47 protein-coding genes are annotated in these 53,696 nt (G+C 65.8%); 13 read left to right on the top strand and 34 right to left on the bottom strand.

The annotated features are described in order from the left end of the window. Positions 1–259: 259 nt before the first annotated feature. Positions 260–826: a hypothetical protein gene (locus tag E8P82_RS13475; RefSeq protein ID WP_136455568.1), complete on the top strand. Its 567-nt coding sequence runs from the start codon at positions 260–262 to the stop codon at positions 824–826. 339 nt (positions 827–1,165) lie between these two features. Here E8P82_RS13475 and E8P82_RS13470 read toward each other — a convergent pair whose 3' ends face one another. Beyond that, positions 1,166–1,954, bottom strand: a complete 789-nt coding sequence (locus E8P82_RS13470) for a glucose 1-dehydrogenase (protein ID WP_136455567.1) — start codon at positions 1,952–1,954, stop codon at positions 1,166–1,168. 230 nt (positions 1,955–2,184) lie between these two features. Continuing rightward, entirely contained in the window at positions 2,185–2,658 is a 474-nt protein-coding gene (gene coaD, locus E8P82_RS13465; protein WP_136455566.1) for a pantetheine-phosphate adenylyltransferase, read from the bottom strand. 97 nt (positions 2,659–2,755) lie between these two features. Here coaD and E8P82_RS13460 point away from each other — a divergent pair, with 97 nt between their 5' ends. From E8P82_RS13460 to E8P82_RS13440, 5 genes are all read left to right on the top strand, one after another. Next, positions 2,756–3,985, top strand: a complete 1,230-nt coding sequence (locus E8P82_RS13460; protein WP_136455565.1) for an aminotransferase class I/II-fold pyridoxal phosphate-dependent enzyme — start codon at positions 2,756–2,758, stop codon at positions 3,983–3,985. Beyond that, positions 3,982–4,800, top strand: coding sequence for a spermidine synthase (locus E8P82_RS13455; RefSeq protein ID WP_246021369.1), 819 nt, complete (start codon positions 3,982–3,984; stop codon positions 4,798–4,800). The genes E8P82_RS13460 and E8P82_RS13455 overlap by 4 nt, the downstream gene beginning before the upstream one ends. A 45-nt stretch (positions 4,801–4,845) precedes the next feature. Beyond that, positions 4,846–5,529, top strand: coding sequence for a hypothetical protein (locus tag E8P82_RS13450; protein ID WP_136455564.1), 684 nt, complete (start codon positions 4,846–4,848; stop codon positions 5,527–5,529). A gap of 123 nt (positions 5,530–5,652) precedes the next feature. Then, the gene (locus tag E8P82_RS13445; protein WP_136455563.1) at positions 5,653–6,453 is read left to right on the top strand and encodes a YcnI family copper-binding membrane protein; all 801 of its coding nucleotides are present in this window, start codon (positions 5,653–5,655) and stop codon (positions 6,451–6,453) included. A gap of 144 nt (positions 6,454–6,597) precedes the next feature. Continuing rightward, complete coding sequence (locus E8P82_RS13440; RefSeq protein WP_136455562.1) at positions 6,598–7,212, top strand: hypothetical protein; 615 nt, start codon at positions 6,598–6,600, stop codon at positions 7,210–7,212. A gap of 129 nt (positions 7,213–7,341) precedes the next feature. On the opposite strand, the gene E8P82_RS13435 is transcribed toward E8P82_RS13440, so the two are convergent. Beyond that, entirely contained in the window at positions 7,342–7,638 is a 297-nt protein-coding gene (locus E8P82_RS13435) for a hypothetical protein (RefSeq protein ID WP_136455561.1), read from the bottom strand. A 59-nt stretch (positions 7,639–7,697) separates the two neighbouring features. Here E8P82_RS13435 and E8P82_RS13430 point away from each other — a divergent pair, with 59 nt between their 5' ends. Both E8P82_RS13430 and E8P82_RS13425 read left to right on the top strand, forming a co-directional pair. Next, complete coding sequence (locus tag E8P82_RS13430) at positions 7,698–8,210, top strand: RES family NAD+ phosphorylase (RefSeq protein ID WP_246021368.1); 513 nt, start codon at positions 7,698–7,700, stop codon at positions 8,208–8,210. Between the two features lie 361 nt (positions 8,211–8,571). Continuing rightward, the gene (locus E8P82_RS13425; RefSeq protein ID WP_136455560.1) at positions 8,572–9,072 is read left to right on the top strand and encodes a DinB family protein; all 501 of its coding nucleotides are present in this window, start codon (positions 8,572–8,574) and stop codon (positions 9,070–9,072) included. Positions 9,073–9,292: 220 nt separating this feature from the next. Here E8P82_RS13425 and rsmD read toward each other — a convergent pair whose 3' ends face one another. Genes rsmD through thiL form a run of 8 tightly spaced genes read right to left on the bottom strand, consistent with a single transcriptional unit; the run spans position 9,293 to position 17,477 of the window. Continuing rightward, positions 9,293–9,895 carry a 16S rRNA (guanine(966)-N(2))-methyltransferase RsmD gene (rsmD, locus tag E8P82_RS13420; protein WP_136455559.1) on the bottom strand — a complete coding sequence of 201 codons (603 nt, stop codon included), beginning with the start codon at positions 9,893–9,895 and terminating at the stop codon, positions 9,293–9,295. Between the two features lie 9 nt (positions 9,896–9,904). Then, a complete protein-coding gene (locus tag E8P82_RS13415; protein WP_136455558.1) occupies positions 9,905–11,089 on the bottom strand; it encodes a sulfate/molybdate ABC transporter ATP-binding protein in 1,185 nt (394 codons plus the stop codon). Then, entirely contained in the window at positions 11,089–11,931 is an 843-nt protein-coding gene (locus tag E8P82_RS13410) for an ABC transporter permease (protein ID WP_246021367.1), read from the bottom strand. The genes E8P82_RS13415 and E8P82_RS13410 overlap by 1 nt, the downstream gene beginning before the upstream one ends. A gap of 33 nt (positions 11,932–11,964) precedes the next feature. Further along, positions 11,965–12,768, bottom strand: a complete 804-nt coding sequence (gene modA, locus E8P82_RS13405) for a molybdate ABC transporter substrate-binding protein (protein ID WP_136455557.1) — start codon at positions 12,766–12,768, stop codon at positions 11,965–11,967. Between the two features lie 44 nt (positions 12,769–12,812). Further along, positions 12,813–13,217 (bottom strand): TOBE domain-containing protein, encoded by a 405-nt coding sequence (locus tag E8P82_RS13400; RefSeq protein WP_136455556.1) that lies wholly within the window; start codon positions 13,215–13,217, stop codon positions 12,813–12,815. A 40-nt stretch (positions 13,218–13,257) separates the two neighbouring features. Next, a complete protein-coding gene (locus E8P82_RS13395; protein WP_136455555.1) occupies positions 13,258–15,489 on the bottom strand; it encodes an ATP-dependent DNA helicase RecG in 2,232 nt (743 codons plus the stop codon). Continuing rightward, positions 15,479–16,420 (bottom strand): DAK2 domain-containing protein, encoded by a 942-nt coding sequence (locus E8P82_RS13390; RefSeq protein ID WP_136455554.1) that lies wholly within the window; start codon positions 16,418–16,420, stop codon positions 15,479–15,481. Before E8P82_RS13390 ends, E8P82_RS13395 begins: the two co-directional genes overlap by 11 nt. A 22-nt stretch (positions 16,421–16,442) precedes the next feature. Further along, entirely contained in the window at positions 16,443–17,477 is a 1,035-nt protein-coding gene (gene thiL / locus E8P82_RS13385; RefSeq protein WP_246021365.1) for a thiamine-phosphate kinase, read from the bottom strand. 121 nt (positions 17,478–17,598) lie between these two features. Between thiL and wecB the strand changes: the two genes are divergently transcribed. Further along, the gene (wecB, locus tag E8P82_RS13380) at positions 17,599–18,750 is read left to right on the top strand and encodes a non-hydrolyzing UDP-N-acetylglucosamine 2-epimerase (protein ID WP_136455553.1); all 1,152 of its coding nucleotides are present in this window, start codon (positions 17,599–17,601) and stop codon (positions 18,748–18,750) included. A 47-nt stretch (positions 18,751–18,797) separates the two neighbouring features. Here wecB and E8P82_RS13375 read toward each other — a convergent pair whose 3' ends face one another. Then, positions 18,798–19,862 carry an ATP-grasp fold amidoligase family protein gene (locus E8P82_RS13375; RefSeq protein WP_136455552.1) on the bottom strand — a complete coding sequence of 355 codons (1,065 nt, stop codon included), beginning with the start codon at positions 19,860–19,862 and terminating at the stop codon, positions 18,798–18,800. A 340-nt stretch (positions 19,863–20,202) separates the two neighbouring features. Between E8P82_RS13375 and E8P82_RS13370 the strand changes: the two genes are divergently transcribed. Then, positions 20,203–21,054 carry a glycosyl hydrolase gene (locus E8P82_RS13370; protein ID WP_136455551.1) on the top strand — a complete coding sequence of 284 codons (852 nt, stop codon included), beginning with the start codon at positions 20,203–20,205 and terminating at the stop codon, positions 21,052–21,054. Positions 21,055–21,112: 58 nt separating this feature from the next. On the opposite strand, the gene E8P82_RS13365 is transcribed toward E8P82_RS13370, so the two are convergent. The 22 genes from E8P82_RS13365 to E8P82_RS13255 form a co-directional block, all read right to left on the bottom strand. Continuing rightward, positions 21,113–21,961 carry a glycoside hydrolase family protein gene (locus E8P82_RS13365; protein WP_136455550.1) on the bottom strand — a complete coding sequence of 283 codons (849 nt, stop codon included), beginning with the start codon at positions 21,959–21,961 and terminating at the stop codon, positions 21,113–21,115. A gap of 32 nt (positions 21,962–21,993) precedes the next feature. Beyond that, a complete protein-coding gene (locus E8P82_RS13360) occupies positions 21,994–23,328 on the bottom strand; it encodes a glycosyltransferase (protein WP_136455549.1) in 1,335 nt (444 codons plus the stop codon). A gap of 165 nt (positions 23,329–23,493) precedes the next feature. Beyond that, a complete protein-coding gene (locus E8P82_RS13355; RefSeq protein WP_136455571.1) occupies positions 23,494–24,855 on the bottom strand; it encodes a UDP-glucose dehydrogenase family protein in 1,362 nt (453 codons plus the stop codon). Positions 24,856–24,983: 128 nt separating this feature from the next. Continuing rightward, positions 24,984–26,090: a hypothetical protein gene (locus tag E8P82_RS13350; RefSeq protein WP_136455548.1), complete on the bottom strand. Its 1,107-nt coding sequence runs from the start codon at positions 26,088–26,090 to the stop codon at positions 24,984–24,986. Between the two features lie 64 nt (positions 26,091–26,154). Further along, a complete protein-coding gene (locus tag E8P82_RS13345; RefSeq protein ID WP_136455547.1) occupies positions 26,155–29,193 on the bottom strand; it encodes a glycosyltransferase in 3,039 nt (1,012 codons plus the stop codon). A 52-nt stretch (positions 29,194–29,245) separates the two neighbouring features. Beyond that, entirely contained in the window at positions 29,246–30,532 is a 1,287-nt protein-coding gene (locus tag E8P82_RS13340) for a hypothetical protein (RefSeq protein ID WP_136455546.1), read from the bottom strand. Positions 30,533–30,699: 167 nt separating this feature from the next. After that, positions 30,700–31,626: a hypothetical protein gene (locus tag E8P82_RS13335; protein WP_136455545.1), complete on the bottom strand. Its 927-nt coding sequence runs from the start codon at positions 31,624–31,626 to the stop codon at positions 30,700–30,702. After that, on the bottom strand, positions 31,623–33,953 hold the full coding sequence (locus E8P82_RS13330; RefSeq protein ID WP_136455544.1) for a glycosyltransferase family 2 protein: 2,331 nt from the start codon (positions 33,951–33,953) through the stop codon (positions 31,623–31,625). Before E8P82_RS13330 ends, E8P82_RS13335 begins: the two co-directional genes overlap by 4 nt. After that, positions 33,950–35,815 carry a glycosyltransferase gene (locus E8P82_RS13325; RefSeq protein WP_136455543.1) on the bottom strand — a complete coding sequence of 622 codons (1,866 nt, stop codon included), beginning with the start codon at positions 35,813–35,815 and terminating at the stop codon, positions 33,950–33,952. Before E8P82_RS13325 ends, E8P82_RS13330 begins: the two co-directional genes overlap by 4 nt. Next, on the bottom strand, positions 35,812–36,627 hold the full coding sequence (locus tag E8P82_RS13320) for a hypothetical protein (RefSeq protein WP_136455542.1): 816 nt from the start codon (positions 36,625–36,627) through the stop codon (positions 35,812–35,814). Before E8P82_RS13320 ends, E8P82_RS13325 begins: the two co-directional genes overlap by 4 nt. Positions 36,628–36,633: 6 nt before the next feature. After that, on the bottom strand, positions 36,634–37,944 hold the full coding sequence (gene wecC / locus E8P82_RS13315) for a UDP-N-acetyl-D-mannosamine dehydrogenase (protein ID WP_136455541.1): 1,311 nt from the start codon (positions 37,942–37,944) through the stop codon (positions 36,634–36,636). A gap of 7 nt (positions 37,945–37,951) precedes the next feature. After that, complete coding sequence (locus E8P82_RS13310) at positions 37,952–39,865, bottom strand: glycosyltransferase (protein WP_136455570.1); 1,914 nt, start codon at positions 39,863–39,865, stop codon at positions 37,952–37,954. An 11-nt stretch (positions 39,866–39,876) separates the two neighbouring features. Then, complete coding sequence (locus E8P82_RS13305; protein ID WP_136455540.1) at positions 39,877–40,767, bottom strand: ABC transporter ATP-binding protein; 891 nt, start codon at positions 40,765–40,767, stop codon at positions 39,877–39,879. After that, positions 40,754–41,632 carry an ABC transporter permease gene (locus E8P82_RS13300; RefSeq protein WP_136455539.1) on the bottom strand — a complete coding sequence of 293 codons (879 nt, stop codon included), beginning with the start codon at positions 41,630–41,632 and terminating at the stop codon, positions 40,754–40,756. The genes E8P82_RS13305 and E8P82_RS13300 overlap by 14 nt, the downstream gene beginning before the upstream one ends. Further along, the gene (locus E8P82_RS13295; RefSeq protein WP_136455538.1) at positions 41,629–43,344 is read right to left on the bottom strand and encodes a glycosyltransferase family 4 protein; all 1,716 of its coding nucleotides are present in this window, start codon (positions 43,342–43,344) and stop codon (positions 41,629–41,631) included. The genes E8P82_RS13300 and E8P82_RS13295 overlap by 4 nt, the downstream gene beginning before the upstream one ends. Continuing rightward, positions 43,341–44,543, bottom strand: a complete 1,203-nt coding sequence (locus E8P82_RS13290; RefSeq protein ID WP_136455537.1) for a glycosyltransferase family 4 protein — start codon at positions 44,541–44,543, stop codon at positions 43,341–43,343. The genes E8P82_RS13295 and E8P82_RS13290 overlap by 4 nt, the downstream gene beginning before the upstream one ends. 71 nt (positions 44,544–44,614) lie before the next feature. Continuing rightward, positions 44,615–45,433 carry a hypothetical protein gene (locus E8P82_RS15065; RefSeq protein WP_168796575.1) on the bottom strand — a complete coding sequence of 273 codons (819 nt, stop codon included), beginning with the start codon at positions 45,431–45,433 and terminating at the stop codon, positions 44,615–44,617. A 2-nt stretch (positions 45,434–45,435) separates the two neighbouring features. After that, positions 45,436–46,503, bottom strand: coding sequence for an LCP family protein (locus E8P82_RS13275; protein ID WP_136455535.1), 1,068 nt, complete (start codon positions 46,501–46,503; stop codon positions 45,436–45,438). 77 nt (positions 46,504–46,580) lie between these two features. Further along, entirely contained in the window at positions 46,581–47,486 is a 906-nt protein-coding gene (gene rfbA / locus E8P82_RS13270) for a glucose-1-phosphate thymidylyltransferase RfbA (RefSeq protein WP_136455534.1), read from the bottom strand. A gap of 8 nt (positions 47,487–47,494) precedes the next feature. Continuing rightward, positions 47,495–48,931: a sugar nucleotide-binding protein gene (locus tag E8P82_RS13265; protein WP_136455533.1), complete on the bottom strand. Its 1,437-nt coding sequence runs from the start codon at positions 48,929–48,931 to the stop codon at positions 47,495–47,497. Between the two features lie 3 nt (positions 48,932–48,934). Further along, entirely contained in the window at positions 48,935–49,933 is a 999-nt protein-coding gene (rfbB, locus tag E8P82_RS13260; protein ID WP_136455569.1) for a dTDP-glucose 4,6-dehydratase, read from the bottom strand. Positions 49,934–50,053: 120 nt separating this feature from the next. After that, positions 50,054–50,893: a hypothetical protein gene (locus tag E8P82_RS13255; protein ID WP_136455532.1), complete on the bottom strand. Its 840-nt coding sequence runs from the start codon at positions 50,891–50,893 to the stop codon at positions 50,054–50,056. Between the two features lie 357 nt (positions 50,894–51,250). Between E8P82_RS13255 and E8P82_RS13250 the strand changes: the two genes are divergently transcribed. The 3 genes from E8P82_RS13250 to E8P82_RS13240 all read left to right on the top strand — a co-directional run bounded on the left by E8P82_RS13250 (position 51,251) and on the right by E8P82_RS13240 (position 53,026). Further along, on the top strand, positions 51,251–51,736 hold the full coding sequence (locus E8P82_RS13250; RefSeq protein ID WP_136455531.1) for a DUF3515 family protein: 486 nt from the start codon (positions 51,251–51,253) through the stop codon (positions 51,734–51,736). 51 nt (positions 51,737–51,787) lie between these two features. Further along, the gene (locus E8P82_RS13245; protein WP_136455530.1) at positions 51,788–52,645 is read left to right on the top strand and encodes an SMP-30/gluconolactonase/LRE family protein; all 858 of its coding nucleotides are present in this window, start codon (positions 51,788–51,790) and stop codon (positions 52,643–52,645) included. 150 nt (positions 52,646–52,795) lie between these two features. Further along, positions 52,796–53,026, top strand: coding sequence for a DUF3072 domain-containing protein (locus E8P82_RS13240; protein ID WP_136455529.1), 231 nt, complete (start codon positions 52,796–52,798; stop codon positions 53,024–53,026). Positions 53,027–53,696 lie beyond the last annotated feature (670 nt).

The raw sequence follows: 53,696 nt of genomic DNA, 5'->3' as shown, positions 1-53,696 counted from the left end.
CGGACGGATGGGTACAAGTTGGTAGTGTTGCTCACCTGGAAGGTGCTCCCTCGATATGGTCGGAATCTGCTGTGTGGTAACAACATTTTCCCACGTCAGGGGCACCTTTCAGCCCTTAAACACACCCCCGCCAGCAACTACCTCATGAAAGCCCGAGGTTAGGTGACATGGTGATGGAGTCCGGTTCGAGCTGATCGATGAAAAGGGAAGCACCGTGTGGGGAATGGGTGCCAAACGGCGGGGTGCGTGGCCGCAGGAGATGCGCATCGCGACCGACTGCCATGCGCAGAATCTGAAAATGCTGCTCTTCATCCGTCAGGCCTGGGTGATCGCTCAGGACGTGCCCCTACCTGAGCTCAGCCCGGCGCCGGACGTCGGAGCGTCCCACATTCCGACGACACCACCCCGGGAGGTCTGGGAGAACCGTTGGAAGCGGGAGTGGAATCGTATCTGGGCCTGGTACGACTCGAGAAAGGTCCGGGGCGCCGCAATCTCCCAGGAGGAGATGCAGGACATTTCCCGGCCCGGCCAGGAGCTCCACCCGATCGTGCCACCGTTTTGGTCCGTGGAGTACGGCACGGACGGCCTCGACCTGACGGCCTTCACCACCTGGGACGAGATGACGCTACCGGTATTGCCTTTGCGCACGGCAAGGGCAGCCACCCCGGCTCTGGTTGCGGCGTGGCGGGACGGTCTGACGACGATCATCGTGCTGCCGTACAGCGGCTACTTCGCAGAGCGCCTGAGTACCAGTCATCTGGTGGTGTCCGCGGAAACCAGGCAGGACCCGGACCTCTACAGCAGGGCTCTGACTACCCAGCGCTGAAATTTCCTCGACCTCACCACCGCGGTGCACCGAGTCCGGCTCACTGAAGGAGCCGACTAGTCGACGGGGACAGCGAAGTAGGTCGGATGTCGATCCCGTGGAGATCGGGAAGCCCAGTGCCACGAGAAATCCGCCGGGAGAATGCCATCCGGCCGGCCAACATTCTCCACCGCGTCCTCTTCAGCTACAGACCGAAGATTCGCAAACTCGATGATAATTGGCAATCGGTAATCGTGGAACCGATTCTCAAGTACACGAATGGTGGGCCCCCTTTATAGCGGACCCACCATTCACTGCAACAGGCCCAGCCCCGGAGAGATCCGGGTTGGCCCTGCTCTACTACTCCCCGCCGATGCGCGCCTCGAAGTCGGCGTTGGACTCTCCGATCATCACGGGCGAACCCGCGGCCCAGCCGCCGTCGACGGAGAATTCGGAGCCAGTCGAGTAGCTCGCCTCGTCCGACGCCAGGAACAGCACCATGCGGGAGACTTCCTCGGGGCGTCCCATCCGCCGGATCGGCACCTTGCCCATCACCACATTGTCGTTCGTCTCTCCGAGGATCGGCGTGCGGATGTATCCCGGATGCACGGAGTTCACCCGGATGCCGAAATCGGCGACTTCCGTGGCAAGGGCCTTCGTCAGACCCACGACGCCGAACTTGCTCGCCGTGTAGGGCGTGCTGAAGGACGTGCCGCGCTGTCCCGCGTACGAGGAGACGTTGATGATCGACCCGCCTCCGGCCTTCTTCATCGATGGCACCACGGCGCGGCTACCGAGGAAGGTGCCATCGAGGTTGATGGCCAGTGCCTTACGCCAGTCCTCGAAGGTGATGTCCTCGATGGGACCGCCTGCGCCGATGCCGGCGTTGTTCACGAGGACGGACACGGGTCCGAATTCCTTCTCGGCGTGGTCGACGAACGCGCTCCATGCGTCCTCGTCCGTCACGTCCAGGTGCAGGTAGTGGACGGCGTCGCCAAGTTCAGCGGCAAGGGCCTCGCCCTGCTCGTCCACGATGTCACCGATGAGGACCTTGCCTCCCTCGGCCGCGAAGGCCCGGGCGTGCGCCTCACCCATGCCGCCGGCCCCTCCTGTCACGAGAATGGTTTTTCCGTCGAATCGTTGAGCCATGATTTACCTCTTCTCATTTCCCGTAGGCATTTCTGCCCCGGTTGCTTTCATCCGCAGACTTCGGCCGATCCAGCGTCGAAGCAAACGTCCATTCGCACGTATCAGAGCTTATATCGGATCCCTCCGTGCATATTGTCTGCAGCGCATCAGGAATGATCGTTATTCCCCCCGCGTGCTCTTTGCAATCGCCCCGTCGCTCGCCGGCGGGGACGCCGGAGGCCAAGGACCAGTCAGTCCCGCTGCACCAGCCGCTCGTGGACGACGTCGGGCACGAAGGGCCGAATGTCGCCGCCCAGTGCTGCCACTTCCTTGAGCAGACTCGAGGACACGTGTGCGAACTGGCTGTCCGTCGGGAGGAAGACGGTGTCCACATCGGCCAGGTGCCGGTTCATGGTGGCCATGGGTAGCTCGTAGTCGAAATCCAGGCCTGACCTCAGCCCTTTGACGAGGGCGTTCGCTCCGTGCTCTGCGCAGAAGTCGGCGAGGAGGCCGTCCCCGAGGGGAAGCACCTTCACGGTCGGTAGCTGGGCGAGGCTCCGGCTGCACAGGTCCATGCGCTGCTCGAGGTCGAAGCGGTACTTCTTCGCGTAGTTCCTCGACACGGCGACGATCACCTCGTCGAACAGTCGGGCAGCGCGGCTGATGACCTCGATGTGTCCGTTGTGGATGGGGTCGAAGGATCCGGGGCAGACGGCGCGGCTCATGGTCCTACGGTACCGAGCTTCGCGACGTGCTCGAGCCGGCCCACACGCGGCGTCATGACTTTCCCGCACGGAGCGCGGGAGCGGCGATACTTATGTCATGACCATAGAGACGCAGCCGACAGGCTCCGGCAGCACGGCACCCTGGGCCAGGACGGCACTCGGGGCGAACCTGCTCGGCGACGACGGCCGGCTCGGCCTCACTATCTTCGAGGAGGTCACGGCGCTGGCACAGAAGCACTCGGCCATCAACCTCGGACAGGGCTTCCCGGATGAGGACGGACCACGGGAGATCCTCGACGCGGCGCGAGCAGCCATCGCCTCGGGTGCCAATCAGTACGCCCCCGGTCAGGGTCTCGCCGTACTGCGCGACGCCGTCGCAGCTCACCAGAGACGCTTTTACGACCTCGAGGTGGACCCCCGAACCGAAGTGATCGTCACCACGGGAGCCACTGAGGCGATCGCAGCATCCGTGCTCGCCTTCGCGGGGCCCGGCGACGAGGTGCTCACGTTCGAACCGTTCTACGACTCCTACGGGGCGACGATCGGTCTCTCCGGCGCCACGCACACCACCGCACCCCTGCAGGCGCCCGACTTCCAACCCGATGCGGAGACCCTCGAGGCAGCCTTCTCCGAGCGGACCCGGCTCGTCATCGTCAACAACCCGCACAATCCCACGGGCAGCGTAATCTCACGCGAATCGCTGGAGCTGATCGTCCGTCTCGCGGAGCGGTACGGAGCGCTCATCGTGACGGACGAGGTGTACGAACACCTCGTCTTCGAGGCACAGCACATCCCCGTCGCCACGCTTCCCGGCGCGAAGGAACGCACCCTGACCATCTCCTCCGCGGGAAAGACCTTCTCGGTCACCGGATGGAAGGTCGGCTGGCTCAGCGGCCCGGCCGAACTCGTGTCGCAGATCCGCACCGTGAAGACCTTCCTCACCTATACCTCCGGCACACCCTTCCAGGGCGCCGTCGCCCTGGGCCTCGGTCTACCCGATGAATTCTTCACCGTGGCCGCGGCCACCCTGCGCAGGAAGCGCGATCTGCTCGGTGAGGGACTGCGCGCTGCGGGTTTCGAGGTGTTCACCCCGAAGGGCACCTTCTTCACCGTGGCCGACGCCGCTCCCCTGGGCTTCGACGATGCGACGGATCTCGCGCGACGGCTTCCTGGCCTGATCGGTGTGGCGGCGATCCCGGTCGCGGTGTTCTGCCACGACGACGGCGCCGAGCGCACCCGGTCCCTGCTCCGCTTCGCATTCTGCAAGCAGTTCGACGTCATCGAGAAGGGCGCCCACCGCCTGGCGAAGCTCAGGGAGCTCGTGTGAGCGTATCCCCGCCGCCGCGAGCCGACGAGGACTTCGAGGTGCCCACCCGATGGCTTCCGGGAACCGGGGCGTACGCGGAGATCGACGAGGACGCATTCATCGACGGGGCCCTGATCCTGAGCATCGGCGGCGCGCAGCAGTCCCACGTGGACGTGCTGCACCCGGAGCGGGTGTTCTACGAGTACCTTCAGCGCATCGCCCACGTCATCGATCTGGTCGCACCCGCCGGCGCTCCCCTGCGGGTGCTCCATCTGGGCGCCGGCGCGCTGACCCTGGTCCGCTATGTCGAGGCGACACGGCCGGGGTCCCGGCAGAGCGCGGTGGACGTCGACGCCGAGCTGGTCGACTTCGTGCTCGACGCGCTGCCGCTGGCCCCCGGCACGATGTGCGAGCTGATCGTCGGGGACGCGGCCGACGTCGTCCTCGAGCAGCCCGACGCCGCCTTCGACGTCGTCGTGCTCGATATCTTCGCCGGCGCGGACGCCCCGGCCCACCTCACCTCCTCTGACTTCGCCGCGCATCTCCTGCGGATCTGTTCGGGCAACGGCGTCCTGCTGGTGAATGTGGGCGACGACCCGCCGCTGGAGTTCGCACGCGCCCAGAGCAGGCAACTCTCCTCCCTGGCCACCTCGACAGCAGTTCTGACCGAGGCCGGCATGGTGGACGGCGGCCTGGCCGGGAACATCATCATCGCCGCGCGCCATACGTCCTGGCCGGACACCTGGACGACGGCACTGCTCGCCGCCGGTCCCCATCCGGCCGCCGTGCTGGTCGATGAGGAGCTCGCCGCCTTCGAGACTGCGCCCGCTCCCTGATCCCCCAGGGACACGACAGGAAAATGCACCGGAAGGGCTCTAGGCTTGGGAGCAGGGTCCGGCGCGCTCGTCGGTCTGACGGCAACGGTGCGCCCGGGTGGTGCGTCCACAGGAGAGGAGCAGGTGGTGGCGGGAGCTGTGAGCTATCTGCGCTCGGTTCTCCTCGTCAGCCTGATCCTCTCCGTCTCCTCGGCCTCGCATGTATTCGCCGCCGGCCATCTCCCCGCTCCGGGCATCATCCTCCTGCTCGGCGTCCTCCTCCTGATGCCCGCCGTGCTGCTGAGCCGCCGCCCGGTCTCCTTCCGTTCCGCAGTGCTCCTCATGGGAGCGGGGCAGATCCTGCTGCACTCGGTGTTCTCGATGACGGCCGGCCGGTCCGCCTGCCAGAGCTCTGCTGCCGCGCCGGGACACCACGCGGCGTTCGAGCTGGCCTGTTCCCCGTCGGGCGCTGAGCCGCTGACCAGTGGAGCCGTCGGACCGATGATGCTCCTGCTGCACGGCCTGGCCACGGTGCTGCTGGCCCTTGCGCTCTCACGCAGCGATCAGGCGCTGGCACTGCTCGGCGCCTGGCTCCGACCGCTCCTCGTCCTGCCCGCCGGCCTGCCGCTCGCCCCGATCCGGCGTGAGCCCCTGCTCGACGACATGCCGCAGACCGTCCCGCCGCTGTCCGTGCACGCCGCGGTGCCTACCCTGCGCGGCCCGCCCCGCCCCGGAGCACTGTCCGTCTGACCGGCTCCCGACACTCGGAGACCGCTGGGCCGGCTGCGGCATTCGACAGCACATCTCACCCATTTTCCCGGCGCTCACGCCCACTCGTACTGCAGCCGTGAGCGCACATCGAAAGGCATACTCATGACTTCCTTCATTCCCTCGCGCGGCCGCACCACCGGCGCCGTCGTCCTCACCACCGCAGGCCTCATGGCTCTCGGTCTCGGTGCGGCCAACGCCCACGTGACCGTCGCACCGAACTCCACCACGGAGAGCGGGTACGCACAACTCACGTTCAGCGTCCCCAACGAGTCCGAGACCGCGAGCACCAGCAGCCTCGAGGTGCAACTGCCCACCGAGCAGCCCTTCACCTCCGTCCGTGTGAAGCCGATGGAGGGCTGGGACGCCGAGGTGGTCACCGGCGAACTGCCGGAACCGATCACGACGCCCGACGGCGTGACGCTGACGGAGGCTCCCCTGTCAGTCCGCTGGACGGCCGAAGAAGGCTCGGAGATCGCACCCGAGCAGTACCAGACGTTCTCCATCTCGGTGGGGCAGCTGCCCGACGCCGGGACCACCGTGATGCTGCCGGCCACGCAGTCCTACACGGATGGCGAGGTAGTCGCGTGGGATCAGGAGAGCGTCGAGGGCGAGGCTGAGCCCGACACGCCCGCTCCGTCGTTCGTCACCACCGCTGCGGTCGAGGGCGAGGACGCCCATGGGGCTGCAGCACCGGAGACGGACGAGGCAACGGCTGAGGCCACGTCGGACGCCTCCGAAGCCACCGAGACCGCGGAACCGGCCGAGGCCGCCGGTGCGGAGCAGACGGCGTCGACCAGCGACGACGATTCCGCATCAGCGGTGGGTTGGATCGGTCTGGTCGCCGGTCTGCTCGGACTCATCGCCGGCGTCGTCGCCCTGATCCGCACACGCCGCACGGCGTAGTCCGGACCCGCAGCGGACGCGGAAGGAGCGGTGCCGGTCAGCCGGCGCCGCTCCTAACCGGAGACCGCACCGCCTCATTGGAGGTACGTCGTGGATCACCCCATCCCACTACCCGTTGTGATAGCCGGGTAGGAGGCTGACGAGATGATCTTCTCTCCGTGTATCGATCTGACACCAGCGGAGTGGATCGCGACGAACCCTGAGTACTGGTGGAACCTGGTGACGTTGGGCCCGACGGGGTTCCCGGCGTACGGGCGACTGCGATTCATCCCCGATCCGGCCTATGAGGGTCAGTCCGAACACGAGGGTGCGCAACAGAACGGTCCCCTACCAGATGACGCCCTCTCGGAGTCCGAGCAATTACACCTTGCGGTGCAGACGTTGCTGCAGCACAGCGGCTCACCCAGCGAGGGGTACCTACTGATGTGGGACGGATGGGGTGAGGACCAGTTCCCGGACTCTGTCCTGCGCGCACCACGTGTGGTGATCCCGAATCGTGCGTACTACCTCTGCAGCGTGTCCCTGCTGGACTTCCTCTCCGGGGCGGTCGAAGAGTCGTGGGAAGCGGAAACCGGTCGTACCATGCCGCTCCCTGCCTTCGTCTGGCCCTCGGACCGGGCGTGGTGCATCACCTCGGATGTCGATCCGCACTGGGCAGGCATCGGAGCTGGGCAGGCGCTGATCGACTCGCTCCTGACCGAGCCACGTCTCGATGTCGTCCGGGTCGAGATAGACCAAAAACTACCCTTCTACCAGTAGCGGCACTGCGCGAGGGAGATGGAGCGAAGGTGCCCCGCAGCAGCACCGGCATACGCGCCGAGGGGTGAGAAGCTTTGTTTGTAGTAATTTGCCTCGAGAACCGACGGCTGTACAGCGCCAACTTCCAGATCAGGGGAAGACCACTTGAACGAAGGACCTGCTCATCCGACAATCCGCCGTGGCACGATCTGGTGGACGATGCAGGGCATATCTTTTGGCCTGCTCACGGTTGTGCTGGTTTTCCTCGCCGTCTGGAAGCCCTCCACCGGAGCGACGATCGCAGCCGTTGTAGCTCTTGTTCTCGGACCCCTTTTGATATTCGGGGCGATCAAGCAAATCAGGACCCTCCGCCACGAATATCGCTACTCGAACGATGAGGTACAGCAGACTGATTGAAGGAAATGCTTCGTCCTGCTGGGTATCCACTACTGAACGCAGGAAGCTGGCATCTTCAGTCGAGACTCACAGATGAAGGAGTCGTCGTCATGCAAATCGACGAACCAGTCGTCGAACAAACCGATGCGCTCATGTGTAGTGTGACCGGGTCCCTCTTTCGAGCTGTTGATCCCGCCTACCGTGGTGCCGCTCTTATGGGATCACGGACCGCCGGGCGGTACTCGCCGCCGGACGTGCCGACGCTCTACCTCAGCTCGTCGCAGGCTGGTGTCGCCGCTGCAATGATTGCTCACACACACGATCACACTCCCGAACTCGAAGTGCTGGAGTTCGAGGTCGAGGCGGATCGGATCGTGGATCTTCGCGATCATCAGGCACTGAGGTCCGTTGGGGTTGATCCGGCGGACGCTGCAGCGGATTGGCAGGACGTGGTTGCTGCAGGCGGTTCACCTTCGTCATGGAGAGTGCGTGAAACGTTGGAGCGCTCAGGTGCACACGGGCTTATCGATCCGTCTCGAAAACGGCCCCAGCTCTGGCATCTGACGCTCTTCAAGTGGAATACCGACGGCGCTCCTACGGTCAGAGAGGTATGCGATCGGTAGCGGATGGATCACCGGGCGCTTCTACGGTGCGCGATGATCCCTGCGTGGGGCCGTTGACCACTTGTTGTCCTCCTGTGGGTTTCGATGACATCGAAGCCGGCAGAGGTCAGTTCTTCGCTGAGGTCATCGACCGGCCATCGACTGCATCCATCGAACGGAGGAGCTCGGTGTACTTGGGTGCATGACGTGAGTATGCACTACCGACCTCATCAAGCATGTACCCGAGTCCAGGCGCGGGTCGAGTACGCTTCCGTGGGCCGGTCGGCGTATGGGAGTCTTTCTCGAGCCGTTCCGCTGGGCCCGGTGTGTCACGTCCGGCGCGCCTGCGCTGCAACTGCACTTCCCTGACTAGGTTGGTCGGATGGAAAATGACAGCCGGACGGAACCACCTGCAGCGGCCGGCGAGCGGGAGACACTGACCGGCTTCCTGGACTACTTCCGGGCAACGGTAGTGATGAAGGCCAGTGGCCTCAGCGATGCCGACGGCGCCAGACGGCTCGTACCTTCGCTGACAACGGTGTCAGGCTTGGTGCAACACCTGACGGACGTTGAGCAGTTCTGGTTCCAGGACCGGATCGAAGGACAGCAGGACGTGCCCACTCGGTGGTCCGCGGAGGATCCCGACGGCGAGTTCCGGGTGAGCGGGGAGGACAGCCTGGTACGCATCATCGAGGACTACGAGGCCGCTTGCCGGCAGTCCCGCGACGTGCTGGAGCGGTACGGGATGGAGGATCGTTGCCGCGGTGGCGACGGCGGGCAGAGCGTGCGGTGGGTTCTGGTGCACATGATCGAGGAAACGGGCAGACACTGCGGCCACCTGGATATTCTGCGCGAGCTGCTGGACGGATCTACCGGGGATTAGGCAGGGCATCTGAGGGCCCGCTCGCAACACCTCGGATGCGTCGGCAGCGTGGGCGCACGAGGATCCTTCAGCGGGGGGCTACTCGAGGACGGAACTCCGGTCCGGCAACACGGGCAGGGTTCCTGCTTCACCGTCTCCGCCGTGAGCGGCGACGGAGAGCGTGGCGCCCCCTGATCGTGGCTTCAGGACGGCATTGATCTCCGAGGCGACCTTGAGGGCATCAATCGTCCGAGAGCCGCTGCGAAGGGTTTTCGGGAACTGCGGGCTCCAGGAACCAGAGCCGCGTCTCCCCGTACTTCCTGTCGGAGAAGCGTTCCAGCCAGTCCGGCCACTGCGGCTCGGGCGAGCGCGTGGAACGTTCCACCACCACGACGGCGCCCTCGGCCAGTTTCGACTCCAGCGCGCCGAGGACAGCCGTCACCTCGTGGCCGTCCGCGGTGTAGGGCGGATCGATGAGCACCAGATCCCACGTCAGCTCCGGCGCCACCCGTGCCAGGTAGGTCTGGACCTTCGAGCGGTGCACGCGCGCCGCCGTCCAGCCCAGCACCCGGTTCACCATGTCTGCGTTCCGCTGCGCCACGGCGGCCGCGCGGTCGGCGGATTCCACGAGATCCACGGTCGCCGCGCCACGGCTCACGCTCTCGATTCCGAGTGCGCCCGAGCCCGCATAGAGATCGAGCACGTGGGCTCCGTGCAGAATCCCGTAGGTCTCCAGCCGGGAGAACAGTGCCTCCTTGACGCGGTCCGTCGTCGGCCGCGTTCCGGTCCCTTCGACGCCGGCAAGAATGGAGCCCCCCGCGGCTCCGGCGATGATGCGCGTCATTCTCCGACTCTATCGTCCGTCCGGATCGGCGTCCTGGTCGGGCAAAGGCGTCGGATAGACGACAACGTCGCTGTGGCGCATGGTGAGGACCACGGGCAGGCCGGGGACCAGTCCGAGGGCGACGACGTCGGCCGGTGCGACGTCGGCGGCCAGCCCGGCCGCGTGGACGCGCACCACATCTCCGCGGTGCTCGACGTCGTCGATGGTCGCTGCGAGCCGCGCCGAATCCGAGGTCGAGTGCGAAGCCGAGTGCGAAGCCGAGCCCGGGCCGAACTCCGAGTCCGGATCCGCTCCGGAATGTGGGCCCTGGCCCGACTCCGGGGCGGCACGTGCCGAGAGCGACACCCCTACCGCGGCAGGCCGCACCGCGAGCGCCATGGATGCGCCCACGGGAACAGCGCCCACGGGAACAGCGTCCGCCAGTGGCACCTCCAGACCGTTCCGACCGGTGAAGCCCGCGCGAGTACGCCTACCCGGCACCAGATTCAGGCCGGCCAGTCGCGCACCGAACGCCGTGACGGGTCGGGTGAGCACCTCTGCCGTGGCACCGGACTCGACGATCCTGCCGTCCTCCAGGACCAGCACCCGGTCCGCGAGGAGGAACGCGTCGAGCGGATCATGCGTGACGATCACGGCCGTCCGCTCCCGCAGCACGTCCCGCAGCAGGAGCCGCATCGCCGGGGCCACGCCCACGTCGAGTGCGGCAAGCGGCTCGTCGAGCAGGAGCAGCGCCGGGTCGGCCGCGAGCGCGCGCGCCAGCGCCACGCGCTGCGCCTGTCCGCCCGAGAGCTGCGCCGGGCGCCGCCCGGCGAGTTCCGGGACGCCCACGCGATCGAGCCACGCGAGCGCCGTCGCCCGGGCCGACACCCGGTGCACTCCCCTGCTCCTGGGCCCGAAGGCCACGTTCTCGAGCGCCGAGAGGTGCGGGAACAGCAGGGCCTCCTGCGCCAGCAGCGAGATGCCACGCTCCCGCGGCTCGGTCAGGACACTGCCGCGCTCGCCGACGTCGAACAGGACGGCGCCGTCGAGTTCCGCGCGGCCCCACGTGGGAGTGAGCAGGCCGGCGAGCAGTGCCAGCAGCGTGGATTTGCCCGCACCGTTGGGGCCGAGCACGGCGAGGGTCTCCCCCGCGGCCAGCTCGAAGCGCACGTCGAACCTCCGCTGGGCGAGCGTCGCGGCGAACCTCAGGGGCATCAGCGGGCGTCCTTCGTGGACCTGACCGGGCGCGCCACGGTGCCGGGTGGACCCGAGCCGCCGATCGGCCGCACGCGATGGGCGCCGCCCACGACCGCGATGGCGACGACGACGAGGATCAGGGAGAGGGCGACGGCGGCGTCGGGGTCGGTCTCGCGCTGCAGGTAGATCTCGAGCGGGAGGGTCCGCGTGGTCCCCTGCAGGCTGCCGGCGAAGGTCAGCGTCGCGCCGAACTCACCGAGGGCGCGCGCGAAGGACAGGACGGCCCCGGAGATGAGCGCCGGCAGGACGAGGGGCACCGTGATGCGGCGCAGTACCGTCCAGCGGCTCGCGCCGAGCGTTGCCCCGACGGCTTCGTAGCGCGTCCCGACCGTCCGCAGTGCCCCCTCCAGACTGAGCACGAGGAACGGCAGTGCCACGAAGGCCTGCGAGAGCACCACGGCGGTGGTCGAGAAGGCGATCTCGATCCCGAGCGCCTCCAGCGTGCCGCCGAGCAGTCCGCGCCGTCCGAAGGTGTAGAGCAGGGCGATGCCGCCCACCACGGGCGGCAGGACCAGCGGCAGCAGGACCAGGGAACGCAGGACGCGCTGCCCGCGGAAGGCGGTCCGGGCCAGCACCAAGGCCATCGGGACGCCGAAGAGCACGCAGAGCGCCGTCGCCGTGAGGGAGGTGCGCAGGCTGAGCAGCAGCGCCGACCGCGCACTCTCGGAGGTCACGAGGGGAATGAACTGCGGCCAGTCGACCCGCAGCGCCATGGCCACCAGGGGAAGGACGACGAACAGGCCCCCGAGCACGGCGATCGCCACGATCCAGCGAGGCAGTCGCGCCGCCGTCAGCTCCACGGCAGGGAACCGGTCATGACCCCGGGACGGGGCTCAGGGCGCACCGAAACCTGCCGCCTCCAGCACGGTCCGGCCATCAGCGCTCGTCACGAAGTCGACGAAGGCGTGGGCCGTCTCCGCTGCCTCCGAGTCGGTCAGCGCTGCGATGGGGTACGTGTTCACGACGTCGGCCGCTTCGGGGACGGCGATCCCCTCGACGGCGTCGCCGGCCGCGCGCACATCGGTCACGTAGACGAGCCCGGCGTCCGCCTCACCCGAGGAGATCTTGCCGAGTACGTCCGTCACGGAGGACTCCTCGCTGACGGGTGAGAGCTCGACGCCTGCCGCCTCCGCCACGCGCTCCGCGGCGGCCCCGCACGGCACCTGCGCCGCGCACACCACGGTCCTGATGCCGGGACGCGCGGCGTCGGCGAGTGAGGTGATGTCGGCCGGATTGTCCGGCGGCACGGCGAGCTGCAGGGTGTTGGTCGCGAACGTGACCGGTTCGCCGTCGAGCAGGTCGGTTGCAGCGATGCGCTCCATGGTCGCCTCGTCGGCGGAGGCGAAGACGTCTGCGGGCGCACCCTCGCTGATCTGCGTGGCGAGATCGGAGGATCCGGCGACGTTCAGGGTGACCACCGTACCGGGTCGGGTCTCCTCGAACCGGTCGGCCAGCTCGGTGAAGGATTCCTCGAGCGACGCCGCAGCGAAGACCGTGATGCTCCCCCCGTCCGTGTCCGTGCCGCTCGATGCAGGGGCGGACAGGGACGCAGGGCCCGTCTGGTCAGCGGAACCACACGCCGTCAGCACGCCCATCAGTGCGAATGGAACGAGCACGACGGCGCGACGGCGCCACATCGGACGGCGCCACATAGCCGGGCACACGCTTTCACGGATCACGATCAGGCCTTCCCCTCGGGGGTCTCGATGATGACGGTGGTGGCCTTCACCACGGCGATCGCGATGGATCCCGGAACCAGTCCGAGCTCGCGTACCGCCTCGCTGCTCATCAGGGACACCACGCGGTGTGGACCGGACTGGAGTTCCACCTGCGCCATGACGGTGTCGGTCACGACGTCGGTGACGATCCCGACGAACCGGTTGCGGGCGGAGCGGCCGATGTGCGAGGGGTCGCCGGGCAGGACGGCGTTCTTCCGGGCGAGACCCGCGAGATCGAGGGTGTCCACCGTGGCCTTCCCGGAGGCGTCCTTCACGCTGGCGAGGACACCGGCGTCGATCCAGCGCCGCACGGTGTCGTCGCTGACGCTCAGGTACCGCGCCGCGTCTGCAATCCGTATCTGCGTCACGAGAAGAACGATACATCCTCAAAAGCGGAGAAAGTGACCATCACCCGCGTTCGAGGAAGGCTTCCTTCTCGGGGTTGAGGTACTGCTCGATGGCCTGGGACAGCCCGGGATAGTCGTGGAGCTCCGGATCGGGCAGGACGATCTCCTGCGCGTCGGCGCGGGCCTTCTCGATCACCTTCCCGTGCTGGGTGATCTTCAGAAAGCGCAGGGCCGAGCGTCCGCCGGACTGCGACGCCCCCAGGATGTCCCCCTCGCGGCGGAGCTCCAGATCCTTCTGCGAGAGTTCGAAACCGTCGGTCGTCGCGGCGACGGCCGCCAGGCGCTCCCGGCTCGGATGCCCCGGCTCGAGCCTGGTCACCAGGAGACACGTCCCGGCGTGCCCGCCGCGGCCGATCCTGCCGCGCAGCTGATGGAGCTGGGAGATCCCGAACCTGTCGGCGTCCATGATGACCATGAGCGTCGCGTTCGGCACGTCCACGCCCACCTCGATCACTGTGGTGGCCACCAGGAGCTGCACGGAACCCTCGGCGAAGCGCGTCATGACGTCGGCCTTGTCCTGCGGGTCCATCCGTCCGTGCAGCATCGCACTCGTCACGCCGCGTAGCTGCGGCACCCCGCCGAGGGACTCGAAGAGCCCGACGACGCCGGTGAGTTCCTGCCGCGTCTCGGCCTTCGGGTCCGGCGGCGGCTCGCCGTAGAGCACCCCGGGGGCGTCGTCGTCGTTCCTCGCGTCGTCCCCGATCTTCGGGCACACCACGTAGACCTGGCGTCCGGCGTCGATCTCCTCACGCGCCCGGGACCAGACGCGGTCGATCCAGGCGGGATGCTCGGTCAGGCCCACCTCATGGGTGGTGATCGGGGACCGGCCGGCGGGCAGCTCGGACAGCGTGGAGGTCTCCAGGTCGCCGAAGACCGTCATGGCCACGGTGCGCGGAATGGGGGTGGCCGTCATGACCAGCACGTGCGGGGAGGTACGGGCCTTGGTGCGCAGCGAGTCGCGCTGTTCGACGCCGAAGCGGTGCTGCTCGTCCACCACGATCAGCCCCAGGTCGAAGAACTGCACGTTGTCGGAGAGCAGGGCGTGGGTGCCGATCACGATCCCGGCCTCGCCCGACGCCGCGTCCAGGAGCGACTTCTTGCGCTGCGCGGTGGTCATGGACCCGGTGAGCAGGACCACGCGCGTGCCATCCGTCGCACCACCGAGCATCCCCGCCTCGGCGAGGGGACCGAGGGTGGTGGTGATGGACCTGAGGTGCTGGGCCGCGAGCACCTCGGTGGGCGCCAGCAGCGCCGCCTGGCCGCCGGCGTCGATCACCTGCAGCATCGCCCGCAGTGCCACCAGGGTCTTGCCGGAGCCCACCTCGCCCTGCAGCAGCCGGTTCATGGGGTGGTCCTGTGCCAGCTCCTCGCTGAGTCGCTGTCCCACCTCGCGCTGCCCCTGCGTGAGGGTGAACGGCAGGCGGGCGTCGAACTGATCCAGCAGACCCCCGGCGAGCGGTGCGCGGGCCGTGGCGTCCTCGCGGGCGGTGAGAGCCCGGCGTCGGGCCAGGGCCGACTGCAGCACGAACGCCTCCTGGTACCGGAAGCGGTGCTGGGCGCGGTAGGCGTCCTCGACCTCGCGGGGACGGTGGATCAGTTCGTAGGCGGTGGCCAGACTCATGAGCTTGTCGCGGCGGGCGATCGACGCCGGAACGGGGTCGTCGAGGTCCGAGAGCCGCAGTGTGTCCAGGACGGTGCCGACGGCCACGGCGATGCGCTCGGTGCCGAGCTTGTCCACCGCGGGGTAGATGGGGATGGGGCGGTTCACGCTCTCGGGGTCGGCGTCGCCCTCGTCCAGCAGACCGTAGCGGGGGTTCGTGAGCGAGAGCTTCCCGCGGTACACGCTGACCTTCCCCGAGAACATGGCCCGCACTCCCGGCCGCAGCTCGCGCTCGGCAGTGTAGCCGTTGAAGAACGTGAGATTCAGGCCGCCGAGTCCACCGTCGTCGTCGTCGGTGATGACCACTTCCAGGAGCATGCCCTTTCGCGTGTGCATCCTGCGGGAGTTCGAGGACTGCACGCGGGCAATCAGCGTTACCTCCTCGTCCACCGGCACGTCGGAGATCGGGGTGAGCTCGCCGCGCTCGAGGTAGGTGCGGGGGAAGTGGCCCAGCAGTTCACCGACGGTGTGGATGTCGAAGTGCCTGGCGAGGAGCTTCGCCACCGGGCCCAGATGTTTCTGGAGCGGTGAGTCCAGCTCCGATACTGCGGACCATGCGGCGTCAGGGCTCACCGGCCCCGGCTCCTGCTGCGCTGGCGAGTTGGGTCACGGTGATGTTCACCGGGGTCCCGGCCCGGTGGATGAGGGCGAGCGCGGGCTCTGCGTCGGGAACATGCACGTGGACGCGCCAGCGATAGCCCTCCGCAACTTCGGAGACCGCACTCATGATCACCGAATCACCGAGTTCGTCGAGATGGAGACGCAGTGTCGCGGCATCCAGGGGACTGAGATTGATGGTGCACATCACCTCCACACCCTCGGCGTCGTTGCCCACGTGGATGTGCGGGGACTGGATCTCGTACCCGTGGAGGCCGTCGATCAGTTCGTTCTGCAGTTCCTCGCCCAGCGCCGCGGCTCGTAGTGCGTCGAGGATCAGCAGGAATCCCACTCCCCCGGCGTCCACCACCTGCGCCTCCGCGAGCATGCCCAGCTGACTCTCCGTCTGCACCACGGCGCGCAGTGCGTGCTGCACGGCGCCGGTCAGGGTCTCCGCGAGCGCATTGTTGCTGTCGTCCCCGTCGCGGTCCGACGCCGTCGCACCGGCGCCGGCGGCACTCGCCTCGAGGACCGAGAGCATGGTCCCTGGCACGGGATCACTCAGCGCCGACCAGCTCCGGAGCTGCGCGCGGTGCAACGAGGAGGCGAGGAGGGAGCAGGTCAGGCGCGTGGAACCCACCAGCGGTTCGGCGAAGGCCATGAGGAAGACGGCGAAGAGCGTGCCGGAATTGCCGCGGGCTTCCTCCATGGCAGCCCTGCCCGCAGTGGTGAGGAGCTCTCCGAGGTCGGAGGCGTCGGAGTCGTTCGCCGCTGTGGCGGCCGCGCGAACCGTCAGATAGAGGTTGGTGCCCGTGTCGCCGTCGGCCACGGGGAAGATGTTGATGGCGTTCAGGCGGTCGCTGTGGTTGCCGAGGGACTCCTCGGCCCTGGTCAACCAACGCCTCATCGCCACAGCATTGGCCGTGACCTTAGTCTGCAAAGTGATCCCATCCGCGGAGAACTGTCGCCCGTGATGCCAGTGTCACCACCGGCCGCCCGGGCACCACCGAGCCTACCGCAGTGAACCCCGGCGGTAGCGGACATTCTGCGGGGAAGGCGGCGAGGAGCCCGTGGTCCTCCCCGCCGCCGAGGATCCAGTCCATGACGTCGATGCCGAGCCGATCGGCGGTTTCCTGCAGCGGATCTGCGTACTGCTGGAGCGCGTCGGGGTCGAGATCCAGCCCGACGCCGCTGGCCGTCGCGATCCGTCCGGCGTCGCGGAGCAGGCCATCGGAGATGTCGAGCATCGCGCTCGCTCCGGCCCGTGCGGCGGTCGGGCCGGCGGCCAGGGGTGGGTGCGGACGCAGTTGCGCATCGATGAGCTCCTCACCCGACGGGCCGAAGTCCGTCACGGGACGACCGTCCTCGAGAATCGCGAGGCCCGCGGCTGCCCTGCCGAGTGTTCCCGCCACGGCGACGGTGTAGCCCGCTCCTGCGCCGGAGCGCAGCACGGGCGCTCGGCCCTCCAGGGTTCCGGTGACGGCTGCGGTGACGACGAGCTGGGTCCCGGCGCCGAGATCGCCGCCGACCACCGAGCAGCCATTCGCGCCCAGCTGAGCGATGGCTGCCGCGAGCCCCCGGGCGCAGTCCTCCACCCACGTGACGGGTGTCTGCGGCGGGAGCGTCAGACTGACGACCAGCGACGTCGCAGAGCCTCCCATCGCATTGATATCACTGAGATTCTGCGCGGCCGACTTCCAGCCGACGTCGTACCCGCTGGTGCGGTGGCCGTTGGGGCGGATCAGGCGGAAATCGTGGTCCTCCACAAGAGTGTCCATGCTGATGACCGTCCGGCCGTCCGGGGCCGCAACGATGGCGGCGTCGTCGCCGGGGCCGAGCAGGGTAGACGTCGGGCGCCCTGCGTTGACGGACAGGAGGGGAACGATCCGCGCGAGCAGCTCGGTCTCGGAGAGCCCGGACACGAGAAGGCGTCTCCCGGGGTCGATCGATGGCTCCTGCTGCACGGCCCTACGCTACCGTGTGTCGGCGTCGCTGACGGGCCGCTCATCACGCCGACTAGTGTTGAGGGTCATGCCCGTCGGCACAGCATCACCGTGCCTGCCACTTCTCCTGACTAGGGGTTCCATGCCTGTCGTCATGCCGATCTTCGGAACGCGGCCGGAGGCCATCAAGGTGGCTCCCATCATTCGGGCGCTGCAGGAGTCACGCGAGCTGGACTGTGTTGTCACGGTCACCGGGCAGCACCGCGAGATGCTCGACCAGGTTCTGGGCCTGTTCGGCATCGTGCAGGATCACGATCTGAACATCCTGCAGCACGGCCAGACCCTGTCCGGGATCATGACGAGGACGATCGACGGGCTGGATTCCCTTCTCGCCGTCTCGCGGCCCGATGCCGTGGTGGTCCAGGGGGACACGACGACGTCCACAGCGGCAGCGATCGCCGCGTTCTACCGTCGCATTCCTGTGGTGCACGTCGAGGCAGGGTTGCGGAGCGGCAGCCTGCACTCACCCTTCCCCGAGGAAGCGAACCGTCGGATCACCAGTCAGATCGCGGGCCTGCACCTCGCCCCCACCCGGATGAGCAGACAGAACCTGCTCGGTGAGGGAATTCCGGCTCAGGACATCGTGGTCACAGGCAATTCGGTCATCGATGCGCTGCTCGAGACCGTGGGCAAGCACGTACCGTTCTCGGATGAGCGGCTGGAGGATGCCGTTGCCGGAGATCGGCGCATCCTGCTCGTGACGACGCACCGTAGGGAGAATCAGGGCGATGCCATGCGCGGCGTGGGACGGGCCATCGGGAGGCTGGCCGAGTCCGAACCCGACCTGATCATCGTGCTTCCGGTCCACAAGAACCCGGTGGTCCGGGACGCCGTTCTTCCGGCGATCGGCACCCGGCCGAACGTGATCGTCACCGAGCCACTCGACTACGGCGAGTTCACCAGGCTGCTGTCGCTGACATACCTCGTTCTCACCGACTCCGGAGGCATTCAGGAGGAGGCGCCCAGCCTGGGCAAACCCGTTCTGGTCATGCGGGAGAACACGGAACGACCCGAAGCCGTGAGTGCAGGGGCGGTACGGCTGATCGGCACCGATGAGGAGCGGATAGTCCAGGAAGCCCTACGGCTGCTGCGTCGGCCTGCGGACTACGCGGCCATGGCCAGTGCCGTCAATCCCTACGGAGACGGAAAGGCTTCCGAGCGCACCGTGGCCGCCGTGGCGGAACTGCTGGGCGTCGGCCAACGCATCAGTGATTTCGAGTACTCCGGCGAGTAGCTCAAAAGTGACCGGATCGCGCCCTCCGTCGTCTCGCGACCGAACAGCTAGATAGTCTTTCCGCTGCCCAGCCGGTCACGAAGTCCTGCCCAGCGAGCAGATAGGCTGCGATACCACTCGTACTCCTGAGTGCTGTCGTCGCTGCCGCTCGCCAGATCCTTGTAGAAGCCGTGCAATCGTTCGGCGCCCCTACGACCGCCGTTGTAGGCATAGCCCGCCCAGGCTCTGTATGCCAGCAGTCCGGGATTGTCGAGGGCTCTGAGCGACTCCGGCGAACCCGCCGGGGCGACGTCACCATAGGCATTGCTCTCGCCCATCAGGCCGTCAAGTTTGTCCAGCATTTTGGTCGAGAACCGGATCATTTTCCGGTGCGTACCGCCCGGAGAGTATGTGAATTCACCGAACATCGGGCCCTCGGGGCTATCGAGCATATCGATGCTCACGAACGGCGAGTCAGCTTCCAGGGAGAGCCGCTGAGCCCACCACAGCATTTCCGGGGCATGCAGGGGAATGACCGGGATCCCTGGCCGGGCAGAGTCCGAGAGGACAAAATCGGTATTACGACGAAGGGGCTTGAAACTCCCGTCGAAAAGTGTCATCTTCGCCGGGCCGGTGTTCCGATCGATCTGAAGCACGAGGCCGACTCGTCCGCGGAAACAGTAGAACTTGTAGTCGAAGGGGATCTCACCCGTACCGAGTGTGCTTCGGACCATTTCCTCCGCTATCCACATCGGCTCCCTCGAATTGAAGGACGCCGATTGTTCACCCTGTATTCGCTGTATTTCCGCTGAAGTCACAGGCTGCAGCGCCATGTGATCGAAGAACTCGTCGTTCCCGGTGCGCTGGAGAATCATGACGCCCCGGGCGGACCAGCCATTGGCGAACTTGAGCACGAAGAACTCGGGTAGGTCTTCGCCGGACAATTCGTCGATATTTTCGAACACGGCCAGGCGCTTCGGTACTCGCATCCCGAGTTCCTCGACAAAAGGATGGGAGATGATCTTCTGTGCCAGCTCCTTACGACGCGGAGTACCACGCCGGCGGAACTCGTCCGCGACGAAACTGAGGAATACCGACTGCGACTTGGGTCTCTCGAAGTCCTTCGACTCCATGTGGAATGCCTCCAGTTACGCTTGCTCCATCGGTGCGCACGCGACCGCAGGAGGCGGTGAGCACTGGACGCATGCAAGCATAAGGCACAAGGCGATGGTTGCGGAACCATCGCGATGGTCACTGCTAGTTATGTCCAGGGGAGAATCACACCCGAGCATATCAACTTTCATGCGGGTAAAACACTGCGGCTCCACAGGCATGAGGGGGCAAACATGCGGGAATGCTGCGTCAAAGCATGCCTATCGTTTCGCAAAGTGATTGCTACAGTCCCCCTACAGGACGAAAGCTTCTCGTCGATTCTGATAGTGGAACCACTATCAGAATGTTGAAAGGAAAAAATTGGAACGTCGGCACTTTCTGAGACTACCGCTCGTTGCCGCTACTACCGGGGCCGCGCTGTCCTCCGGAGCAGCGATCGCGCAAGCAACAGCCATTCCTGGCACGGTAAACGCAAGCTCACACATACCGGCGTTGAAGGGCTTCGGGCACGCGGGCAAGGATGCGCTGGCGCTTCAGCAGATCAAGAACCTCAAACTGAAATGGCACTACTCCTGGAGCGCTCAGGCGAACACGATGACGCCGGCGTTCACCCCGATGATCAGGAACGCCTCGGTGATCGACAGGGATGCTTTCGGCGTGATCAGTCGTCAGCTAGCCCAGACGAAGGCCAAGCATCTGCTCGGGTTCAACGAGCCCGACGTCACCTCGGCCACCAACATGAGTGTCGATCAGGCCATCAGTCTCTGGCCGCAGCTACAAGCCACCGGTCTTCGCCTCGGGTCGCCGGCAACGGTGAGCCCCAGCAGTCCGTGGCTCGCAGATTTCATGAAGAAGGCGAAGAACAAGGGTCTTCGCGTGGACTTCATCACGATGCACATCTACGGATGGCCGAACTCGAGAGACTTCCTGAACAAGCTTGCCAAGCTTTATGACACGTACAAGAAACCGATCTGGGTGACCGAGTACGCGGTGGCCGATTGGGGTGCGACGGCCGCAAGGCCCTGCAAGTACTCCAGGGCTGAGACCGAGGTGTTCATGCGAGAGACCGTCGCGGGCATGCGTGCAATGCCGTATATCGAACGCTTTGCCTGGAAGACCCGGAAAGCAGGAGACGTGAAAATGCCATGCTCCACCATCTTCAATGCGAACGGGACCCTCACCAGCACCGGCAAGCTCTACGCCTCGTTGTGATGACGAGGCCTGCTCGGGAGGTTCACAAGATCTACGGAGTCTCCCGAGCAGGCTTCGATCAGAGCGAGCGGTACAGCTCCCCCGTCTCGGTCAGATCACCGTCGTCGTGAAACAGCGCCGACTCTCCCATGACCGGATCACCGGTGGGCCGGGTCTTCCACGCGAAACGTTCCACATAGTCCATGGTACGAAGCGCCGTCACGGTCTCCTCCATGAACGAGCGGATCTCCTTGCCCGAATACCTGGTCGGTCGCCTCGGTGTGGCTTCCCAGTCCGCTACAGCATATTCGGTGACCCACACCGGTTTTCCGTAGTACTCATGCACCTCCTCGATGTGGCGGAGAAATCCGTCTGCCCTCGGAGGTAGATAGGCGTGCACGCAGACGAAGTCGACGCGTAGGTCTCTTGCTGATACTCCTTCCATGAACGCTTTCATCCAGTCCCCCATGGCGTTGACGGGCGCCGGCGAACCCAACCTGAGCCCGGTTCTCTGCAGCTCGGGCCATGACCTGAGTGCTTCTGCAGGAGACATATCTGCCTGTCCCTCGAGATCGGGTTCGTTGAAACCAAGGAGATTCTCGGTCTGGCCCCGATCTTTCTGATCCTCAACCGCATCGAGAACCTCACGCCGTACCCGACTCGCTGCCCACACCATCGGTACGAACCCAGGCGTCGGTGATGCTCGCGGACGGGAGTATCCCCACGTGTAGAACCAGTCAAGGTTGAGCGCACGCAATTGCGCTACCCGCTTCCGTGAAGTCAAGGTGAGTCCCGTGCCCTTGAGACCGGTACCCGCGGAGTTGGAGAGAACTCGACCATCGGACGGCGACGAGGTACAGCCTGCGAGGGCAGGAACACCGACTGCCGCTGTGATGGCGCCTGTCAGGAAGTGGCGTCTATTGACCATGGATCTGCCGCTTCTTACGTTGTCCCCCGCAGTCAGACCGACTCCGGTGACTGCAGGTCAGGCTCGGGTGCAGTCGCATGAATGGCAACGACACGCGGCTCTCGCAAGCGGATGAAGACGTCCGCCGGCCGCCGCCCTTTTCCGGTCAGTGTGACGGAGGACGCTGAAGCGCCTTCCGGAAGGATGAAGCTGTGACGGATCACGCCGCGCGCATTCTTGGACCATGCCTGCCGACTGAAGCCGTACTTCGTGCTGTTACGCAGCCCCAGGACCTCGGGGTCGATACCGTCGACCCCTTCAAGATGGAAGGTGATGATCCCGAAACCTCCGAGCAGCCTGGCGGACGACTCGAACTCGAACTCGAACTCGACCAGACCACCCCGGATGCTTGCATCCAGGTCGAAGGTCATTTCCGTCGTCGGACTGAAAAGTACAGGTTCTTCGCCGTCCATCGAGGAGCGGTGAGGACTCGGCTCGCCGCGCACAATTTCCTGCATCAGGGTCGGCCATTTCGCCGGATCAAGATCGGATGCGCGCACCGAGGGCAACTTTTCCATGCCGGCAAGTGTGGCCGTTGCACGTTGATAGGAACTGTGATTGAGCGCTGAGTCCTGATCACTGTGCCGGATCTGGAAGAACATCCGCTCGCGGGAATCGAGTATTGTCGGCATTACTTTGTCGACCCTCGTGTGCGGTCCAGGTCTCACCACCGACAAGCTACTGCTGTCAGCGTCGAACACCGTCACGAAGGCCATACCCTGCGCGGATTTCGGGTGATAGTACTCGCGCAGGTTGACCAATTCGTGCTCGCCCTTGTATGCGGTGACTCCGAGCCCGAATGAAATCGCAAAACCATCGTGGTTGAGTGCCCTGTACTTCTCCAGTTGATCCAGATAGTCCGCAGGAAGGACGTCGTCGTCATCAAGGCGGAACCAGATGACCGGATGACGACCGCCCTGAGAACCAAGCTGCTTCACCAGGTCCTCGACGATGAGCGGCTTCACCTCCTCGACACCCGTTCCCTGAACCGTTTCATTCCACTCGACCGGGACCAGGAAGGGGTACTTCTCTGCCGCAGCGAGCAGCATTGCCCTATGCCGCTCAGGAAGTAATTCAGAATACAGTACGAAGTGCTTATATGGATGCCTGTTAGCCATCTGATCAAGGACGGGCAAAGCCTTTCCGATAAAGATCTCCGCCCGGATATCGAGTCGCTGGTCCGAAAACAGGTAGCTCATGTATTTTTCTGAATTCTCGAAGACTCCACCGCTTGAAGTCTTCCACGAATTCGAACCAGGCGAGAAGAGACTGTACCGCGTTACGCCATAGAACAAGTTGACCCCGCTATTCGTATTGACGGAAGACATTCGATCATGCTCGGACCCTGTACCTTACCGCGAGGAGACGATGGACTTTCTATGCGTTACCGATCGACGAGGCCTGGCTCGGGTCGACGCCGACGCTCCGCAGCCACGATACGCTCTTGGAACCATTCTCTCCGATGCCCCGGAGTGGCTCCGTCGACAACGCCCCTATAGCGAGACCGGATCGAGAAGCTCGCTCTTGTGTCCGAGTGAGACGATATCCCACCCGGCGTCCTTCCAGGTCCGATGATCGAGAACATTCCGTCCATCGAACATCACCTTGTGCGCTACGAGTTCCGCTAGTTCCGCTGGATCGATCCTGACGAACTCCGACCACTCGGTGAGCATCATCACCAGATCCGCTTCATTTACCGCGTCGGTCAACGCGTCAACGTAGTTCAGGCGAGGATACCGTTTTGCCGCATTCGAGTTCGCTGCAGGATCGTACACACTGACGTCTGCGCCACTGTTGAAAAGCCGAGCTGCAACGTCAAGAGCCGGTGAGTCTCGTACATCGTCGCTGTTCGGTTTGAACGCCACTCCGAGGACGGCTACCCGCTTGCCCTCGAGATTGCCCAAGAGGGTCTCCGCCACATAGACCGTCCTGTCTCGACGTCGCAGATTGACTTCATCGACCTCGTTGAGGAAGCGCATGGTGGAATCCAGACCCAATTCGGACACGCGCGCCTGCAGTGCCCTGATGTCCTTCGGCAGGCACCCTCCCCCGAAGCCGATCCCCGCGTTCAGGAAGCGGCGCCCGATGCGTGAATCGAGTCCGATGGCGTCAGCGAGCGTACGAATGTCACCGCCGACGGTTTCGGTGACTTCCGAGAAAGCGTTGATGAAGGAGATCTTGGTGGCCAGGAACGCGTTCGCCGCAACCTTCACCAGCTCGGCGGTTTCGAAATCCGTGGAGATGAAGGGCGTATTCATGCTGATCGCCTGAGCGTAGACCTCGCGCAGCACCGGCTCTGCAGTCGCCGAATCCGAGCCGATCACCAGCCGGTCCGGGCGAAGCGTGTCTTCGACTGCGTAGCCCTCCCGCAGGAACTCAGGGTTCCAGGCGAAGTCGATGGTCACGCCCTCACGCGCTTCCTGGGCAGCCAGTGCTTTCAGCCGTCGGGCGGACCCCACGGGTACGGTGGACTTGCCCACGATGAGGGAATCCTTGGTGGCTGCGCGAGCAATCGCAGTGACCGACGCATCGACATAGGTCATGTCCGCCGCATGCTCACCGGCCCGCTGGGGGGTGCCGACTGCGATGAAGTGCACATCTCCGAATGCACCGGCTTCTTCGAAGGACGTTGTGAAACGAAGTCGCCCGGACTCCGTGTGCTTGCGCAGCAGCTCCGGTAGCCCTGGTTCGTGGATCGGCAGTTCTCCGCGGCCAAGCGCGTCGATCTTCTCCTTGTCGACGTCCACCCCCAGCACGTCGAAGCCCAGCTCAGCCATGGAGGCGGCATGTGTGGCTCCGAGGTAACCCGTTCCAATGACAGTGAGCTTAAGTGACACCAATCCCCCAGGGAGCATGATTCGTTGCGAATTTTTCGAGACCCCGATCCACTCGATCGGTCGCAATCATCATACCGATCAGGTGCTGATACACCATGTATGTCAAAATGTGCCGAGCTGTTCCCGGTCCGATCTGATGACGTCGGTCAGCTTTCAGTGGCCTCGCGCTGCAGTCGGAGCCAGTTCCGTGCATAGTGTCCCACCACCTTCTGCTGGAGCGCGTGAGCTTCGATCTGCTCTCCCAATGGGCGCGAGCTTCCTCCTCCTCGATGCACGGCCAGAACCACCTTCTCCAGCGCGCGCGAGAGCGTGAACCTGGAAACGTCTGATCGCCGGAGGTCCGCGGCGTAAGCCGCCGCAGAGGCGAAGCCATTGAACAACTCGAGGGCGATCTGGGTGGAGGTCTTCTGGGCGAAACCTCGACCGGAGAAATTACGTCGCTCGCAGGAAGTGAAATTCTCACTGCTCAACCAGCCCGGGCCACCGAATTTGTCGTAGCAATAGACCGGCAGGCCGGCCAGGATCGCGTACTGAACCGTCTTACCGATGGTGATGACCCCGTCCAACCGTTCAAGCTTTTGTGGCGTGATGCGCACTGCGTTCGAGCCAGTGCGCGGGCTGTTTCCTATGATCTCCAGTTCCAGCTCTGGGGGCTGTCCGTCGCATAGCTCTGCGAGCTCGTCGGGCGGATGATTCGACACGATGCCGAGTCGGAGCGGGCGTCCCGGGATCCTGACTTTCACGTCGCCGAAGTCATCCGGTGCGGGATTTGGGAAAACCTGCATATTCTCATTCCTGAAACCACCAGCCAGAGCGCGTGACCGGTGCCCTTCGAGGGTTTCAGGAGAGTTGTACAGATGGAGGCTCGCAAGAGTTGCCTCGATACCAGCCGACCATGACAGTTCCAGCGGATGGACAGCGGACATGTGGTTGAAGACGAAGGTGGTCTTTGCCGGGTACTGCAACAAGTACTTGGGCACCAATTGATGGTGTATCCACGCCAGTTGCGGCGGATCAGCTGCCAATCGTTCGGAAAGCTCCTCTCCCTCGAGATCGAAGTACGAGATGTTTTCGTGTTTCCGAAGATGCGGCATCATCGGTGGACCGACGGTCCACGTACCGATAGTCACCCTGCTGCCTGCTGCCGCAAAGTATTCTGCGAGCTCCAGAGTCACCATCTCCGAGCCGCCGTAGCTCACGAGGTGCGCCTGGGAAATGAAGACATGGGGTAATCGCAGTGCTGTACTGATCACGGCTTCAACCGCATCGTAGAATCCACTTCGTTGGTGGTCGGCGAGCTAGTGACAGGTGCGATCTTTACACTCGACAATCCCGGACAGCACGCAGAAGCGTCGACGCGCGCGCGTCGAAGTTGTGTTCGTCTCGAATCTGTCGGCTGATCTCGGCCATCCGAGTGTCGTCCGGGAACCCGTTCCGATCCTTGAGGAGATGCTCGAGTTCTTCCAGGGAGGTGTAGGTGCGCACCGCGCCCTGGAAGATGTCCTCGATCCCGTCTACGTGGTCGCTGATAACCCGTGCACCGGACGCGACGGCGTCGTAGAGGCGATTGTTGGCGAAGCCCCAGCGGGCCATGTCCTCGAAATGATCGTTGAGTACTATCCTGGACGATCTATAGAGAGCTGACAGGCTGTCATTCGATATATAGTCGTCCACCACGGCATCTGCGGGGACGAACTGCTCCCAGCGCGGACCCCAGACGCTCACGGTAGCGCCGAGCCGCACACTGTCGGCGACAACCTTTCGTCCGATCGGCTTTCGTGGACCGCCGACGAAGGTCAGTTCGTAGCGCGGATCGCCGGTGGACGAATGACCCGGGTGGAAGCGACGGGGGTTCGTTGCCTGCGGAAGGTAGGAGGCCTCGATTCCCCATTTGGTGGTCACGAAGTCGCACCAGACACGCGACGCTCCGAAAATAGCGTCGAACCCCAGGAGTTCGTCGCGTGTGATCAGGTCCGGCCGGCTGATGGCCCACAAGACGTTGACCTTCCCAGGCTGCGGTTCACAGCGCACCAGGCCGCGGATCACCAGGACGACGTCGTCCAGCATGTTGGAAGGGCGAGAGAAGGCTCCAGCTCGGTCCACGACGACCTCCTGTCCGAGCGCCGTCAGCGACTCCGCCAGATCAGCGGCGTACGGAACATCTCCCCAACGATTGCCGCCGACACTGAAATCCGCGCCGATCTTGATGGCCCATCTCAGTCCCGACGTAGCACCTGAATCATCGGTGGACCTGGTGATGGTCGGCACTGCCGGCTGGAGGCGTGGCAATCTTGGCGCCGTGAGGGTATCGAGCTTGAATCCCACCAGGCTGTAGTGTTCGGCTAGTGCCCGGGTGGGCTTGTTGCTACTAGTCAGCCACTCGGCGTCCGCCTCGACCAGCGCGGGCTCCTCGGAGAAGGCATCCGCGGAATGATCCACTGCAAGAGCATTGCTTGCCCTCGCGAACTCCCGGCCGGAGGCTTCACGTAGGCGACGTAGAAAATCAACGATCGCTGCATCTCCGGCAAAGATGTTGCGGAGTCCGCCCAGGTCCCTGTAATCCTGCGTGCGGACGCAGAAGGCCGCAAGAACGAGTTCGTCCAGCGCCCTGCCATCATGACGCTCGACATCATGCAGATTGAACCCCCGGAACAATGGTGTGGCGAGGCTGCGTTCATGTCCGGCTCCACCGGCAGAAACCACGACGCCGGTGGTGTCAGTCACTAGCGGCTGCACACCGGACACTGACTCGTCGGCAATAGCCACAATCAGTTGGTCGATGGCGCCGGAGCGCAGTTCGACGCTCTCCCGGAGGAACAGGAGAGCCGATCCAACGGCGTGCTGTGCTGCGATGTTGTAGGCAATGGCGGGCGTGTATCGCCGAGGTAGCTTCAGATATTTGAGCCCGGAGAGACCGGCGAGTGCAGCCCGCAAACGAAGCGATGAGCGAAAGCCGGCGACTTCGTCGACAACGATCAGTTCCACCTGCTCGGGTACATCCGGGCCAAGGCTCTCCCTGATATTACGTACGGCGAGATCGATGCTGTCGGTGATCCGCACGATGATCGACATGATCGGAGTGGTGTTCCGATCAGGTGCAGCATCGGGCACGAAGCGGTTCAGGAGATTTTTCCCCAGGACTGCATACTCCCAGTTGGCCGACTCCCTACGGGTGATGCGGTCCTCATTGTGATCATCAACGTAGTCGCAGCCGAGGAAAGGAAAGTACTCGATTTCCGTCTTCTCCGTGATGCGAAGTACTAGATCGTAGTCGACCCAGCGGTGGAGGAAGGGGTCGAAGCCGCCGAGTTCCCTGACCAAAGACGTCTCCGCAACGAGCACATTGAGGTCGACATAGTTACGAACGAGCAACTTTTCTGCAGTGATGACCTGCCCTGTGTACTCTTCACGCTCATTGAGCATTCTGGCCGCAGAGTACGCAGCGCGACCTCCGGAGTGGAGCAGTCCCGCGTACATGTTGTGCAGGAATGTCGGTCTCCACACATTGTCGGTGTCCAGGAAAGCGAGGAGTTCTCCGCGTGCCTCGTCGATACCACGATTCCGGGCGGCACAAACGCCCTGGTGATCGGCCTCCACCAGATGGATCCTGGGCTCCTCCTCGGCCAGAGCCCGAACGACGTCCTGCGTGCCGTCCGTGCTTCCGTCATCGACGACGATCAGTTCCCATGCCTCGAGGGTCTGACGCCGTACGGAATTGATCGCTTCTTCGATGACCGGTGCCCGGTTCCATGCCGGCATCACGATGCTGATGACCGGTGTCTCCCGATCCGACGGAATCGGAATTCCCTCGATGCCTGCCAGCCAGGCTCCTTCTTCGAGATCGGACCATGTAGTGCGCCTGAGCGGCTTCTTCTCTACATCGATCTGCTTGACGACTCTGGCATGAGCGACCATGAGTGCGCGAGTATCGAGCCAGTTGAGCGGTTGACCCAACCGTTTCGTCGGCACGGGTAGTTCTCGTGGCGTGCCAGCACGGTACCGCGAGAGCAGGAGTGAACCCTCGGAGGACGGGCCCGTCAGAACGGACGGATCGAACAGATATGACCATTTGTGCTGGCGGGACCGTGGGCTGCGCAGATAGGTGAGCACCGATTCCACATCTCCTATTTTGTAGGCATCCCTGATGTAAACGGGAAACATACCGAGATCGAAGAGCGGGTGGAAACTGAGACCGGCTTTCATGCCGTACTGAACGAGGTGAACCGCGGCAGACCGTTTTGAGCGGAAGTCGCGGCCGCTCTCGGCAGCGTAGTACTCCGCGTCAAAGATCTCGGTGTCGATGAGCCGCTGGCCCCGCACACCAATCGGGGCCAGAGGTTCCTTGCGAGCGCTCACGTGGTGTAAATCCTTTCCTGGGCAGCGGTTGTTGCGGCTGTTCCTTCAGCCACTAGGAAATTGCGTCCGCTAGCTTTGGCGCCAATGCTGACGTGGCTCGCTGGAAAGCCACCCTCGAAGCGCGATCGGCTCCGCTGAGCCGCATGAAGGTCATGTAGAGGTTGCGGGAGTTGTAACCGACCATCGATGTCATGGCGAGGTCCGCCTCGGTCAGCGACACACTCCCCCAGGTGCCCATCCGATGCTCCCAGTAGAAGATGTCGTTCGGGTCGTAGCCCTGCAGGTGGGCATCAGTGAACTGGGTCCGCTCCATCATGTCCGCGAAGAACCTACGCGTGATTTTGGATCCGGCGTTGACATCATAAGCATTCGAGAGTTGACCCACGCTTACGTGGACGATGCGTTTCGACAGAAGCTGATAGAACCCGCGCATGATCTCACCACCGAAACCTCGGATGAAGATCCCAGTGGGAATGTCGCTGCGGAGCTCGGCAAGACGACTCAACCAGGCGGAGCCGGCTCCGCGGTAATAGGCCGTGGCGAGTCTGTACGCGTGGGAGAAGGAATCATCCACGGCGTTCAGCCCCAGACGGTTCTGAATCGGCCAGACGTTGGTCTGCAGACCGTGGAGCTCGCCCGCCTCTCGAGCAGCGCGTGCATCCTTCGAATTGACCGCCGTGCCATTTTCACTCCGCACGTAGGTGAAGACGTACGGGTCGAGGTCCTTGAGTGCGGCGAACATGCCCCGACTATCACTGCCTGCCGTGAGGCCCATGACCGGACGACGCTTCTGATAGGTCACAAAGGCCGCCATTCCCTCGAGATGATGGATGAGCGAATCAACGGCGGCGCCGTTCTCCAGAGCGCCACCGATGGGTTCCCTCGGCCAGAATCGTTCGGTTCGCTGCTCCGGCATCACAAGCTTCGTGTTGGGCGTCAATTGCAGAACGTTCTCATAAGGAGTCGCCACGCCCGGCAAATACTTCACGTCCCGCTGCAAGTAGTTCCGCGACGTGATGAAAGGGATGAAGAAGTCGGCGAAGTGTGTACCTATGGCTTCGCGGACCAGTTCCGCATGCGATGCTGCGACTGCGGGACCGGCGGTGGAATAGAACACGGAGCGGGACCCCATGGCGTCCTGGTAGATCTCCGTCCTCGCGGGAGTATGGACCACGACGGCGAAGCGCCCTGCCAGGCGATCGAGCGTCTCGAGGAACACCTCTTCGTTCCGACTGTCGCCCAGGAGTTGTTCCAGGATGACGTCGTGGTCGTAGAGCCCCCGCTCCGGATCGAAAGCAATGCCTATGACAGCGACGTGTCTGTCATCGCTGGCTGCCACGGCGACCTGCGTCTCAGGGTGGCTGATCATCCTCAGGCCACCCAGGGACATGTCTCCCCACCCCGGTCTCATCTCGATCTCGCGTCCCGCTTCCGCAATGACGAAGCCATTGCGGAAGTAGACATCGTCGAGTATTTCAGCGGCCGATTCATCCTCGGTCGTCGTAGTCATCTGTTCCCCAGTGCCTTTCCTTGATCTGTTTCCCGCGGTTGAACTACGAGCTCTGTCCCGTAATACTGCCTGTAGGCAACGCCGATGTGCTTCAGGAAGCGAGAACGGGACGGTGGTGAGTGTCCTTCGTCCTGGCGCTCGGGATGGAAGCTGATCCTGCGCCCCACGTCGGAGCCGCCCGCTTCTGGGTCCACACCGAACGAGAGCGCGAATGGGACGTAGTGAGCCTCATAGTGGAAGCGGTCCCGCGTGTTCTGGACATAGTGGACGTAGTTACGGTCGAGTGAGTTCTTGTACAGCAATCGCATGTTCACGCGGTCGCCGAATGCGGACTCTATCGCGTCGTCCGTGGCGTACTCCGCGAAGGATGCCTCCGCGAGGGCGCGCCGGTGGCCTGGGTGGTAAGCCGCGATGGACGTCTGCGGTGAGAAGACGACGGCCACGGAGTTCGGCACCTGCCGCGAGAGCGCCAGGGCTCCGAAGCCGCCCGCACTGCTGCCGACACAGACGATCCGCGTGTACCCCTTCGCCGCTGCGACGGCCCTCACCAGGGCTGCGTACTCCGACAGGAGATCCTGCCGGGCGCTTCCCATGTACCAGCCGATCTCCAGCGAGCCGTTGAGTTCCAGGGTGCTGTCGGAGAGGAACAACCGGGCGCAGTCCACCCGGTTCAGGGTCCGCCGCCACTCGAAGCGCGGCGGGGTGAACCGCGAACGGTTCAACGCTCCGTGCATGGACACGATCAGGGTTTCGGTGGGCGCCGGCTCGTAGAGCGAGTGCAGGTACAACCGATCGGGCTCGCCGGGGGCGGTCTCGAGATGAACCGGATGGTCAGGAAGTGATTCCGGAGGATCAGTGGGCTGCCAGGGCAGGAGTGGCACGTTGTAGGTCTGGTCCCACGCCCCGACATCGTGATCGCTCATGCTCGTGTCCCACTGGTCATCGTCTCGGTGGTCCCGGCGTCCTCCTCGGGGGCGGACGGGGAAGAATCCTCCGTCCCGCTCGCCGACGACACCAGCTCGAGATCGGACGCCCTCACCAGATTGCGTCCGATCGACTCGAAGACCCGTGGGTCAGTGGCAGACCAGCGCACGGGAGCACCGAAGATGCTCTCGAGATTGTGCGTCACCGAGCCCACCGAGTAGCGCTGGCCCCGCCCCGACCGGTCGTAGGGCGCCTCGGAGGCATGGACGATCACCGACCCCGTGACCTGGCCACTGCGCAGTGCAGGCTCGAACTCGAATGCGGTCGGGTCGAAGACATGTACTTCCCGTGACGTCACGGCGTCGGTGATCTCGATCCTCCGCAGGGTGCCGTTCTCGAACTCGTCCATCATGGCCGGCGGGAACGAGTCGTCGATGGACCGCGTGTTGACGATGCTCGGCATGTGCATCACTCCGACGCTCAGGCCCTGACCCCGGGCATCATCCACCGCTCGTCGCACCTGGTGGATCGAGTACCCGGCATCAGCGAAGTCCCCGACCACGACGACGTCGACCTCCCGCCGTTCCGGACGTGCCGGCAGGAACCTGTCCGGTGCGGGGAAAAGCCGTGCGGCGGCGTCGAAGGGGAGATACCCGTTGTGCTCACCCGCCGCGATCCTGCGGTGCCAGTGCTCGTAGGACGCCCTGTAGGAGACCCTGTCCGGCGAGCGGTAACCGAGCCGGAAGTCCTCGACGGACAGATTGGAGGACGTCACGAGCGAGAGGGTCAGCGGCGCCTGGGTGACCTCCAGCGGCTCCTCGCTGTTGACCACCATCCGATACCGCAGGATGAACTCCGTGTCGGCGGCCTTCCGGACGGAGTCCCAGAATCCCAGCTTCTCCCTGATCACGGCGATGGGGAACATGGTGGAGACATGGGCAGGGGTGATGTAGGCCCCACGCCATCCTCTGTAGTGGAACATGAGGTCGGCGTCCGCGCGGGACCACGGGGAGGAGACCAGTCGGTCATCCTGCTGTTGGAGGGACGCTTCGACCAGCTTCTCGATCTTCTGCGGGTGCTGCCAGTCGTCGCCGTCGAAGATCGTGAGGAACTGCCCGCTCGCCCGCATGTACCCGAGATTCCGCGAGGTGTAGGCGCCGGAATTGGGCGTGTTCCTGATCACCGTGACGCGCGGATCGATCCCTTCCCAGGTATCGAGGCGAGCCGCATAGTCCTCGCCCGATCCGTCGTCCACGATGATGATCTCCAGGTTCGCGTAACTCTGGGCGAGGGCGGAGCGGACGGCCAGGTCGGTGTACTCGTCGGGACGGAACACGGGCATCACGATCGAGACCAGCGGTCCCTCCTCGACGGCGGGAACGGGATCGGTGGTGAGCCGACGGAAGGCTGCCTCGGAGCCGGGGCGGAGCCTGATGGGAACGAGGCCCTCGGATTCGTAGATGGTGTTGATCTCGGCCAGCCAGTCCTCTCCGGTGTGGCTCTGGTGACGGAAGGGATTCCTGGCGTTCGCCCTGAAGAGGTGCAGGTCATGGGGGTTGAGCTTCTCGGTGTCATAGAGCCCCTGGAACTTGAGCGTCTGATCTCCTCGTCCGGTCTGTGACAGGGCGTCGAGGTAGAACTCACCGCGCTTCTTGCCCTTGAAAGGGCCGGCACCCAGCTTCTGGTACACGTAGCGGTACAGGGTGGCGGCGTCGAGGATGTCATCCGACCGCAGATTCTGTCGGTAGCACAGATCGGCCACCTGCAGCAGGCGCACCTTGACGGTGGAGTCGAGAACCGGCGTCACGGACTTCCGGGCCGGGCCTCCGAGCCGGTACAGCTCGAGGGCCGCCTCGAGCTCCTTCCAGTCCCACTGACCCTCGGTCACCTTGCGCACCAGGATGTCCCGGCCCTCGAGGGAACGGAGTTTCGTCAGCCGCTGGACCAGCTTGGCCGGCGTGAGGTCTTCCTCTGCTGACCAGGAGTAGGCGGTGCCGAAAGCGGGACCCTGCACAGCGGGCGCGGCAGCGGGCGCCGTCTCGAGGAGCTGCATGCTGGCCTTCGCCGAGCTGCGAGCCCTTTTCAGCAGAGCATCGAGTTGCATCACGACCATCACACCGCCGACAACCAGCAGCACCAGCGCGGGCACGAGGACCATCAGCACCCTGTAGTACGCCGCAACCAGAGCGACCACGAACAGGACGGTCCCTGCCATCAGCACCAGCTTCTTGCGCCGGGATGTCCTCGCGGTCCTCCGGAGGAGATACCTGACCGAGAGGGCGGACGGACTCGAGCCGCCCGCTTGGGGTGACGTGGTGGTGGTCATTGCTGCCTTCCGATTGTGAAGTAGCTCGAGAGGTCATCGCTGCGGCCGGTGAACGCCGGGGGCCGGGCAGTGATCTGGGGAGGCGGTGCGAATCCGTCCCACTGCTCGGCGACACTCTGCAGGAAGATGCTGTCCTCGGGATTCCAGGTGTGCCCGCCATGGGAGTCCGTTGCAGCGTGCCGGTGCATGAGGTAGTTCTGTCCGTGGGAGCGGTAGACGCGGCCCGCGGCGGCCTGGACCGCCTGGAGCAGGCATCGGTCCACCGCCCGATGGACCGGTCGCCAGCCCCCGAGCTGCCGCAGGTCGTCGAGGCGCAGCACCATGGTGCCACCGGCCACGTGGTCGGTGTACCGCTCCCCCGCAGATGGGCGCCGGGTGGTGATGTCCAGGCTCTCCAGATAGACGAACTCCACCTGCGAGCCGACCAGCTGCGCGCCACTGTGCTGCGCGGCCCTCACGAGATCCCGGATGTGGTGGGCCCCGTACCAGTCGTCGTCGTCCATCTTGGCGAGATAGACGCCCTCGGCGGCCCTCGTACCCGCGTTCAGGGCCTCGCCGAACACAGTACCCGCAGGAACCGTGACAACCGTCAGGTGCCCGCGGTACGTCTCCACCGCGCGCCTGACGGACGGGTGGTCAGCAGGCGTGAAGCCATGCAGTACCAGCACCACCTGCAGCGGCTCCCAGGATTGCTGCGCTACCTGGGCGAGCGCTGCGCCGACCCTCTCGGGCCTGCGGGTGGCGAGGAGGACGCTCACCGTCGGTTCCGGTGGAACGCACTGATCCAGTTCGCCGAGGATCAGGCTCCACCGCTGTCGCGGGGCGAAGCGTTCGAGGGCCGCACGCCGCAGGTCGATGGATTTCGACTCGCGCTGCACCGGCGCCTCCGCCGGGTCGAACCTCCCGATCAGGTCGACGATGTCGCGTCCGATCATCTCCCCGACGTCGGCCGGAAGATCCCGCGCCAGCATCGGGACACCGGCAACAGCGAGTTGCGACAGCCGAGCGCCCAGCTCGTACCGCAGGGACTGGAACCTCGCGCCGTCGACGACGAGATACGGCGCGTTGCGCAGGGACGCCAGCTCGCGCTCCGTCAGGCCTCCTCCCCCGACCACAGCTGCCGGCACCAATTCTGCGATCCCACCGTCGGCGTCGGGGAGGAAGCCGCGCGGGCTGATCACCGCCGTGTCGACGGGCGGTAGATCGGCAGGCCCGGGAGTCCAGACCGTCGGGGTGATGCGTCCTTCGACGCGCGGCAGGGAGCTCGATGGCTGCCCCACGATCACGTCGACGGCATAGATGTCGTCGTCCTCGGGATTCAGCAGTTCAGGTGTCATGAGGCTTCCCACCGGATCACCGGCGAGCCAGGAGCGGTAGCCCGGATCCGTGATCCCCACCCGCAGGCCGCCGAGTCCCTCCGTGGGCCCGGATTCGAGCGCCTCGCGGAGGGCCGCGGTCGCTGCGGCGTGGACAGTGACCCACGTGCCGCCGTCGATCACGGTGGCGAACCCGAAACCGCTGACTGTCTTCCCCGCCACGGCCGCCTTCGAGACCAGGTGCCGCGGGGTCCACGCGTCGGCCTCCTCGTGGGGTGCATGCCCTTCGATGAGGAGGATGAATCGATGGGCCTTCCCTTCGCTCCGGAGCAGGGGCAGCAGGCTCCGGGCTTCCGCCAGCGACCCGGCGCGAACCGCGTACGTACCCCACCAGCGCGTATCGCGGGGCGTTTCGTGGTGCCATGCGGCACCGTCCTCGGTGGAGCGACGCTGCCACGGCGTGGCTGCGTAGTCCAGCCCGAGCTCGGTGATGAGGGGTGCGATGGGTCCGCTACCGAAGCCGACGGCGACGCTGGTCAGGGTCACGAGCTGCGCGTCCTTCGCAGCATCGTGACCGCGCGGCCCGTCACGTGCGCCGGGCCGCGCCGGAGTGCGGCGTACACGCGCGCTGCGCCCCGCTTGGGGAGCACTCCCGCTTCCATCCGGCGTCGCGCCTTCTCCGATCGCGCGAGACGGGATTCCAGGTCGCGGATGCGCTCCTCGTAGTCGCGGCGGACGCCCGCGTCGCCCGCATCCCGCACCACCACGGTGAGGTCGTGCCTGCCCGCAGGTCCCTTCCGGACGTGCAGCCGGGGCGCCGGACGCAGGTAGTCGTGCAGCCCGAGGGAACCGCCCGCGACCCACCGCTCCGTGCCCGACGTCCGGACAGCCGCCTCGGGGTCACCGGTTGCCTGCAGCCTCGCGAGGATCGCGGTGTCCCAGAGTTCGGCGGAGGCGGACTGTCCGTCCACCAGCGCTCGCACGCAGGAGGCGCCCGTGAGGCGGATCGCGTCGACATAGGCCTCCAGTGTGTACATGCCGACCCGCGTCCCTGCGGGCAGGACGAGCGTGTAGGTGGTCGCGGCAGGAGGGGCCGCCGTCGGAAGCCAGTGGAACCGCGCGTCGGCCCCGACCCAGCTCCGCACTCTCGGGGTGCTCGCTGCCGACGCACCCACCACGTGCACCGTGAAGTCCTGGGCCGCCGAGGTCAGCAGGGACGCGATGGTTGCCGCCACGGCGAGTTCCGGCGCGGCTTCTGCGCGGACGACGACGCCGATGAGCGGGCTGGCCGTGCGCGGACCGTGGACTGGCTTGAGCTCGATGCCCAGCGCAGCGAGATCGTCGGTGATGGAGACCACGCCGCGCTATCCCACCGATCCCGGCGCTGCGAGGATCGGGTGCACCAGCGCGCCCTCGGACCGCTTCGTGCCCCAGACGCCCTTCGTGTCGATGACCAGTCTGCCCTCCAGCTGCGCTGCACCGACGTCGAGGAACGCATCGTGATCCACCAGCAGCAGCACGGCGTCCGCCGCTGCGAGGGCTTCGTCGAGGGAACTCATCGCGTCGATTCCCGCGGATGCAAGCTTCGCGGGAAGCGTCCTGACATGGGGATCGACCGGCAGGATCCTCGCCTGCGGCAGTCGGCGCGCAAGCTCCTGGACGATCGTGACGGACGGCGATTCCCGCACGTCGTCGATGTTCGCCTTGAACGTCAGTCCCAGGACGGCAACCGTTGCATCGGTCCGATCCCCGAGCAGGGAGATGACCCTGCTCACCACGTGGTGCGGCTTGGCGTCGTTGACTTCCCGCGCCGCGCGGATGAGCCCGGATTCCTCCGGTGCGGAATCCACGATGAACCACGGATCGACGGCGATGCAGTGCCCGCCCACTCCGGGGCCGGGCCGCAGGACGTTGACGCGGGGGTGGTGATTGGCCAGCTCGATGAGTCGCCATACATCGATACCCAGGCGATCGCAGATCACCGACAGCTCATTGGCGAAGGCGATATTGACATCGCGGAAGGTGTTCTCCACGAGCTTGGTCATCTCTGCCGTGGTGGAGTCGGTGAGCAGGATCTCGCCCTGGCAGATCACCTCGTACAGCTTCTTCGCCCGGTGCCCTCCCTCCTCGGTCAGGGCACCGATCACGCGATCGTTCGTGGCCATCTCGATCATGATCCTGCCCGGTAGCACGCGCTCGGGCGAGTGGACCACGTGGACGTGCGCGCCCCCCTGCGCTGCTGCGGCCCACAGATCCGGACGCGCCCGGGCCAGCTCGGCCTCCAGCCGTTCGGTGGTACCGGGCGGGGAGGTCGATTCCAGGATGACCAGCTCACCACCACGGAGTTTGGGGGCGAGGGCCTCGACGGCGCTGGAGAGGTAGGAGAGGTCGGCGCCGTTGCTCTCCGCCAGGGGTGTGGGGACCGCGATGATGTAGGCGTCGGCGAACGGCACCTCCGTCATCGCGACGAGATTGCCGAGAGTCACGGCCCCCGAGACCACCACACCCATATCGGGCTCCACGAAGGGCAGTTCCCCGCGGTTCACGGCGTCCACGGTGGACTGCTTCACGTCCACCCCGGCGACCCGCATGCCCTTGGCGGCGAAGATGGCCGCGGTCGGCAGCCCGATGTAGCCGAGGCCTATCACGGCCAGATTGAAAGCCTGAGTCTGCATTGTTCCCCTAAACGGTGACATGGTCTGCGGGTGGGCCGAAGAACTGGATCTTCGATGACGCCATCAACTGGTCGCTGGTGATGGACCAGGTGTGCGAGGCAACGTCACGGCGGCGCAGCTGACAGTAGTTGAAGCGGTCGGCGGAGTAGATACGGGCACCGGCATCGATGGCATCGGCGAGGAACCGGGTGTCCTCGCCCGTACGCAACGGGTGGAAGGGCAGGTCCCTGAAGGTCTGCGTCGCCGCGAAGATCGTGGGACCCGCGACGGCTGAGACGAAGCGGTGCTCCAGCTGGGCGTTGCGCAGGATCGTCGCATCCGGGCCGGCGAGGTGCATGTAGTGGGCTCTCTTGCCCACGATCTCCGCCCCGGAGTACATTCTGGCGTGGGTGAGATCTCCGAGGTACTGCGGCGCGTAGACGTCGTCGTCGTCCCACTTGGTGGCCAGATCGCCATCGGCAGCGTGGACCAGGGCATTGAGACACTCGCCGAGGGACGTGCCTTCCGGTTCAAGCAGGAGGACGGCGTCCGCCAGGCCCGCCTCACGGCACTGATCCCGGAAGGACCGGGCGTCGATGTCGAACCCGTGCGCCAGGTACACCAGCTGCACATCCACGCCCTGCTGGCCCGCCACGCCGTCGATGACATGCTGCAGCTGGTGCGGACGGTAACTGGCCGCGAGCACCGAGATGACCGGCCGCGGCGGCGGGGCGGCACTTCCCGGAAGTACCGCCGCCGCGATACTTGCTGCCCGGTGAGTGTAGGTGTGCGCGGACCAGATCAGCCGCTGGGCCCGGTGGACCGATCGCTCGGAGTACTCGGGGTTCGCCGAGAGAGCCCGCAGCAGATCCACTGCCTCCTGGCGGGTCGAGGCCGTCAGGATCTCGCCGCCCGGGAAGAATTCGCTGATGGCCACACTGGGTGTGGAGACCACACTCGTCCCCGCAGCGGTGATCTCGAAGATCCGGCGGGCGCACATCGATGGGGAGTCCGTGACCGAGTTGACGTTCAGGAAGATCCGGTAGGCCTTGTAGGCTGTGAGCATCTGCGGGTACGAGAGGCTTCCCACCACGTACTTCCTCAGTGCGGCGGGGAACTGGTACTGCTGCTCCTTCCCCAGCTGCCGCGAGAAGATCTCGAAGCCGTCCTTCGTCCCTGCCGCTGCATCCGCGGCGGCGCCCAGCAGGTACTCCATCTGGCGTCGGCGATCCGGGTACTTGTGCGCGAAGTACATTCCGGCGAAGGCCATGCCGCGCGCATGCCAGCCGTGCCGTGGCCGCACCGGATTGTGGATGGCCGGCTGGGCGGCGAAGGGAAGCACGGACACCCTCTCGTGCCCGAGGTCCGCGTGGTAGGCGGCTACCCGGTTCACATCGGTGGTGAACACGTGGTCGAACAGGCGGGCTGCGGGCAGGAAGTCCTCGTAGTGCGGGGGATCCTCCTTGTTCCAGAAGACGCAGGGGATGCCTGCAGCCCGGCAGCCGGCGGTGAACTGCACCAGCTCCTGGCCCGGCCCGGCAGGGCCGGTGATCTTGCCGCGCCACAGCCCGCCGTTCCCTGACCACGCGGATTCCACGACCACGAGGTCGAGCTCCTCCTGGTCGAGCTGGGCCTGCCAGGACCGCGGGTCGATGGCGATCACGGTCCATTCCGAGGCGAACGCGGCGGCGGAGAAGTCGTCCATGATGATGCCGACGCGAAGTTCCGGGCGGCGCGGAGCGGAGCCTGCCACGGCGCTCGCGCGGAACACCAGCCGACGACGTCGTCCGAGTCCACGCCAGACGCCCTCCGCCCCGCGTACCCCGGCCAGCTCCGCCTCGTCGCGCTCCGGGGAACTGCGGTGCAGATAGCTCCTGACCTGCTGGAGTCCGCCGCGGCGCGCATGCCAGAATGCGCGTCGCCAGTAGGCCACCCTCCCCATGACGGCCACGACTAGCTGAGCCCCTTCGAGCGCCCGGAGCTCAGCCTGGTGCGCAGGGGGGGCACGGTGGACATCAGTTCGGCGCGGATCTGGCGACCGTAGTCGGCGTTACCCTCGTTGATGCGCCAGATGAAGTTCTTGTACTCCTTGGCCACCTCGTCCGGAGGGCCATCCATGATGAAATCGCCCTTGTCGATCCAGAAGGCCCGGTTGCAGGTGGACTTGATGGTCTCGAGGCTGTGGCTCACGATGAACACCGTCCCGGCCTGGTTCGTGACCTGGTTCATGCGCTCCTTCGACCTGTCCTTGAACTGGGCATCCCCGGTGTTCAGTGCCTCGTCGACGAGGAGGATCTCCGGATCGACGGCGGCGGCGATGGCGAAGCGCAGGCGTGCACCCATTCCGGAGGAGTAGGAGTTCATGGAGTGGTAGATCTCGTCCTCCAGGCCGGACATCTCCACGATGTCGTTGAACTTGGCGTCGATCTGGGCGTGCGTCATGCCCATGGCCAGACACCCCAGCCGGATGTTCTCGGCGCCGGAGATCGAGTTGATCAGGGCGGCGTTCACGCCGAGCAGGATGGGGTTGCTGGCCGCATACACCGTCCCCGTGTCCGGGATGATGAGCCCGGCCAGGACCTTCATGAGCGTGCTCTTGCCGGAGCCGTTGCGGCCCAGCACACCGATGGAGTCCCCCTGGTTCGCGACGAAGGACACGCCGCGCAGCGCCGTGGTCCGGACCTGCCCGCTGATCAGACCACCCTTCCGCAGGCCTCCGAGCAGTGGCCTGGGAGTGGTGGTCCTGCCGCTCGGCTGCTTCTTGGTCCGGTACACCACGGAGACGTCGTCCGCTACGACCGTGGGTTCATGGGCCGCGCCGTCCCCCGTGCTAGACGCGGCCATAGGATTCCTCCCCCCGCCAGAACACCAGGAGCCCGGCCACGAGGGCGCCGACCGCGAAGAGAGCCAGCACCGTCCAGTCGCGCAGCGACGGAGTGGTGGCGTAGAGGAGGGAGTCGCGCATGCTCTTGATGACGAGATAGAGCGGATTGAAATCCATGATCGTCTTCACCACGGGGTACTGGTTGAAGCGCTGGTCGGAGAAGAAGACCGCTGAGGCATACATCCAGATGCGCATCACGAAGGACAGCAGCATCCCCACGTCCGGGATCTTCAGCACCAGGGGTGCCAGCAGCATTCCGACCCCCAGGTTGAAGACGAACTGGAGGAAGATGGCCGGCAGGATGAGGAACCACCGCCAGGTGATCGCCTCGTCCGGTGGGGCCAGGAGGACGAACAACAGCATCACGATGGTCACGGGGATACTCGAGAGCAGCTCCCGCACGTTGATGGCGATGGGCAGGGACGCCCTGGGGAACTGGAAGGCCCGGATCATCGAGGTGTTCCCCGTCAGCGACTTCGCTCCTCCGGTGATGGACCGCGTACTCATCTGGAAGGTGAAGACGCCGATGATCAGGTAGCCGATGAAGTTCTCGATACCGCGGCTGGTGTTCAGCAGCAGACCGAAGATGAGATAGAACGTCAGGCCCGTGAGCATGGGTGTCAGGATCAGCCAGGCGCTGCCGAGGATGTTCTTGTCGTTGCCGCTCTGGACCCTCGCCTTGGCGTCGAAGAAGATGAAGCTGCGTCTGTTCCAGAGCTGGCCCAGATACTCCACGAAGCCCGGACGCTGCCCCACCCTCCGCAGCCGGCCGAGGTCGATGGCGACGTCGACCGGCGGCGCTTCGGTTCGATCTTCGATGCTCATGCGACGGAAACTCCCAGTTCATCCAGCTCATCGTTCAGTGCGACCGCATTAGCGGCCCACGTCCGCTCCTCGAGCATCCGCGCCCGACCGGCACGCCCCATGTCTGCAGCCCGTCTCGGATCAGCCAGGAGCGTGGCCAGCGCGTCGGCCAGCGCCGCGGCATTCCCGGCTTCCGTCAGAATACCCGTGACGCCGTCCTCCACGATCTCCCTGAGGGCGCTCAGATCCGATGCGACCACAGGCCGGGCACAGGCCAGTGCCTCCACCGGCTTCAGCGGCGTCACGGACCGGGTGACCTCGAGGTCCTCCCTGGGGACGGCGAAGACGTCCAGGGCCCGGTGATAGCTGACCGCGAGGTCGCGAGGCACCCGCCCCGTGAAGATGATGCGGTCCGCGTAGCCGCTTCTCTCCGCCTGTTCGCGGAGCGAGGGACCGGCGACACCATCACCGACAATGAGCAGCCTGAGCTCAGGATGGTCCGCTGCGAGGAGCACGAAGGCCTTGATCAGGTGACGAAGACCCTCGTAGGGCACGAGGCTGGACACGGTGCCGATGTACTGCCCGCGAGTTTCCAGCCCCACCGCGTGCCGGGCTTCGGTCTGGCCCGGGGGCTCCGTCAGGAAGTCACCACCGACGGCGTTGGGCAGCAGGAGGATCTTGTCCCCGCGCACCCCCACCGCCTCGAGGTTGTCCTTCATGGCATGTCCCAGGGTGACCACGAGGCCGGCGTCCTTCATCACCTCGGCCTCCCGATCCTGGAACAATCGGTACTTCTCACTGCCCCGGGCTGCGGGACCCCGCACCGAGGCCCAGGTATCGACCAGCTGCCCCCGCACCTCGTACACCCAGGGGATGCCGAGCGCACGCGCCACCTCGCGGGTGATGAGTCCATTCAAGAAGTCGGTCGTGGTGTGCAGCACGGCGGGCCGCAGGTCCAGGGCCAGGCGCAGCACCAGTTCGGTCTGTCGCTGGATGCGGGCATCGAACCCGGTGGGCACGATCGCCGGCAGGAGGCGGTGGTAGGTGACTCCCCCGAGCCTGTCCTCGCGCCCGGCTGTGAGCTTGCCGACCTGCACCGGATACCCCAGCCTCGTCACGGCGTGGACAGCCCAGCCACTCTCGGCCTGGGCTTGCAGGAGCGAGTGGGAGCGCTGGGCATAGCCGCTGCCGGTATGTGGCAGGGAGTTGGTCAGCACGTGCAGTACGGTGCGGCTCACGGGCGTGTACGACGACGGACCGGTCACGCTCGGGCTCCACCCCTGGTAGACGCGGAGTTCACTCTGCAACCGGCGTCTCATCGCAGCGTGGCCCGGCACCTGCAGTTCCTCGACGGCTCCCGTCATGTCGCCGTCGTACCAACGCCTGCGGGCGCGCGTGGCAGGCGCAGGTCCCGCGAGTTCGAGCAGCGCGTCCGCCCGTACCGGGTGGTGGGCTGTGAGTGCCACATCGGCGAGTACTGCCGCGGTCCGGCGTCGCACTCCTGCTGTGACGGCAGTGTCCAGTGCACGCTCGAGCGCCGGCCCGTCGCCTGTCAGGTAGGCGCCGAGAGCCCGCGTGGACCGTGTGGGGATGCTGCGGATCAGGCGCGGAGCCTGCGCGGAGAGACGACGAGGAAGCCTGCGGACGAGCTGGGAGGCGAGGAGCACCGGATCATCGCCGACGTGCTTGGCCGCCGTGGACGCGGCGAGCAGGATGTTTCGGGGAGCTATCACGGACGAGCAGCTCCCCGTGAAACCTCGCGAAGGAGGTCGACGTAAGCCTGGCCCAGCGCGGTGACGTCGGCGTTGCGCTGCACCCACAGACGACCGTTCCCGTTGACATGGAGCTGATGTCGTTCGTCCGCCAGCAATGTCCACAGGTCGGCGAGCGCCCTCGGATTCGCGGGAACCACATGGCCCGCCTCGGCGTCCTGCAGGATCTGCTGCGCCTCCCCTCGCACCATTCCGGTGACGTGCCGACCGAGTGAGAGCACCTCGTAGGTCTTGGAGGGAATGGTGGTCTCGAAGGACTTCCAGTCGTCGCGCAGAGCGATGAGGCAACTGTCGGCGTTGCGGTAGTACTCCATCACGCGTGGCCCGTACACGGGATCGTCGAAGCGGACCGGCGCGTCGATGGACGCCGCAAGGGCCATGAGTTCCCTGCGTTTGACACCGTGCCCCACCATGGTCAGACGCATCCGGTCCCCTACGAGTGCCGCTGCCCTGATCGGGACGTCCAGATGCTGGCTCTCCCCGTGATTGCCGAGGTAGAGCACATCGAGGCGTGGCTTCTGCAGCGGCACGGGCTCCAGGGGCACCAGCAGTTCGACATCCACGCCGTTGGTCACCGTCGCGACGTTCTTCAGTCCTCGCTCGCGCAGCGTCCGGGCGAAACCGTGGGTGACCGTGACCACGAGGTCTGCGCGGTCCTGGATCGCGATGATCAGCGCCTCGATGATTCCTTTTGCCCGGCCCTGCACGAGTCGCGCGTCGCGGGCCAGGTCCGGCCAGGCGTCACGCATGTCGACGACCAGGGGGCGCCGCAGCATCCGCGCGACCACGAAACCTGCACCGAGGATCGGCAGGCTCGGGACGGTGACGATGACGACGTCGGGTCGCTTGCCGAGCGCCGCCGCGGGGACCGACAGCACGGCCGAGAAGAGGTGGTTGGCGAGGCGTCCCAACCGCGTCGTACGGTGTCGGAGGTAGGGCACCCGCCGCACCCTCTCACCGAAGGCGCCCTCGTCGATCCGGAAGGGCCGACCTGCCCTGCTCCTCGGGAGGGTGCGTTTGCCATGGGGCGCGTGCGCCACGGGCGTCACCACATCGACGTCCCAGCCCTCCGCCCGGAGGGAGCGGACCAGCTGCGTCCAGCGGCGCTGAGGCGGGCTGTGCTCGGGCGCATAGGAGTGGATGAGCAGCAGAATGCGCATGCGTTACACCCCCCTGGCACGAACGAGACCGAATGAACGGAACAACCCTACCGCTCATCGGCCGCTCCCCCCTATCCGGGGCGTCCGCTCGAGGACCTCAGCCTCGCGTAATAGAGCACTCCGAGACCCACGAGCAACAGGATCACGAGAGTGCGTGTCAGCGGGTGTGAACCGATTCCCTGCGCCGAGGAAGCCTGCTCCGAGTCGGCCGCCGCTGACGAACTCTGAGTAGGCGTCGGCTCGGGCGACGCCGTTTCACGTTCGGTGGCTCGCGGGGTCGCCGTCGATGTACCCGGTGATGCTTTCGCGGTTGCCGTTGCGCTCGGCGACGACTCGTCCGGCTGGATCTCCTCCACGGTGTCGGTGGTCGGGTCCCAGCTGAGACCGCTGTACGCGAGGCTGCCCGGGAGCACCAGGAAGTTGGTGTCGGGATCGATCAGGTATCCGGTGGGTGGATGGATCAACCAGCCGGTGACCGGGTCGATCGCGAAGCCGGTCAGCGGATCGATCCCGCTGCCCTGGTCCTCGGCGGGAGGAGGCTCGATGGACGGGGCAGGAGCTGGCTCCGGTGGCAGAGCGGGGGCGGGCTCAGGAGCTGGCTCCGGTGGCGGTGCCGGGGCGGGCTCAGGAGCTGGCTCCGGTGGCGGTGCCGGGGCGGGCTCAGGCGCCGGCGGGGGTGGCGGTGCCGGGGCAGGCGACGCAGAAGGCTCGGGAGCAGGCGGAGTCGTCGGTGTCAGAGCAGCCGACGGTGGCGACGTGGGTTCCACGACAGCGGGGACCGCGTCCCCCGGTTCCGTCTCCACCGCCCAGCCCGGGGCCGCCGCCGCCCCGAGAGCGAGGCCGGCGGTCAGCAGGCCTATCGAGGCGATACGCCGACGATTCCTCCTCACGATCAGTTCGTCGTCCCGGAAGCGGCGAGATACTCGCCCAGATCATCCGTCTGCAGCGCGTCGGCGATGGCGGCGATGGCGGCGTCGTCCTTGACGACGATCGACTGCCCGTCCGCTGACGTGCCGGTTCCGAGGTTCGGCAGGGTGAAGAACTCGATGTCCCCGCCGCGCACCTGGCGCAGCGAAAGGGCGAGTGAACCCGCGGCCGCTGCGTCCAGGCTGGAGTCGACGGCCACGTACGGCGCCATCCGGTCGACGACGCCGTAGATCTTCCGCGGGTCGGTGAGGGTGTTCGCGTTCAGCACCTCGCTGATCACGGCCTTGACGAACAACTGCTGGTTCCTCACCCGCTGATAGTCCCCGTCGCTGAAGGCGTAGCGCTCACGCACGAACTTCAGGGCGGCCTCCCCCTGCAGCGTGATCGGGCCGGCAGCGAAGAACTCGCCGTCGACGCCACTGGACTGGAAGGCCGCCGGATTGTTCACCTCGACGCCTCCCAGCGCATCGGTCAGGCCCTTGAAACCCTCGAAGTCGATGCTCGCCACGTGGTCCACGCGAACCCCGAACAGACCCTCGACGGTCTGGACCACGAGCGGTACCCCGCCGAGCGCCATGGCCGCATTGATCTTCGCTTCTCCGTGGCCCGGGATCTCCGTCCAGGTATCGCGCATGATCGACATGACCTGGATGTCCTCCCGGTCCGCGGGGATGTGCATCAGCATCATCGTGTCCGAGCGGCTGTCCGAGGGCCCGGCCGATTCGACGTCGTCCAGCTCCTCCGTGGCGGCACGCGAATCACTGCCCAGCAGCAGGATGTTCACGGCGTCCTGACCTTCGGCTTCTGCCTTGGCTTCGGCTTCCGGCGCCACCGTGGGGCGCGACTCCTCGGCGGGGAAGGCCGATTCGATGGTCTCCGACTGCGAGTCGAACGAGCGCGCCAGGGAGAAGATGTACCCGCCTGCCACCAGAGCCGCCACGACGACCAGCGAGCCGAGGATCAGGAGGGTGGCGCGCACGGGATGACGCTGGCGCCCCCGCGTCGCAGGTGCGTCGGTGTCGTACTCAGTCATGGGGCTCCCCAGCTCGATTCACGGTCGATCCATTGTAGGTTCTGCCGGTGGTGGCACGTCTCGTTGCCGTGGCCTGCCTAGCGGGCGGGAGTTCGTGCGAGGCGGTCCGGCGCCTGATCCGAGCTCTCGAGCAGCGACAGCAGGTAGGCCCCGTATCCGCTCTTGACCAGCGGGCCGGCCAGCGCTTCGAGTTGCGAGTCGCTCAGGAAACCCTGCCTCCAGGCCACTTCCTCGGGCACGCCGATCTTGAGACCCTGCCTGGACTCGACGGTCCTGACGAAGTTCGAGGCGTCGTTGAGCGAATCGAAGGTGCCGGTGTCGAGCCACGCCGTGCCCCTTGGCAGAATCTCGACCTGGAGTGTCCCCCTGGTCAGGTACTCGCGGTTCACATCCGTGATCTCCAGCTCTCCGCGCTCCGACGGTGACAGATTCTGCGCGATGGCGACGACGTCGTTGTCATAGAAGTAGAGCCCGGGAACGGCGAACCTGCTCCTGGGGACGGGCGGTTTCTCCTCGAGTGAGATCACGGTGCCGTCCTGGTCGAATTCGACGACGCCATACGCTGAGGGATCGGACACCTGGTAGCCGAAGATGGCGCCTCCCTCGATGTTCTCGAAGCGCCGGAGCTGGCTGCCCATGCCGTGCCCGTAGAAGATGTTGTCCCCGAGGATCAGCGCGACGGGATCCGACCCTATGTGGCCCGAGCCGAGGACGAACGCCTGGGCGAGGCCCTCCGGTGCCGGTTGCGTGACGTAGGAGAGATCGACGCCGAATCTGCTGCCATCGCCCAGCAGACGATGGAACTGCTCGGCGTCGTGCGGGGTGGTGATGATCAGGATGTCCCGGATCCCCGCGAGGATGAGCGTGGACAGCGGATAGTAGATCATCGGCTTGTCGTAGACCGGGACGAGCTGCTTGCTGATGCCATGGGTGATGGGATGCAGCCGTGAACCGGTACCACCGGCGAGAATGATTCCGCGCATACCTGAGATTATCGTGCCCGGGTCGGGCCGTCGGTGAGCGCGTGCACGTACGCGCTCAGGCGCTGCTCGGCGTGCGGTGGTGCATAACCGCTCGCCTCGAGTTTGCGCAGATCGAGGGTGCTCCGGCGAGGGCGTGGCGCAGCGTGACTGCCCGCGAAGTACTCCTCCGTGCTGACACCGGTGACATCGGCGCGGTCCCGGCCGCACAGGGCGTACACGTCGGCGGCGATCCCGGCCCAGCTCCGGGCCTCGCCGTCGTTGGACATGTTGTACGTCCCGAAGGGAGCTCCGCTGTCGACGAGGTGGACGATGGCATCCGCCAGGTCCGGGGTGAACGTGAGCCGGCCGATCTGGTCGTCCACCACGTTCGGGGAGATCCCCCGTGCCGCAAGCTTCGCCATCGTCCGCACGAAATTGTCGCCGTCGCCGATCACCCAGCTGGTGCGGAGGATGTAGTGGCGTGGCACTGTCGCGGCGACGGCGTCACCGGCTGCCTTGGTCTGCCCGTACACGCCCAGGGGCGTGAAGGGCTCGCTCTCGTCATGGGTGTCGCGTGAACCGTCGAACACGTAGTCGCTGGAGATGTGGACCAGCGTCAGGCGATGCGCTGTCGCCACCCGGGCCAGGGCTACGACGGCCACGACATTGACGTTCCACGCCGCGGCCCGTCCCTCCGGAGTCTCGGCCGTATCCACCGCGGTATAGGCAGCGGCGTTGATGATGGTGGAGTAGTCGGACCACGGACGGGCGTGCTCGAGGTGCGGGTCGAGCAGATCGAGGTCGGAGCGGGCAGCGAACTCGACGGACGGATGGTCTGCGAGGGTGCGGCGGAGGGCGGTGCCGAGTTGCCCGTCAGCGCCGACCACGAGCGTCTTCCGGGCCCTGAGCGGCGTGACGTCCGCCAGACGCGGGTGGTCGCGGTCCTTGTTTGAGAGTTCGGCGTCCGCGAGCGGAATGGGCCACTCGATCCCGGCGGTCTCGTCGGCGAGATTGAGGAACACGTACTGGTCCTGCGCGTCGGCGGACCAGTGGTCGTTCACGAGATAGGTGTACGCCGTCCCGTCCTCGAGCGTCTGGAACGCGTTGCCGACGCCCCTCGGCACGAAGATCGCCGTCGACGGATCGAGTTCGGCGGTGAAGACCGCCCCGAAGGACGGCCCGTCCCGCAGATCCACCCACGCGCCGAACACGCGGCCGGTGGCCACGGAGATGAATTTGTCCCACGGCTCGGCGTGGATGCCGCGCGTGGTGCCTCTGGTCCCGTTGAAGGAGATGTTGTTCTGTACGGGGCCGAAATCGGGCAGACCCGCGGCGGTCATTTTCTCCCGCTGCCAGTTCTCCTTGAACCAGCCCCGGTTGTCACCGTGGACGGGCAGGTCGAAGAGGACGACGCCGGGGATCGGGGTCTTCCGGGCCGCGAGGGATTTCGAGAAGTCGGGTCCCATGCGCTACTGCCCCAGCTCCGCGTACCTGGACTCGGTTGCCCTCTTCTGCGGCCGCCACCACGCCTCGTTGTCTCGGTACCAGGCGATGGTCTTGCGCAGCCCCTGCTCGAAGTGCTCGAACTCGGGCGTCCAGCCGAGTTCGGTGCGCAGCCGGCTCGAATCGATCGCGTAGCGCAGGTCGTGGCCTGCGCGGTCGACCACGTGGTCGTAGGCGTCGGCGGCCTGGCCCATCTCGGTGAGGATCAGCTCGACGACGTCCCTGTTGTTCCGCTCGCCGTCGGCGCCGATCAGGTAGGTCTGCCCAGGCTCACCCCGGGTGAGGATGGCCCAGACGGCCGAGGAGTGGTCGTCGGCATGGATCCAGTCGCGGACGTTGAGTCCCTCGCCGTAGAGCCTGGGGCGCACGCCGTCGAGCACGTTGGTGATCTGGCGCGGGATGAACTTCTCCACGTGCTGGTACGGACCGTAGTTGTTGGAGCAGTTGCTGATGGTGGCCCGCACCCCGAAGGAGCGCACCCAGGCGCGCACGAGGAGATCGGACGCGGCCTTGGTCGACGAATAGGGGCTCGACGGATTGTAGGGCGTGCCCTCGGTGAAGCGCTGCGGGTCATCGAGTTCGAGATCGCCGTACACCTCGTCGGTGCTGATGTGGTGGAAGCGCGTGCCGTACCGGCGCGCGGCTTCGAGCAACGTGTAGGTGCCGATGACGTTCGTGTCGAGGAACGGCCGCGGATCGTGGAGGGAGTTGTCGTTGTGCGACTCGGCGGCGTAGTGGACGATCGCGTCAGCGCGCTCCACCAGCGGCGCCACGGTCGCGGCGTCGGCGATGTCACCGACGACCAGCTCGACGCGCTCCGGGGGCAGGCCCTCGAGGGACGCCCGATTGCCGGCGTAGGTCAGCTTGTCGAGCACCGTGACGACCACATCCGTGTGCTTCATCAGGTAGTGGACGAAATTGGAGCCGATGAAGCCGGCCCCGCCGGTCACCAGGAGATTCTTCACGTCCTGCACTGTCTTCACGTCCTGCACTGTACCGTCAGGACCGGTCACCACGAGCCTTCAGCGGCGCCGTCGTCGGATGTGCGAGCCGCACCCGGTGCCGGTCCTGGAGAGTCTTCTGCGTCAGGACTGATGCCTGCCTCGTCCGAGCACACCGACTCCTACGACGGCGGCGACCATCACCACCACGAGACCCCCACCGATCCATGCCGCCGGGGCGAGCGCGGACGCGCGCTCGCTGTCTGCGAGAACAGCAACGGCGCTCGTGCTCGTCCGGGAGGAGCTCGGCGTAGCGGCGGGAGTGGCGTCCGACGTCGCCCCCTGGTTTGCGGCGACGGGCGGCGTGATGGTCACGCGCGCTTCCACGGTTCCCGTCGCCACTTCCTTCCCGGACCGCTCCGGAGCGGCTTGCGACTCCGTGTTGGGAGGCTGTGTGTCCTGTGTCGCCCCTCCCGGTGTCTGCGTTGCAGGTGTGTCCGTTCCCGGTGTCTCCGTTCCTGGTGTGTCCGTTCCCGGCGTCGCGCCCGGCGCCGAAGGAGCTGCTGTGGACCGTGCACCGTCCGGTCGCGGCGTCGGGACCGCGATCTCCCCGGGGATCTCGCTGACCTCGCCCGTAGCGGCGTCGTACTTCAGATTGGTGTAGATCAGGGTGTCCGCGAAGACCAGGTAGCCGGTCTCCGGCTCGATCAGGTAGCCGGTGGAGGGGTGCACGAGGAACCCGGTGCGCGCATTGATGGCGAAACCTGTGACGGGGTCGGTACCCGCCGTCGCGGTGGGGTCGCCCACAGGTGGAGCCGGTTCGCTGAAGGTGGCAACGGGCTGCGGTTGCTGTGTCTCGCTCAGCCGCGGTGTCGGTGGGTGGGCGGCGAGCGCCGGGGCAGCGGCCATGCAGCCTGCGAGGAATGCCGCCGCGAGCGCGCTGTGCATGATGACGCGCGCCGGGCGGGAAGGGTAGTGGGACATTGTTCCTCGTTCGGGCTCGCATTTTCGACGACGCCGCCGGCGGTTCTCGGCCGGCGTGTCGGGACCGGGTAGTGCCGGAGGGAACCGGATCACTGGTCAGGACAATCGGTCGCCATCGCGGATCCGTTAGCCGTCCGGTAGCTGCGGATCCGTCAGCTGTCCGGTAGCGGCGGATCCGTCGGCTGTCCGGTAGCCGGGGTTCGGACGCCTGCTGCTCGGCGGCTCCGCTTCTACCGCTCCTACCGCTCTAACCGCTCCTCTCTGCGCCCTACCGACCCGCCGCTCCAGCTCCCTGCGCCCTACCGACCCGCTCTGCGGTCCGGAGGACGAACGCGTCCGCTCCTCTAGGGTTGAAGCATGTCCGTCCCGTTCCGTGTGCCACGTCGCTGCCTTTGGCTGGTGGTTCTCGTCCTGGCCCTTGCCGGGTGCAGCTCCACCGTGAGCATCGATGCTGCCGAGGACGCCGCCGATCCGCGCTGCGCCGACGTCATGCTCGCCCTCCCTCCCGTCGTCGCCGAACACGAGCAGCGGCAGACGGACAGCCAGGCGACCTCGGCGTGGGGCGATCCCTCGCAGGTGGTACTGCGCTGCGGGGTGGGCGTACCGGGCCCCACCACCGATCCCTGCGTCACCGTGAACGACGTCGATTGGGTACTGCGGGAAGGGGATCCTGCCTGGACGGCAACCAGTTACGGCCGTGATCCCGCCGTCGAGGTGCTCTTCGACCCCGAGGAAGTGGCCTCGAGCACGGTACTCGTGGAACTGGGCAATGCCGTCTCGCGCGTGGAGCAGACCCGTGCCTGCGTGGGACTCTCCGAGGCCATCCCGCCGCCCACGGGCTGATCCCATCCCTCACTATCCAGCGCCCGCCCGAACCGACAACCAGGAGGCACCATGAAAGCCCAGCAGATATCCGACGTCGTCACCTTCCACGGGGAGGGGCCGTACTGGGACGGGCGCCGCGGCGAACTGCTGCTGGTGGACATGATGGAGGGCGACGTCCTGGTCCGGCACGAGGACGGGACGTTCGACCGCCACTCCGTGCACCCGAGCCTCGCGGGCGTCATCCGGGGGCGCGCATCGGGTGGCTACGTGATCGGCGTCGAACGCGGTTTCGTCTTCGCGGACGACACGCTGACCGCCCTCGAGCAGGGCCCGGAAGCCTTCAGCGACAGCACCGTGCGCATGAACGACGGCACCTGCGACACCGCCGGGCGCTTCCTCTGCGGCTCGATGGGCTGGGAGGGCGACTTCGGGGTCGGCGCACTCTACAGTCTCGACACCGACCACACCGTGTCCACGGTCCTCACCGGCGTCACGGTGTCCAACGGCCTGCACTTCTCACCCTCGGGCGAGACCGCCTTCTACAGCGACACTCCTACCGGGCGCATCGATGCGTTGACGTACGACGTCGGCACGGGCCGCTTCAGCGACCGGCGCACGTTCGCCCTCGTCGAGCAGGCCCTCGGGATGCCCGACGGCATGGCCATCGACGCGGAGGGTGGCATCTGGACGGCGCTCTACGGAGGAGGCGCCATTGCTCGGTACGACGCCGCGGGCCGGCTCTCGGAGCACATCACGCTTCCGACCACGAACGTCACGGCCTGCGCGTTCGGCGGAGCGGACCTCTCGACGCTGTTCATCACGACCACGCAGGAGAACATTCCGGAAGGGTCCGAGCCGAGCGCCGGGGCGCTGTTCGCCGTCGAGCCCGGGGTCGGCGGCGCACCCCTGCCCCTGTTCGCGGGATAGCGCTCCTCGGTGGCCCTCGCGTGGTCGGCTTGCGGTGCGCTCGCGGTCCGCTTGTGGTCCGCTTGTGGTCCGCTTGTGGTCCGCGCCGATTGTTGGGGGAGGAAGTTACTACACTGAGGGCTCACGCTGGCTACGACAGAAGGAATCGACATGGCAGACACACTGGGAAGCCCGAACTCCGAGCCCGAGGGCGGTTTCGAGCGGGATCCGTCGGACTGGGTCACCGGTGACGAGCCGATGACCGACGCGCAGCGAAGCTACCTCGACACGCTGGCACGCGAAGCCGGCGAGGAGATCCCGGCTGACATCACCAAGGCCGAGGCCTCCGAGCACATCGAGCGGTTGCAGGGCAAGAGCAAGCGGGTCTCCGGGGATTCCTGATCCCCTCGTCCTGACGGCGCGTCTCAGTGCGGCCCAGGTGCGTCGATCCCACTACTCGTCTGGGTGCAGTGAGAACGAAAAACCTGGGGTGCATCGATCCCGCAGCTCGCTCAGGTGCAGTGGGAACGATTGCTCCTTCCCACTGACGCTGGGCGAGGAGTGGGATCGACGCCGTCGACCCTCCTGAGATCCGGGCGTTGGTCGGCCCTTCCCACTGACAGTGCACCAGGCTTGGGCTTGAGGCGTCCGAAGCCGCCTGAGGTCCAACGCCGCACCCCCGATCCCACCGTTCAGGCCGACCCAGTGGGAACGAACGACCAATCCCACGCACGCCGCACGAGGACTGGGATCCACGCGCCCGGCACCGCGCGAGGTCTGACGCCGCTCGATCGATCCCGCTGCTCGGGCCGGCCCAGTGGGAACGAACGACCAATCCCACTTCCGGCGCTTGAGGACTGGGATTGACGCGCGAACGGCGTCACTCCCACCGATACCGCATGAGGAGTGGGATCGACCTGCCCGAAACCGCCTGAGATCCGACGCCGCACGATCCATCCCACTACCCCGACCGGCCCAGTGGGAACGAACGACCAATCCCACTTCCGGCGCTTGAGGACTGGGATTGACGCGCGAACGGCGTCACTCCCACCGATACCGCATGAGGAGTGGG

The organism is Arthrobacter echini, from assembly GCF_004803505.1.
Taxonomy (GTDB): Bacteria; Actinomycetota; Actinomycetes; order Actinomycetales; family Micrococcaceae; genus Arthrobacter_D; species Arthrobacter_D echini.
Note: the sequence above shows the minus strand (reverse complement) of the source record. Positions and strands in the feature narration are given on the sequence as shown.

What these genes read in the sequence shown, in the direction of transcription:
- E8P82_RS13475 (WP_136455568.1), top strand. Translation starts at nt 260, where the DNA reads ATGCGCATCGCGACCGACTGCCATGCGCAGAATCTGAAAATGCTGCTC.
- E8P82_RS13470 (WP_136455567.1), bottom strand. Translation starts at nt 1,954, where the DNA reads ATGGCTCAACGATTCGACGGAAAAACCATTCTCGTGACAGGAGGGGCC.
- coaD (WP_136455566.1), bottom strand. Translation starts at nt 2,658, where the DNA reads ATGAGCCGCGCCGTCTGCCCCGGATCCTTCGACCCCATCCACAACGGA.
- E8P82_RS13460 (WP_136455565.1), top strand. Translation starts at nt 2,756, where the DNA reads ATGACCATAGAGACGCAGCCGACAGGCTCCGGCAGCACGGCACCCTGG.
- E8P82_RS13445 (WP_136455563.1), top strand. Translation starts at nt 5,653, where the DNA reads ATGACTTCCTTCATTCCCTCGCGCGGCCGCACCACCGGCGCCGTCGTC.
- E8P82_RS13440 (WP_136455562.1), top strand. Translation starts at nt 6,598, where the DNA reads ATGATCTTCTCTCCGTGTATCGATCTGACACCAGCGGAGTGGATCGCG.
- E8P82_RS13430 (WP_246021368.1), top strand. Translation starts at nt 7,698, where the DNA reads ATGCAAATCGACGAACCAGTCGTCGAACAAACCGATGCGCTCATGTGT.
- E8P82_RS13425 (WP_136455560.1), top strand. Translation starts at nt 8,572, where the DNA reads ATGGAAAATGACAGCCGGACGGAACCACCTGCAGCGGCCGGCGAGCGG.
- rsmD (WP_136455559.1), bottom strand. Translation starts at nt 9,895, where the DNA reads ATGACGCGCATCATCGCCGGAGCCGCGGGGGGCTCCATTCTTGCCGGC.
- E8P82_RS13415 (WP_136455558.1), bottom strand. Translation starts at nt 11,089, where the DNA reads ATGCCCCTGAGGTTCGCCGCGACGCTCGCCCAGCGGAGGTTCGACGTG.
- modA (WP_136455557.1), bottom strand. Translation starts at nt 12,768, where the DNA reads ATGTGGCGCCGTCGCGCCGTCGTGCTCGTTCCATTCGCACTGATGGGC.
- E8P82_RS13390 (WP_136455554.1), bottom strand. Translation starts at nt 16,420, where the DNA reads ATGAGGCGTTGGTTGACCAGGGCCGAGGAGTCCCTCGGCAACCACAGC.
- wecB (WP_136455553.1), top strand. Translation starts at nt 17,599, where the DNA reads ATGCCTGTCGTCATGCCGATCTTCGGAACGCGGCCGGAGGCCATCAAG.
- E8P82_RS13375 (WP_136455552.1), bottom strand. Translation starts at nt 19,862, where the DNA reads ATGGAGTCGAAGGACTTCGAGAGACCCAAGTCGCAGTCGGTATTCCTC.
- E8P82_RS13365 (WP_136455550.1), bottom strand. Translation starts at nt 21,961, where the DNA reads ATGGTCAATAGACGCCACTTCCTGACAGGCGCCATCACAGCGGCAGTC.
- E8P82_RS13360 (WP_136455549.1), bottom strand. Translation starts at nt 23,328, where the DNA reads ATGTCTTCCGTCAATACGAATAGCGGGGTCAACTTGTTCTATGGCGTA.
- E8P82_RS13355 (WP_136455571.1), bottom strand. Translation starts at nt 24,855, where the DNA reads ATGCTCCCTGGGGGATTGGTGTCACTTAAGCTCACTGTCATTGGAACG.
- E8P82_RS13335 (WP_136455545.1), bottom strand. Translation starts at nt 31,626, where the DNA reads ATGAGCGATCACGATGTCGGGGCGTGGGACCAGACCTACAACGTGCCA.
- E8P82_RS13330 (WP_136455544.1), bottom strand. Translation starts at nt 33,953, where the DNA reads ATGACCACCACCACGTCACCCCAAGCGGGCGGCTCGAGTCCGTCCGCC.
- wecC (WP_136455541.1), bottom strand. Translation starts at nt 37,944, where the DNA reads ATGCAGACTCAGGCTTTCAATCTGGCCGTGATAGGCCTCGGCTACATC.
- E8P82_RS13310 (WP_136455570.1), bottom strand. Translation starts at nt 39,865, where the DNA reads ATGGGGAGGGTGGCCTACTGGCGACGCGCATTCTGGCATGCGCGCCGC.
- E8P82_RS13305 (WP_136455540.1), bottom strand. Translation starts at nt 40,767, where the DNA reads ATGGCCGCGTCTAGCACGGGGGACGGCGCGGCCCATGAACCCACGGTC.
- E8P82_RS13300 (WP_136455539.1), bottom strand. Translation starts at nt 41,632, where the DNA reads ATGAGCATCGAAGATCGAACCGAAGCGCCGCCGGTCGACGTCGCCATC.
- E8P82_RS13290 (WP_136455537.1), bottom strand. Translation starts at nt 44,543, where the DNA reads ATGCGCATTCTGCTGCTCATCCACTCCTATGCGCCCGAGCACAGCCCG.
- E8P82_RS13275 (WP_136455535.1), bottom strand. Translation starts at nt 46,503, where the DNA reads ATGACTGAGTACGACACCGACGCACCTGCGACGCGGGGGCGCCAGCGT.
- rfbA (WP_136455534.1), bottom strand. Translation starts at nt 47,486, where the DNA reads ATGCGCGGAATCATTCTCGCCGGTGGTACCGGTTCACGGCTGCATCCC.
- E8P82_RS13265 (WP_136455533.1), bottom strand. Translation starts at nt 48,931, where the DNA reads ATGGGACCCGACTTCTCGAAATCCCTCGCGGCCCGGAAGACCCCGATC.
- E8P82_RS13255 (WP_136455532.1), bottom strand. Translation starts at nt 50,893, where the DNA reads ATGTCCCACTACCCTTCCCGCCCGGCGCGCGTCATCATGCACAGCGCG.
- E8P82_RS13250 (WP_136455531.1), top strand. Translation starts at nt 51,251, where the DNA reads ATGTCCGTCCCGTTCCGTGTGCCACGTCGCTGCCTTTGGCTGGTGGTT.
- E8P82_RS13245 (WP_136455530.1), top strand. Translation starts at nt 51,788, where the DNA reads ATGAAAGCCCAGCAGATATCCGACGTCGTCACCTTCCACGGGGAGGGG.
- E8P82_RS13240 (WP_136455529.1), top strand. Translation starts at nt 52,796, where the DNA reads ATGGCAGACACACTGGGAAGCCCGAACTCCGAGCCCGAGGGCGGTTTC.